The organism is Mycobacteriales bacterium (genome assembly GCA_035995165.1).
Taxonomy (GTDB): Bacteria; Actinomycetota; Actinomycetes; order Mycobacteriales; family CADCTP01; genus CADCTP01.
The window spans coordinates 1-44,829 of sequence record DASYKU010000022.1 but is presented as its reverse complement, the minus strand read 5'-3'; the positions used below and the strand labels follow the sequence as shown (position 1 = coordinate 44,829).

The following is a 44,829-nucleotide window of genomic DNA, read 5'->3' as shown; positions in this document are numbered from 1 at the left end:
CCTACGGCCGCTGACCGCCCACCCGGCCCGACCGACCTCCTCCCCCTCCGGCCCCTACGGCCGCCGACCGCCCACCCGGCCCGACTCAGACAGGTAGGGCGAGGGCGTGCCGCTACGCCCCTGGCCCGAGCCAGTGTGAGGACGGCGGCCCGAGGGAGAGTCGGCACATCAGGGGCGGGGGGTTCGGGTGGTGGGCGTGAGCTGCCAGCCGGCGGGGGTCGCTTCGATGAAGCCGTTGAGTTCGAGGCCGGGGAGGCAGCGCAGGACGTCGAGGGGCGGAACGCCGCAGCTGACGGCGATCCGGTCCGCGGAGGCGACGCCGGCCGCGGGCAGACCATCGAGGACCTGGCGGGCCAGCGGCGCGAGGGCGTCGCGGGGATTCGCAGGCGCCTCCTGCCGGTCGGCCAGGTCGTCGCCGAGCGCCCCGACCGCCTCGATCACCTCGGCGGCGCGGGTGACCAGGCCGACCTCGGGATCGGAGCGCAGCAGCGCGTGCACCCCGGCCGACTCGTGTGAGGTCACCGGGCCGGGGACGCCCAGCACCGGCCGGCCCATCCGCAGCGCCTGCCGGGCGGTCGCGAGCGACCCGCTGCGCAGGCCCGCCTCGACCACCACGACACCCGCGGCGAGCCCGGCCACCAGCCGGTTGCGGACCAGGAAGCGGTGCCGCTGCGGCGTCGCGTCCGGCGGGAACTCGCTGATCATCAACCCGTCCCGGCCGATCCGGCCGAAGAGCTGCTCGTGCGCCCGCGGGTACGGCTCGGCCAGGCCGCCGGCCACGATCGCCACGGTCAGGCCGCCGGCGGCCAGCGCCCCGCGGTGGGCCGCTGCGTCGATACCGAACGCGCCGCCCGAGACCACCGCCCAGCGCCGCCCCGCCAGTCCGTGCGCGAGCATCCCGGCCACGTGCAGCCCGTACGGCGTGGCGCTGCGGGAGCCGACCACCGACACCGCCCGGTCGAACGCGGCGTCCACGCGCGGCGCGCCCAGAGCCCAGAGCGCGAGCGGCGGGGTCAGCTCGACCTGATCCCGACCTGAGCCCGAACGCCGGCGCTCCGGTCGTTCCCGGTCGTAGGCGACCTGCATCGCCCGCAGGGCTTCGTCCGGCCACTCGTGGTCCTCGGGCGTGACGAGGCGGGCGCCGATCCGGTGCGCCTCGGCCAGGTCGGCGGCGGCCCGGTCCTGGTCGCGCCGAGCGGCCGACAACGCGGACACCGCGCCGACCACCTTGCCGGACCGCATCAGCCGCATCGCCTCGACCGGCCCGACCTCGCTGACCAGATCGAACACCGGCCCTCGGCCCGGCTCGACCGCCCGCGTCAACCACGCCCGCGCCAGCCGCACCTCTTCCGCCGGCACCCTCACCACTCCGACCACCCACCACCGGGACCGCGCTCCCTCGCCATCCCGTACGCCAGGCCGCGCCCGCGACGGGGTACAGCGGCCGCTGGAAGGACGACACGGTCCGGCGACCACACCCTGCCGCCCCCGCCACCGGCGACCGGCCTCGTCCGCCTGCGGACGGAAATCCGGGTCATCAGGTGCTCCAGCGGGTGCGGAGGGCGACAGCTTCTTCGACGTCGTCCTGGGTGGGGCGGTCATGGCCGGCCAGGTCCCCCACGGTCCAGGCGACACGCAGGATGCGGTCGTAGCCTCGGGCGCTCAGGGCGCCGCCGTCGAGGCGACTGTCGGCGCCGGCGGTGACCGTGGCGGGCAGCCGCCAGCGGGTGCGCAGTTGCGGACCGGGTACGTCGGCGTTGATCCGCCAGCCGGTGCCGCGCAGCCGTTCCGCCGCCACCGCCCGGGCCGTCGCCACCCGCGCCGCCACCGCCGCCGAGGACTCCGCCGTGCCGAGGCCGTCGAGCAGGTCTCCCGGCGCGACCGGTTGCAGCGCGACCTGCAGGTCGATGCGGTCCAGCAGCGGCCCGGAGATCCGCCCGAAGTACCGCCGCTTCGCCGTCGAGGTGCACTGGCAGTCCACCTCGCCGGCCGGTGCCGCGCACGGGCACGGGTTGGCCGCCATCACCAGCTGGAACCGGGCCGGATATCGCGCCACCCCGCCGGACCGGGCGATCGCCACCTCGCCGCTCTCCAGCGGCTGCCGCAGCGCGTCCAGCACGCCGGACTGGAACTCGGGCGCCTCGTCCAGGAACAGGATCCCGCGATGCGACAACGACACCGCCCCGGGCCGGGCCTGGTGGGAGCCGCCGCCGACGAGGGCGGCCGCGCTGGCCGTGTGGTGCGGCGCCTGGTACGGCGGCCGCCGCAGCAACGGCGCGTCCGCGGTAAGCAGCCCGGCGACCGAGTGCACCGCGGTGACCTCCAAGGCCTCCTCAACGCCGAGCGGCGGCAGCACCCCCGGCAGCCGCTCGGCCAGCATGGTCTTGCCCGACCCCGGTGGGCCGGTGAACAGCAGGTGGTGGCCGCCGGCCGCGGCGATTTCGACCGCCCGCCGCCCGACGGCCTGGCCGACCACGTCGCAGAGGTCCGGCCCGGACATGACCGGGCCGGTCCGGATGTGGGGAATGGCCGCCGTCCGCTCCGGCACCCCCCGCAGGAACGCGAGCAGGTCGGCCAGCTCGGCCACGCCCCGGACGTCCAGGTCCGGCACCAGCGTCGCCTCGGCCAGGTTCGCTGCCGGGACCACGACCCGGCGGATCCCGGTCCGGGCCGCCGCGATCACCGCCGGGAGCACGCCGCGGGTCGCCCGCAGCTGCCCGTCCAGGCCGAGCTCGCCCAGCAGCACGACCTCGTCGAGGTGCTCGGCCGGCACCGCCCCGGCCGCGGCCAGCACGCCCACGGCCAGCGCGACGTCGAACATCGAGCCGCGCTTCGGCAGCGTCGCGGGCAGCAACGCCAGCGTCATCCGGCGGGTCGGCCAGGCCTCCCCGGAGTTCACGATCGCGGCCCGGATCCGGTCCCGGGCCTCGTGCAGGGCCGCGTCCGGCAGCCCGATCATCGTCACGCCCGGCAGCCCGTCGGCGAGGTCGGCCTGGATCTCGACCAGCTGGCCCTCGACCCCGAGCACGGCCACGGAGACCGTCCGGGCCAACGTCATCAGAACGCGTCCTTGAGGTGTCGTACGACCGGGTCGCCGCCGTCGTGCCGGCGCAAGACGGTCACCACGTCGAAGCGCAGGTCCCGCCAGCCGATGCCGTGCGCGGCCAGCCAGCGCAGCCCGAGCCGGCGCAGCCGGGCCGACTTCACCGCCGTCACCGCCTCGGCCGGGTCGCCGAAGCCGGTGCCCGAGCGGGTCTTCACCTCGCAGAACACCAGCGTGTCGCCGTCCGCGGCGACGATGTCGATCTCGCCCTCGGCGCAGCGCCAGTTGCGATCCACGATCCGCAGCCCGGCGCCCTCCAGATGCCGCGCCGCCAGCTCTTCCCCGAACCTGCCGACCGCGCCCTTGACCCGTCCCACGAGTCCTCCCCTCGTCGGGAACGAGCCTCGCGAGTGTGCAGGGCGGACGACAGACCGAAAACGTCCACTGTGGACAACGCGTTCGGCTGTGGACAGACGTTCGACACGAGTCACGAGACATGAAAGACACGACACATGAACAGGCACCGGAGCAACGGAACCGCCGGGCCGTCCGAAGTGGACGACCCGGCGGTCAGCGGAAGAACGTCAGAACGGCCGCGTCCAGGCCCAGATCGACGAGCCGACCCGGCTGGTGCCGCGCCAGACCCGCCCGTCGGCCCCCTGCCCGACCACCACGCGCAGCGTCCCGGACCGCCAGAGCTGCGCCGACGGAGAAGACGTGAACACCCCGCCGATCCGGTGGAACGACGAGAAGACACCGCCCGGAGCCCGGCTGGCAAGGTAGAGCGCACCGTCGGTGCCGATCACGTAGACCTCGGTGCTGCCATTGGGCAGCCGGATCACGGTCGGCGCCTGGAACGTCAGGCCGCCGACGCGGGTCCAGCCGGTGCCGGCCCGGTTCTCGTACACGGCGCCGTTGTCGCCGCGTACGAAGAGGTCCTGCTCGACCGCGCACGTGCCGGAGACCGCCGGGACCGCGGCCGGGGCCGAGCCCATCCGGCCACCGAGCGAGGACCAGCCGCCGCCGGCGAGGCTCCGCCGCCAGAGCGCCCCGTCGCCGCCGACGACGTACACGAGGGGCTGGGTGTCGGCCGCGCAGCTGACCGCCGGCGCGGTCAGCGAGCGGCCGCCGATCGACGTCCACGGGCCCCAGGTGGCACGCACGAACTTCCGGAACCAGACCGCGTCGTCGGCCCCGGTGGCGAACACGTACATGTCGTCGTCCGCGTTGACCGTGACCGCCGCGGGCCGGCTGTGCAGGGCGCCGCCGAGACTCGGCCCGGCGCCCTGGCCGATCGGGTCGTCCTGTGTGTACTGGGCCAGCGTGCCGTCCGCGGCCTCGTAGAAGTACTTCAGCTGACCGAAGTTGGTCGTGGTCACCGCGGCGCCCGAGTGGTCGAACACCGGCTGCGGCGCCGGATCGGCCGCCGCCGTACCGGTCAGCGGCAGCAGGAACGCCGCGCCGCTCAGGACCGCGAGTGCGGTCCTCCCCCTGGAAAGATTCATTCTCCCCACCTCCACCCTGCTCGATGGCCAGCGGCGCAGAAATGTTGCCTGCGGAGGAAGAGTGCCCGAACGGGCAGCGGTCCGTCCGAAATGGACGGACCGCACGGGTGGCTACGGCGCAGGACGCCAGGTCCAGGTGCCGGTGCCGACCGGGTTGGTGCCGCGCCAGAGCCGGCCGTCCCCGCCGCGGGCGACGACCACCCGCAGCGTCGGCGACGTCGGCGTCGCCTTCCAGAGCTGGGCCGCCGGCGAGCCGGTCAGGTTGCCGCCGATCCTGATGAACCGCGACCAGGTCGAGCTGCCGGCAGCCCGGCTGGCCGTCCAGAGGGCGTTGTCGAAGCCGACCACGTACAGCTCGGTGCTGCCGTTGGGCTGCCGGATCAGCGCCGGGGAGAGGATCGCCTGGCCGCCGATCTTGGCCCAGCCACCGCCGCGGTTCTCGTACACGGCGAAGTTGGTGGCCACGCCGAACACGTCCTGGTCCGACGGGCACACGCCCGCCTGCGCCTGGACCGCGCCCGGGCCGAAGAAGAACTGGCCGCCGATCGGGGCCCAGTTGCCGCCGGCGAGGGACTTGCGCCACATCGCCCCGTCGGTACCCAGCGAGTACAGGGTGGGCTGGGCGGTGGCGTCGCCGGTGCAGGTGGCCGCGGGCGGCCAGAAGGACCGGCCGCCGGCCGGCGTCCACGGGCCCCAGGTGCCGCGGCCGTCGGAGAACTGCCGGAACCAGACGGCGTCGTCGGTCCCGACCGCGAACGCCCACGTGCTCGCGAACTCCGACCCGATCGTGATCGCGGCCGGGCCCTCGTGCAGGGCGCCGCCGAGGTCCTCCGCGGCGCTCCCCTCGGCCTTGTGCACGAGCGTGTTGCCGGTCGACGCGTAGAACGTGTCGAGGCCGCCGAACGCGGTCGTGCTCAGCGCCGCATCCGAGATGTCGCCGAGCAGCACGTGCGGCTGCGGTGCCGCCGCGGCCGGGGCGGCCAGCGGCAGCGTCACCAGCGCCGCGCCGAGCAGCGCCGGGACGAGAGTTCTGGACAGGGTCACTTTCCCCACCTCCTGGTCATGTCGACCCCAGGAGGGGTACGGGAGCGGACCTGGTACGACCTGGCCCCAGGTCTGTCCGATCGGGCAAGGCAGCGGCGGTCCGTCCGGAGTGGACGGACCACTGTGAGGAAGGGTCAGGAGATCAGGCGCCAGGTCCAGGTGCCCGTCCCGACCTGGTTGGTGCGCGCCAGAGCCGGTTGTCACCGCCAGGGCCGACGACCAGCCGCAGCGTCGGTGCCGCCGTCGAGGGCTTCCACAGCTGCGCTGCCCCACGGGTCAGCATGCCGCCGATCCGGACGAACCGGGACAGGTCGAGCTGCCGGCAGCCTGGCAGGCCGACCAGAGCGCGTGCTCGTTGCCCACCATGTACAGCTCGCTCGCCGACCGCCGGGAGAGTGCCCGGGGCGGAGCCGAGCCGGCCGCCCAGCGACTGCCACGGACCGTCCGGCAACTGCTTGCGCCAGAGCGCAGCCCCCCATCGCCGCCCTCTCCTCGACCCGAACCACACCGTACGAGCGATGCGACACCAGCGGCAGGGCCGACGGGCCGACTACTCCGGGTCGTCCGGCTCCGGGGTCCGTACGCCCTCGACCGGCGGCGCGGTCTCGGAGGTGCCGTGCAGGGAACGGACCGGCGGCACGGTGCCCTCGGGGGCGTCGGCGGGCGCGGCGGGGATGTCGGGCCGCTCGGGGTCGGGAGCGGGCTCTTCACGCGTCATGGGAGACGGCGTACCCAGATCAGGCGTCCGGCACCTCGAGGTCGGGCTTCTCCAGCTCCTCGACGTTGACGTCCTTGAAGGTCACCACGCGGACGTTCTTCACGAACCGGGCCGGGCGGTACATGTCCCAGACCCAGGCGTCGCTCATCCGCAGCTCGAAGTAGACCTCGCCGTCGGCGTTGCGGACCTGCAGGTCGACGGCGTTGGCGAGGTAGAACCGGCGCTCGGTCTCGACGACGTAGGCGAACTGCCGCACGATGTCCCGGTACTCCCGGTACAGCTGCAGCTCCATGTCGGTCTCGTACTTCTCGAGATCTTCAGCACTCATGCCCGCTCCTCGGCCAGCCCGGCAGGCGCAGGCGCCAGCCGACCGGACCTCGTCGCCACCCGCTCGCTCATGCCGTCACGCCTTCCACGGACTCATCTTCGCGCACCGGCGCCACGAACACCGCACGCCCCCCGACGCGTCGGACGTTGACGTAGGAGAACCGGTGCTCGGGGCACGGCCCGTGCGCCGCGAGCGCGGCCGAGTGCATCGGCGTGATGTACCCCTTGTGGGTCGCGAACTCGTACTCCGGCCACCGCGAGTGCATCTCGACCATGATCCGGTCCCGGGTCACCTTGGCCAGCACCGACGCGGCCGCGATGCAGGCGACGGTCGCGTCCCCCTTCGGCACTGCCAGCGCCGGCACGGTCAGCCCGCGGACCGGGAACCCGTCGGTCAGCGCGTACGCCGGCTCCGGCTCCAGCTGCGCGACCGCCCGGCGCATGCCGGCCAGGTTCATCACGTGCAACCCCTGCCGGTCCACGTCGGCAGCGGAGATCACCACCACCGACCAGGTCACCGCGCGCTTGACGACCTCCGCGTAGACCTCCTCGCGGACGGCCGGGCTCAGCAGCTTGGAGTCGTTCAGGTCCGGCACCTGGCCGCGCTTGCCGTCGGGCAGCACGCACGCGGCCACCACCAGCGGCCCGGCGCAGGCCCCGCGGCCGGCCTCGTCCGCGCCGGCGATCAGCGGGAACCCGCGCCGTCGCAGCGCGCTCTCGCAGGCCCACAGCCCGGCGTCCCGGCGCACCAGGGCACGGGGTGGTCTCAACGGGTCGGTCATGACATCCGCGAGCGTACTAGCGTCGCCGTCGCCGTCGCCGGGTCGAGGCGTAACCGAATCCGGCCACCAGCAGCACGGGTATCCCGATCAGCAGCGGCAGCGTGTACGGCGCCCGCTTCCCGTCGCCGCCGAAGTCGCTCGGTGCACCCAGCGTGTTCCACCGGCTCACCGGCCAGATGATCACGAACGCCTTGCCGATCACGTTGCCGACCGGGATCGTGCCCTGGTCGGCGTCGTTGAGGTGCGCCCGGGAGTCGGCCGACTCGTCGCGGTGGTCCCCCATCATCCAGAGCCGCCCGGCCGGCACCTTGACCGGCCCGAACGGGATCTCGTCGAAGTTCGGGTCGGCCGAGTAGACGTACGACTCGTCCAGGCCGCGGCCGTCGACGGTGACCCGGCCCTGCTCGTCGCAGCACTGGACGGTCTGGCCGCCGACCGCGATGACCCGCTTGACGAAGTCCTTCTCGCCCGGCGTCGACACCCCGAACGTGCCGGCCACCGCCCGCAGCGCCTTCGACACCGGGTTCGTCGGCTGGATCGTCGTGATCTCCGGCGCCCACGACTCCGGGCCCTTGAACACCACGATGTCGCCCGGGCGCGGGTCGTGCAGGCGGTAGACGACCTTGTTGACCAGCACCCGGTCGCCGGAGCACCCCGGACAGCCGTGCAGCGTGGTCTCCATCGACCCGGACGGGATGAAGAACGCCTTCACCAGGAAGGTGTTGATCAGCAGCGCCAGCACGATCGCAATGACCAGCAGGACCGGCAGTTCACGCCAGAACGAACCGCGCTTCTGCCGCCGGACGGCGGGGACACCACCGCCCTTGCCGGGATCCGGGCTGGCGGGCTGAGCTGGGGTCCCCACCGGGGTCTCGTCGGACACCGGGCAACCCTACGAGATGCAGGTGTGTGCCCAGCGTCAGCGGGTCACCGGGTCGCGCTTCTCCTTGATCTTGGCGGCCTTGCCGCGCAGATCGCGGAGGTAGTAGAGCTTGGCCCGGCGGACGTCGCCGCGGGTCGCGACCTCGATCTTCTGGATGATCGGGGTGTGCACCGGGAAGGTGCGCTCCACGCCGACGCCGAAGCTGACCTTGCGGACGGTGAAGGTCTCCCGCACGCCGCTGCCCTGCCGGCGGATGACCACGCCCTGGAAGAGCTGCACGCGCTCGCGGGAACCCTCTACGACGCGCACGTGCACCTTCAGCGTGTCGCCGGGGCGGAAGTCCGGGACGTCGGAACGCAGCGACTCGGCGTCCAGGGCATCCAGCGTGTTCATCTCGGCGCTTCCTTCGTACGACAGGCGCGCGGACACGCGCACCGGGGGCTCTCGGTCAGGGGCGTCGGGGCCCGAACCGGCCCGCGACAACCAGTCCAGGGTGCCACACGGCTTCGCGCATTGCGAAACCCGGGGTCAGTCGAGGGCTTCCCGGTCCCGTTCGGTGAGCTCGGCCAGGGCCAGCAGGTCCGGCCGGCGGGCCGCGGTCCGGCGCAGCGACTCGTCCCGGCGCCAGCGGGCGACGGCGCCGTGGTCGCCGGACAGCAGCACGTCCGGCACGGCCAGCTCGTGCCAGGACGGCGGCCGGGTGTAGACCGGGTACTCCAGCAGCCCTCCGGCGTGCGACTCCTCGGCCAGCGACTCCGGGTTGCCGAGGAAGCCGGGCAGCAGCCGGGCCAGCGCCTCGATCATGACCAGTACCGCGGCCTCGCCGCCGGCCAGCACGTAGTCGCCGAGTGAGACCTCGTCGACCGGCATCCGCCGGGCCGCCCAGGAGACCACCCGCTGGTCGATCCCCTCGTACCGGCCGCAGCCGAAGACCAGCCGGGGCTCGGCCGCGAGCTCCTGTGCCAGCTCCTGCGTGAACGGCCGCCCGGACGGGGTCGGCACCACGAACCGGGCCCCGCCGTCGGGAACCAGCGCGTCCAGGGCCAGCCCCCAGGGCTCGGGGCGCATCACCATGCCCGCTCCCCCGCCGTACGGGGTGTCGTCCACGGTGCGGTGCCGGTCGGAGGTCCACTGCCGCAGGTCGTGCAGGTGCACGTCGAGCAGGCCGCGCTCGACCGCCTTGCCCAGCAGGGAGACCCGCAGCGGGCCGGCCAGGTACTCCGGGAAGATCGAGACGACGTCGACCCTCACAGGTCGAACAGCCCCTCCGGCGGGTCGACCACCACGCGCCCGCCGGGCACGTCCACCGCCGGCACCATCTCCCGGACGAACGGGACCAGGTGCTCACGGTCCTCGGCGTCCCGCACGACCAGCAGGTCGGAGGCAGCCGAGTGGACCACGTCGCTGACCGTGCCCAGGGTCGTGCCGGCCGGGTCGACGGCGGCGAGGCCGACGAGCTGGTGGTCGTACCACTCGTCGTCCTCGTCGATGTCCGGCAGCTCGGCCGAGTCGACGACCAGCACGGTGCCGCGCAGCGATTCCGCGTCCTCCCGGGAGCCGAACCCCTCGAAGGACACGACGATGCCGCCGGAGCGCGGGTGCACACCGGCGACGGTCAGCGGACCGCGCTCGGCCGGGTCCGTACGCAGCGACGACCCGGGCGCGAACCGCGCGTCCGGGTCGTCGGTGCGTAGCTCGACGGTGACGGCGCCGTTGAGACCGTGCGGCTTGCCGACCCGCCCGACCACGAGGTCCACGACGGAGATCAGTCGGTGTCGACCACGTCGACGCGCACGCCGCGGCCGCCGATGCCGGCGACCACCTGACGCAGCGCCTTCGCGGTACGGCCACTACGGCCGATCACCTTGCCGAGGTCCTCGGGGTTGACCCGGACCTCCAGCCGCTTGCCGCGGCGGGAGGTGACCAGGTCGACCCGTACGTCGTCCGGGTGTTCGACGATCCCCCGGACCAGGTGCTCGAGAGCAGCCTCGAGCACCTACGCCTCCGGGGTGGCCTCGGCCGGAGCCTCAGCCGGAGTCTCGGTGGCGGCCGGGGCCTCGGCGGCGGCGGCGGTCCTCTTCGGCGCCCGCTTGCGCGGAGTGGTCGCGTCGCCGCCGCCGGTGGAGTCGGAGCTGTTCATCGACTCGCGGGCGGCCTCCTCGAAGGCGGCCCGGCGGTCACGCTTCGGCGCGGCGACCAGCATGGGCGGGGGCGCCGGCTCGTTCCTGAACTTCTGCCAGTCGCCGGTGACCCGCAGGATCGCGGCCACGGACTCGGTCGGCTGCGCGCCGACACCGAGCCAGTACTGGATCCGGTCGGAGTCGACCTTGATCGTCGACGGGTCGTCCTTGGGGTGGTACTCGCCGACCGCCTCGATGGAGCGGCCGTCCCGCTTCGTACGGGCGTCGGCGACGACGATGCGGTAGTGCGGCTCGCGCATCTTGCCGATGCGCATGAGCTTGATCTTGGTGGCCACGGGTGCAGGAACTCCAGCTGCTCGGAATGGACGGGCGACCGGTCCGCGAGTGGGGCACGCGGGACGTTCACCGAGACGGGCGTACACCCGCCGGGTTGAGAGGGACCCGGCGAGAGGACGCGCTCAGTCGACCATCATGCCAGATGTGCGGAGGTCGTCCCGACCCGACCGGTCTCACCAGGACTCGACCGGGCGGCCGCGGTCCAGACGGAGCAGGTGGTCGGTCCGCTCGACCACCCGCGGGTCGTGCGAGGAGACCACGAACGCGACCCCCTCCCCGCCCAGGTCGGCGAACGCCTCCAGCACCCGGTCGGCGGCGGCCGAGTCCAGCTCGGCCGTCGGCTCGTCGGCGATGACGATCGAGGGCCGGCCCAGCACCGAGCAGGCGACCGCGAGCCGCTGCTGCTCGCCGCCGGACAGCTGCGCGGGCAGGTGCCGGGCCCGGTGCTCCAGCCCGAGCAGCACCAGCAGCCGGGTGACCTCGGCCGGGTCCGGGCGCAGGCCCCGCAGCCGGGCCGCGAACCGCAGCTGCTCGGTCGCGTCCAGGTCCGCGACCAGGTTCGCGGTCGGGTCCTGGAAGAGGTAGCCGATCTCGGTCCGGCGCAGCAGCCGGCGGCCGCGGATGCCGACGCAGCCGACCTCCTCGCGCCGGATCCGTACGGACCCGGTGCTGGGGCGGTCGACCAGGGCCAGGATCCGCAGCAGGGAGGACTTCCCGGACCCGGACGGGCCGACGACCGTGGTGACGGCGCCGGCCGGGAAGTCCTTGTCGACCCCGTCCAGTGCGGTCACCGGGGCGCCGGCCACCCGGTAGACCTTGGTCAGGTCGTTGCACGCCGCCGCCATGACCGGCCGGTCCGGGAGGTCGACCGGCGCGGAGCCACCGGAGGCCGGGCCGCCAGACGCCGGACCGACCAGCGCCGGACCGACCAGCGCCGGACCGACGGGAAGCGGGCCACCGGGCGCCGGGGCGACCGGCGCCGGGCTGCCGGCGGCGCGGCGGGGGCGGTCGGGGACGGCGCGGTGGGTCATTCCACGCCCCGCAGCACGTCCGCGGGCCGGGCCCGGTCCGCGACCGCCTGGGCCGAGAGCGCACCCAGCAGCACCAGCCCGATCGCCCCGGCCACGACCCCGGCCACCGCCCCGGCCGAGACCACCAGCACGGCCGCGTACGGCGGCCGCCCCGGCTCCAGGTTCAGCACCCGCACCACCGGCGCCAGCACCAGCCGGGCCAGCACGACCCCGGCGAGCGCACCCAGCCCGACCGCGACGCTCAGCTCGGCCAGCAGCGAGGCCAGGTGGGCCCGCCGGGTCAGCCCCATCCGCCGGCTCAACGCGTACGCGGCGGTGCGGGACCGTTGCCGGGCCGCGAGGTAGAGCAGCAGCGCGGTCACCCCGATCACGCCGGCCAGCGCGGCCAGCACCTGGACGTAGCCGAAGGTCCAGGTCACCGGGTAGAGGTCGGTGTTGCGCACGATGCTCTCCTGGTTGACCTGCCCGGTCACGTGCAGGCCCTTCGCGCCGATCGCGCGGGTGGCGGCCGCGGCGTCGGCGGGCCGGGTCCAGACCTCCTCGCTGCGGGCCGTGTACGGGTTCAGCGCCGGCAGCGCGTGCCGGTCGACCACCAGCAGCGGCTCGGCCACGGAGCGCATGCCCGGGAACACGGCGGTCCGGGCGACCACGTGCACGCGGACCGTCTGCGACTCCAGCGAGACATGGTCGACGTCCTCGTCGCCGCCCCCGGCCAGGATCGCGGGCACGCTGCCGTCCTGGGCCGGCCCGAGCCGGGCGAGCAGGTCCGGCAGCGGCTCGGTGGCGAACGCGCGGCGCCAGTAGGCGTACCGGGCGAAGGTGGCCGGGTCCACGGCCAGCACCGGCAGCTCCTGGGAGAACGTGTCCAGGGCCTCCGGCAGCAGGCTGACCGGCGTGCCGGTCGGCCCGGGGTCGGCGAACACCCCGGGCCTGGCGTCCGTGCGCAACGCGACGCCGGCACCGACGTACGTGGCCGTCTTGGTGTCGACGGTGGCCCGGACCGAGGCCGACAGCGAGGCGCAGACGACAAGCACGCCGACCGGCAGCGCGACCGCGACGAGTACGCCGGCGGAGACGGTCCGGGCGGCGGTGAGGCGGCGGACGGCGAGGAACCCGGGCACCGGCAACCGGCCGCCGAGCGCCTGCAGCCTGCCCACGGGCAGCCCGATCAGCCGCACCACCAGCACGGTCAGCCCGGCCAGCGCCAGCAGCGGCAGCGCCACCACCAGCGGGTCGATCCGGACCGACTCGCCGCCGCTGCTGACCGCGCCGACGCCGCGCAGCCGCTGGTACGACCAGATCGCGGCCCCGACCAGCAGCAGCTCCCAGGGCACGAAGGCCCAGCGGGAGCGCTCCAGCCCGAGCGGGCGCTCACCGGTGGAGCGGCCACGCAGGCCGGCGACCGCGCCCAGCGCGAGCAGACCGGCGACCAGCGCGACCGCCACCGTCCACAGCGCCCGGACGCCGGCGCCGTCGTCGAGCAGGGGGGACGGGCCCAGGTGCGGGGCGGCGGCCAGCGTCACGGCCCAGCCGATCAGGGTCCCGGCCACCGCCGGGCCGATCATCTCCAGCACGGCCTTGCCGGCCAGCCCCGGCGGCCCGATGCCGCGGGCGGCCAGCAGCCGGACCTCGCCGGCCCGGCGCTCGGCCCAGTACCCGCCGGCCGCGGCCACCAGCAGCAGCGCGACCAGCACCGCGGCGTACGCGGCCGGCCGGGTCGCGTCGGCCAGCGCGCCCCGGACCTGGGTCGCCCGGGCGGCGGCGCCGGCCAGCGTGTCGAGGTCCACGTACGTCCCGACCACGCCGGCGGTGCTGAACACCTCCGGCCCGGCGCCCTGGATCGCCGCCGCGACCGTGGCCGCGTCGGCGGCCCGGGCGGTGGCCGGGTCGATCGCGGCCGACCAGGTCGCCCAGGGCCGGTCGTTCTGCGCCAGCGTGAGCAGGGTGCGGTCGTCGGTCAGCACCAGCGGGCGTACCGGCGGGCCGGCGTCGCCGATCGTCGGCACGATCAGCGTCGCCCAGCGGCACCAGGCGACGGGCAGGCTGCCGCCGTAGCTCGGGTCGTTCAGGTCGCGGTAGACACCGGCGACCGGCTCCGGCTTGCCGCGGGCGGTGACCTTGTCCCCGGCGTCCACGCCGAGATTGCGCGCCAGCCCGTCCGGCAGCCAGAGCCCGGGGTCGCCCGGGTGCCCGCGCAGCACGGTGACCTTGCTCAGCGCGCTCGGGCTCGCGAACGCGGTGACCGACAGCTCGGTCCGGCCGGTGCCGACGGTGAGGAAGCCGTCGTTGCTGGCCGCCGGCAGCACCAGGATCCGCTCGCCGACCGGCACCCCGCGCCGGGCCAGCACCTGCCGCACAGCGCCGTCCTCGGCCACCGCGTACGTACTCGCGGGCGCCGGGAGGACCGCGTCGGTGCTGTCCGCGGACCGGTTCGTCACGCCCGGGGTGTACGAGTCCGGGCAGGTCGCCACCGCCCGGTGCAGCGCGCCGCTGGTGGCCGCCGACAGGAACAGCGGCGCGGTCGCCGCGGCGATGCCGAGCACGGCGGTCGCGACCAGCACCGCGGCCGAGGCGCCGGGCTGGGTCAGCGCCGCCAGTGGGGCCCGGACCCAGGGCCGGGACAGCAGCAGGTGGGCCGGCCCGGGACGTCGCCGCACGCCCGGGACCTGCCGTCGCGCCATACCCGCAGCCTAGAAAGGCAGTCCTGCCGCCCGCCTCACCAATACCGAACCGTGATCACATCGCCGCAGACCGGTCACCCCCTCCAACACCCGCGCGCGTGCTCGGGCCTTCCGCCCCAGCGGGATGAAGGTGATGGGGCCCTCCGCCCCGACGGAGCCCGGTGAAGGTGATGGGGCCCTCCGCCCCCGGCGGGGCTCGGTGGAAGAGATCAGCGCCCGGGCCGGCACCGCGCCCAAGCCCCGCCCGGGGGTTACGGGGGCCGCCCCCGACGGCTAGTAAGCGCGGGCGCAGTACGCGAGGACGTCGGGCTCGTCGCCGGTCTCGGGCAGCGACCCGTCGGCACGGGTGAGGCAGCGGACGGTCACCGACCGCTCCGCCAGCTTGGCCTCGCCCTCCGGGCCGAGCTCCGACCACGGCAGCCGGGCCCACCCGGTCACGCACGCGTCGGCCGCGTCGTCGATCGTCTTCACGTCGACGATCCGGGAGTCCCGCATCCGCAGCGACTCGTCGTACAGCGAGACCTGGTCCTCGACCAGCGCGACCCGCACGGCGTTGAGCAGCCCGGCCAGCGGCGTCGGCGTCTTGTTGCCGGCGATCCGGCGGACCAGCATGCAGCGCTCCTCGGCCAGGTCGCGCGGGCCGATCTCGACCCGCAGCGGCACGCCCTTGAGCTCCCAGTCCACCGCCCGCCGCCCGAACGGGATGTCGGCCCGGTCGTCCAGCTCGACCCGGATGCCCGCGGACCGCAGCTCGTCCGCGACCCGGACCGCGGCCTCGGCCGCCTCCGCCTTGATCACGATCACCGCGACCTGGACCGGGGCGAGCCGCGGCGGGACGCGCAGCCCGTCGTCGTCGCCGTGCGCCATGACCAGACCGCCGAGCATGCGGGTCGAGGACCCCCACGACGTCTGCCAGGCGTACTCCCGCTGCCCGCTGGGCGCCAGGAACTCGATCCCGAACGCCTTGGCGAAATTCTGCCCCAGCTCGTGCGAGGTGCCCATCTGCAGCGCCTTGCCGTCGCGGGTCATGAGCTCCATGGTCATCGTGTTCGTGGCCCCGGCGAACCGCTCCCGCGCAGTCTTGCGGCCGACCACGACCGGCATCGCGAGCACGTCGACGACGAAGTCCTCGTACACGTCCCGCAGGATCTGCCGCGCGTACGCTCGGGCCTCCGGCTCGGTCGCGTGCGCGGTGTGTCCCTCCTGCCAGAGGAACTCGGTCGTGCGCAGCAGCAGCCGCGGCCGCATCTCCCAGCGCACCACGTTCGCCCACTGGTTGATCAGCAGCGGCAGGTCGCGGTAGCTCTGCACCCACTTCGCGAACGACGCGTTGATGATCGTCTCGGAGGTCGGCCGCACGACGATCGGCTCCTCCAGCACCTTGCCGCCGCCGATGGTGACCACGGCCAGCTCGGGGCTGAACCCCTCGACGTGCTGGGCTTCCTTCTTCAGGTACGACTCGGGGATGAACAGCGGGAAGTACGCGTTCTTCGCGCCGGCCGCCTTGATGCGGTCGTCCACTTCGGACTGCATCCGTTCCCAGAGCGAGTACCCGTACGGCCGGATGACCATGGTCCCGCGGACCGGGCCGTTCTCGGCCAGCTCGGCCTTGGCCAGGACGTCCTGATACCAGCGGGGGAAGTCCTCCGCCTGCGGGGTGAGCACTCGTGCCATGCCAGCAGAGGGTACGGGCCGTGCAGCGGCGGTCGCCTCCGGGTTACCGGACCACCGCGCCGCGCAGCACGATCCGGACCGGGGCGGTGATCGTGCCGAGCTCCTTGCGGGGGTCGTCCGCGTAGACGACGAGGTCGGCGGGCGCGCCCTCGGCCAGGCCGGGCAGGCCGAGGAACGCGCGCGCACCCCAGGAGCCGGCCGCCAGCGCCGCCTCGGCCGGGATCCCGGCCGCGTGCAGCTGCTGGATCTCCTTCGCCACCAGCCCGTGCGGCAGGACCCCGCCCGCGTCGGTGCCGGCCAGCAGCGGGACCCCGGCCTCGTACGCGGCCCGGATGCGGGCGTGGGCGGTGCGGTGCAGGGCCCGCATGTGCTCCGCGTACGCCGGGTACTTCGACGCCGTGCCGGCGATGTCCGGAAACGTCTCGATGTTGAGCAGGGTCGGCGTGACGTGGATGCCCTTGCGGGCGGCCTCGTCCAGCAGCGCGTCGGTCAGGCCGGTGCCGTGCTCGATCGTGTCCACCCCGGCCGCGATCAGCCCGGGCAGCGCGTCCTCGCTGAACGTGTGGACCGCGACCCGGGCGCCGAGCTCGTGCGCCCGGGCGACCGCGGCGGCCAGCGCGTCGTCCGGCCAGAGCGGGACGAGGTCGCCCACCGAGCGGTCGATCCAGTCCCCGACGAGCTTGACCCAGCCGTCGCCGAGGCCGGCCTGCTCCTCGACCGCGGCGACCAGGCCGTCCGGCTCGACCTCGACGCCGACGTCGCGCAGGTAGCGCTTGGGCCGGGCCACGTGCCGGCCGGCCCGGATCAGCCGGGGCAGGTCGTCGCGGTCCTGGATGAACCGGTTGTCCACCGGGGAGCCGGCGTCGCGGATCAGCAGCGCGCCCGCGTCCCGGTCGGCGACGGCCTGGGCGACCATCTCCTCCTCGGTCGCGTCGCCGACGGGCTTCATGCCGACGTGGCAGTGGCAGTCGACCAGCCCGGGCACGATCCAGCCCTCGGTGGTCAGGGTCTCGGCGTCGCGCACCGGCTCGTACGTCAGGCGTCCGTCGACGATCCAGAGGTCGCGCTGCTCGCCCGCCGGCAGGACCACTCCCCTGACGTGCACCCGCATGCCCCGCACCCTAAGCGGGCCGCGGGTCAGGGCCAGGCGCCGGGGTGTTGGACGGCGCGGGTGCCGGCGGCGACCCCGGCGCGGAGCGCGTCGAGCGGGGTCGCGCCGCCGATGCGGGCGGCCAGCAGGCCGGCGTCGAACGCGTCCCCGGCGCCGGTGGTGTCGACCGGGTCGACCGGCGCGGCCGGGACGTTCCAGAGCCCGCCGTCGCGGTCGAGCCAGGTCGCCCCGCCCGGACCCGCGGTCACCGCGATCGCGCCGACCGCGTCGAGCACCGCCGCCGCGCCGCCGAGCGCGGCCAGCTCCCCCGCGCTCGGCAGCAGCAGATCGACGTCCCGGACCAGGTCCAGGAAGCCCGGCTCCAGCAGCTCGGCGGCCTGCGGGTCGACCGACGTGGTCAGCCCCGCCCGCCGCGCCGCCGCCAGCGCGGCCAGACCCGCGGGCCGGGAGGACTCGTCCAGCAGGACGTACCCGGACAGATGGAGATGCCGGGCGCCGGCCAGGGCCGACGTCGCGATGTCGGCCGGGTCCAGCCGTCCGGCCGCGCCCCGGTCGGCGAGCATGGTCCGCTGCCCGGTCCGGTCCACCAGCACCAGCACCGTGCAGGTCGGCGCTCCGGGGTCGGCGGCCAGCACGGCGTCCACGCCCGCGGCGGCCAGCTCGGCCCGGACCTGCGCGGCCGCCGGGTCCGTCCCGACCCGGGAGACCAGCACCGGCCGCGCGCCGCAGGCGGCCAGCCAGGCCGCGGTGTTGGCGCCCGCCCCGCCCGGCCGCAGCGCGATCGTCGCCCGCGCGTCCCCGCCCGGCACCGGCAGCGCGTCCGCCCGCGCCAGCACGTCGAGAGCAGCGTCCCCGACGACGACGATCCGCGGCCCGGTCCCACCGGGCGCGGTCGCCCGGCCCGCCGGCTCATCCGGGCCCCGGGTGCCGGCGCGCGGAACGCCGGCGCCCGGGGTGCCGGCGCGCGGAACGCCGGCGCCGGACGCGGCAGCGTTGCTCACGAGACGAGGGCGACGGCGATCTCGGCGGCGAGGGCGGCGTTGGCGACGACCAGCTCCTCGTTGGTGTCGAGGCTGACCCCGTTGCTGGCCGTGTGGAAGTGCTCCAGCAGCGCCGGCGTCACGTCGTGCCCGGTGATCCCGCGCTCGGTCAGCAGCGCCAGCCCGCCGGCCAGCAGCTCGTCGTGCAGCGCCCGCGGCATCTCGGCCGCGGCCGGCACCGGGTTGGCCAGCACGATCCCGGCCGACCCCGGGACGGACCCGAAGTGCGCGGCCGCGACCGCCGCCGCCTCGGCCACGGAGCCCACCGTCCACGGCGCGTCGTACGCCGACTCCCGCAGGTAGAACGCCGGGAACCGCTCGGTCCGGTACCCCAGCACCGGCACCGACCGGGTCTCCAGCGCCTCCAGCGTGGCCCCGATGTCGAGCACCGACTTCACCCCGGAGCAGACGACCAGCACCGGCGTCTGCGCCAGCACGTCCAGGTCGGCCGAGACGTCGAACGAGTCGGCCGCGCCCCGGTGCACCCCGCCGAGGCCGCCGGTGGCGAACAGCCGGATCCCGGCGGCGGCGGCCAGCGCGGCCGTCGCGGCGACCGTGGTCGCGCCGTCCCGCCCCAGCCCGTACGCGGGGCCGAGGTCGCGGCGGGACAGCTTGACCAGCCCGGCGTCCGGATCGCAGACGTGGTCCAGCTCGGGGCGGGAGAGCCCGAGCACCGCCTCCCCGGCCAGCACCGCGACCGTGGCCGGCACCGCGCCGGCCGCGCGCACCACGTCCTCCAGCCGCGCCGCGACCGTACGGTTGCGGCCGGCCGGCAGCCCGTGGGCCAGGATCGTGCTCTCCAGCGCCACCACCGCCCGCCCCGCGGACAGCGCCTCCCCCACCTCGTCCGAGACCCTCACGCCCGCCACCCTGCCACCCACCCCGCCGCCCCGCCAACCCAGCGCGGGAGTCCACAGAGGACGGTCTACAAGGGACGGTCTATGTCCGAGTGGGCCGTGCCGATGCGGCCTTGGATGTCGAGTGGGGGACGGGCCAGGGCGTGGGCCTCGCGCCAGTGGGTGAGGTCCAGTCCGGTCAGTTTCTCCAGCAGCGCGACGTCCTCGTCGAAGACCGGCAGCAGCCGGGTCCGCTCCTCGGCCGTCAGCGGCGCCCGCGTCCGCTGCTCCCGCTGCAACCACCGGCGGATCCGCGCGGTCGCCGGCGCCCGGACCGAGGCCGGCAGCCGGTCCAGCGCCGGCAGCACCCGGCCGACGGCGCGGTCGAGCCCGGACGCGGCCGCGGCCGCGGTCACGTTCGAGGCCGGCACCGAGGTGACCACGCCGGTGTCCACGCCCAGGAAGGCACAGATGCCGTCCAAAGTGGACACCGGCTCGCGCCGGAGGTCGCGGTAGAGCACGACGTGGACCTGCTCGCGCGGGAAGACCGAGTAGAGGTGCTCGAGCTGCGCGCCGTACCGGCCGAGGTCCAGGTAGCGCCAGAACGGGCCCCAGCCGCGCGCCGCCCGGGACTCCTCCAGCTCGCAGGCGCGCAGGAAGTCCGCCTCCGGCTCCAGTCCGGCCGAGCGCAGGTGGGTCCAGTTCGAGTGGGCCCGGTCGACCGGGTCCCGGATCACCGCGACCAGCTTGGCCTGCGGGAGCACGGAGGCGATCCGCCGGTGCGCGGCCGGGTCACGCAGGTAGAGCGTGGTCGACTCGCCGGTGAGCGTGCCCGCCGGCGCCCGGTCGAACAACACCTCGTAGTCGCTCCGGCGCCAGACGTACTCGCTGAAGGTCTGGGCGTCACCCGGACCGCCCGGGCCGACCGGGGGCGCGCCGTCGGTGAGGAAGAACTTCGGCTCCTTCACCGCGGACAGGTACAGCTGCGGGTGGGCCGCCAGCGCCACGTGCAGCGCGGTCGTGCCCGCCTTCGGCGCGCCCACCAGCAGGAAGTCGGGGAGGGCCAACGGTCCACCTCCTTCGGCTTTCCTACCAATCTACATGGAAAGTTGTGGCAGGGTTTGCAAGGTGACCTCCACACCCACCCGCGCCGCCTTGCCCCTGCCGCGTCTCTCCGCGTCGACGCTGGTCATGGGACCGCCCGGGGACGGAGTCGGTGCCTGGGCCGGCGGTCCGAGCGCGGTGCTGGACGGCGACACGGTCTACCTGGCGTACCGGCTGCGGCGGCCGATCGGCGAGGGCCGCGGCTACCGCAACGTGATCGCGGCCTCGGCCGACGGCGTGCACTTCGAGGAGGTCGCCACGCTGGAGCGGGACCGGTTCGGGGCCGAGTCGCTGGAGCGACCGGCGCTGGTCCGGACGCCCGAGGGCCGCTGGCGGGTGTACGTCAGCTGCGCGACCCCGGCCACCAAGCACTGGCGGGTCGACCTGGTCGAGGCCGGCACCCCGGAGGGACTGACCACCGCGCCGGCGGTGACCGTGCTGCCCGGCAGCGACACCGCCGGGGTGAAGGACCCGGTCCTGCTGCACGACGGCGAGCGCTGGCACCTGTGGGCCTCGGTGCACCCGCTGCACCGCTGGGACGACGCCGACCGGATGACCACCGACTACGCGACCAGCCCGGACGGCGTGAGCTGGACCTGGGAGGGCACCGTCCTGTCCGGACGGGCCGGCGAGTGGGACGCCCGCGGCGTGCGGGTCAGCGCCGTGCTCGGCTTCGGCGACACCCTGGAGGCCGCGTACGACGGCCGCGCGACCGCCGAGCAGAACTGGGAGGAACAGACCGGCCTGGCCACCGGCTCGCTGCTGCCTTCGGGCCGGTACGGCCTGCTGCACGCCAACGGCGCCGGGCCGGTGCGCTCGCCGTTCGGCGGCGGCGGGGTCCGCTACCTCTCGGTCGTGCCGCTGCCGGGCGGGACGACGCGGATCTACTACGAGGTCACCCGGCCGGACGGCGCGCACGAACTGCGTACCGAGCTGCACGAGTAGGGGCGGATACTCCGGGAGTGCACCTTTCGGCGAAAGCGGACTACGCGGTCCGGGCCGCGGTCCACCTCGCCTGCTCGCCCGACCGCCCGGTGAAGGGTGACGCGATCGCGCAGGCGCAGGACATCCCGTTCCCGTTCCTGGGCGCGATCCTGCGGGACCTGCGCGAGGCCGGGATCGTCCGCAGCCAGCGCGGCGCCGACGGTGGGTACTGGCTGGCCGCGCCGGCCGCCGAGATCACCATCGCCGACGTGATCCGGGCCGTGGACGGGCCGCTGGCCTGGGTCCGGGGCGTACGGCCGGAGGACCTGGACTACTCCGGGGCGGCGCGGGCGCTGCAGGACGTCTGGATCGCGGTCCGGGCCAACCTGCGCGACGTGCTGGAGGCGGTCACGCTCGCCGACGTCGCGGCGGGCGTGCTCCCCGACCGCATCACCACCCTCGCCGCCGACCCCGCCGCCTGGGAACCCCACTAGCACCGCGCACGGGTCGCTGATCTCGCACCCGGCCGCGGTCGACGCGCTCATCGCCGCCGCCGCCCGGGCCACCACGTGAGCGACGACCCGCTGGCGCTGGTCGTCGCGACCGCGGAGCGGCGTGCCGCCTACCTGCCCTTGGGCAGGTTGAGCTTGGAGAGGTCCGGCATGTTCATGCCGGGCGGCAGCTGGTTGAGCGCGCCCGGCGGCAGCGCCGGCATCCCGCCCCGCACCTTCGGCGGCGTCGGCCCGCGGCCCTTGCCCTTCTTGCCCTTCTTGCCGCGCGTCTTCGAGGTCCGCCGCATCCCGGGCAGGCCCATCCCGCCGGCCATCTGCTGCATCATCTTGCGGGCCTCGAAGAACCGGTCGACCAGCCCGTTCACCTCGGAGACGGCGACGCCGGACCCCTTCGCGATCCGGGCCCGCCGGGAGCCGTTGATGATCTTCGGGTCCTGCCGCTCGGCCGGGGTCATGCCGCGGATGATCGCCGCCGTCCGGTCCAGGTCCCGGTCGTCGATGTTGGCGATCTGCTCCTTCATCTGCCCCATGCCCGGCATCAGGCCGAGCAGGTTGGAGATCGGGCCCATCTTGCGGATCGCCATCATCTGCTCGAGGAAGTCCTCGAGGGTGAAGTTGTTGCCGGAGGCGAGCTTGCTCGCCATCCGCTCGGCCTCGTCCCCGTCGAAGGCGGACTGGGCCTGCTCGATGAGCGTGAGCACGTCGCCCATGCCGAGGATGCGCGAGGCCATCCGCTCGGGGTGGAAGACGTCGAAGTCGGCCAGCTTCTCGCCGGTGGAGGCGAACATGATCGGCTGACCGGTCACGTACCGGACCGAGAGGGCGGCACCACCGCGGGCGTCGCCGTCGAGCTTGGTGAGCACGACGCCGGAGAAGCCGACCCCGTCCTGGAACGCCTGCGCGGTCGTGACCGCGTCCTGGCCGATCATCGCGTCGACCACGAACAGCGTCTCGTCCGGCTGCACCGCGTCGCGGATCGCCGCGGCCTGCGTCATCAGCTCTGCGTCGATGCCGAGCCGGCCGGCGGTGTCGACCACGACCACGTCGTGCTGGGTGCGCTGGGCCTCGACCATCGCCCGCCGGGCCACGTCGACCGGGTCGCCGACGCCGTTGCCCGGCTCCGGGGAGAACACGTCCACCCGGGCCTGGGCGCCGACGACCTCGAGCTGGGTGACCGCGTTCGGGCGCTGCAGGTCGGCCGCGACGAGCAGCGGCGTGTGCCCCTGGTTGCGCAGCCAGAGCCCGAGCTTGCCGGCCAGCGTCGTCTTACCGGAACCCTGCAGGCCGGCCAGCATGATCACGGTCGGCGGCTGCTTGGCCAGCCGGATCCGCCGGGTCTCGCCGCCGAGGACGTTGACGAGCTCCTCGTTGACGATCGAGATGACCTGCTGGGCCGGGTTCAGCGCGCGGGAGACCTCCTCGCCGCGGGCCCGTTCCTTCACCGCCCCGACGAACGCCTTGACCACCGGCAGCGCGACGTCCGCCTCCAGCAGCGCGATACGGATCTCGCGCGCGGTGGCGTCGATGTCGGCGTCGGAGAGCCGGCCCTTGCCCCGCAGCGTGGTGAAGACCGCGGACAGCCGGTCGGAGAGCGTGTCGAACACCCACCCAGCCTAGCCGTCCGCGGCGACCGCCTACCGCATGACCGCGTTGCCCATCGGCATCGCGGGGGCGCCGAGGTCCTGGCCGAAGCCGTCGTACAGGACGTACGCGAAGACGGCGCAGAAGCCGAACGTGGTCACGCCGGCCCAGGTGAACAGGCTCGCGTTGGTGTTCGCCACGGCCAGGAACGCCAGCAGGAAAGTCAGGTCGACCAGCACGAAGCCGACGGTGAAGGCCATCGGCAGCCGCAGCGTCGCCGCCGTGAGCAGCACGAACACGAGCAGGAAGGAGAGCAGGTACGTCGACTGCACGCTCTTCACCCCGGCTGCCGTGATCCCCCACCAGCCGCTGGTCAGCCCGGCCACCAGGGCTGCGAAGCTCAGCCAGAACGCAGAGAAGACGCCGAAGATCGCGGCCACCGTGTTGGCCGCGACCCGACCGGCCCAGACCGTCGCGACGAGCATGAACAGCCCGGCCGACAGGGCCATGATCGGCACCATCCCGCCCGGCAGCGTGGCCGTGTCGAGGTAGCCGACGAACCAGAGGCCGAGCGTGAGGCCCGAAGGCAGGAACGTGATCAGCCCCAGCAGCGCCGGGTTGGCCACCGGCGCGGCCGGGGCTACCGGGGCTACCGGGTCGAGGGAGAGGTGGGGGTGGGACAGGGCGTGGGCATCGGTCTCGGCAGTCATGGCTCGCTCCTCGTCGATGCGGCTGACTCTGCCCCGTACGTTCGACCGGAACGGCCGCGCGGATGTCTCAGTACGAGACGGGGCCGAGGACGCGCAGCGTGTAGCCGTTGACGAACCGGCCTTCCGGGTCGCAGGAGGCTCGTAACGCCCGGGCCTCGGCGTAGCGCGGGTAGCGGGGGGCGAGCTCGCCGGCGGACAGCTCGTGCAGCTTGCCCCAGTGCGGCCGGGCGGTGTCGCCGGCGACCTCGTGCACGACGGCGGCGACCGCGTCGACGTACTCCTGCCAGGGCTCGCGGACGTAGCGGTGCGCGGCCAGGTAGGCGGTCTCCCGCCCGTACGCGGTGGACAGCCAGCGGTCGTCGGCCGCCGCGACCCGGACCTCGACCGGGAAGGAGATCCGCCAGCCGCGCCGGCGGATCGTCGTGTCCAGCTCCCGCAGCACGTCCGGCAGCAGGTCTCGCGGCATCGCCCACTCGGTCTCGTGGAAGCGCACCCGGCGGGGGTGCGAGAACACCTTGTGGGACCGGTCGGTGTACGTCCGCTCCCCCAGCAGCCGGGTCGCCAGCCTGTTCGCCGGCGGGACCAGCGCCGGGACCCGGACGCCGGCCCGGCAGACCGCGCCGAACAGCGCGTTCGCGACGATCTCGTCGTCCAGGACCGCCCGCCAGCGGGGCAGCGGGTCCAGCTCCGCCAGCGGCACCCGGGTGTTGCGCTTGAGCTGGCAGTCGGCCGTGTGCGGCCACCAGTAGAACTCGACGTGGTCGGCCTCGGCCGGCAGCGTCTCCCAGCGGCCGAGCAGGTCCGGCAGCGTGGCGGCGGACTCCTCCGCCCGCAGCGCGAACGCCGGCACGCACCGCAGCGTCACCGTGGTGATCACCCCGAAGGCGCCCAGCCCGACCGACGCCGCCGCCAGCAGGTCGCCGTCGGCCTGCACGATCGAGCCGTCGCCGGTGACCAGCTCCAGCCCGAGCACCTGGGTGGCCAGCCCGCCGTACGCCAGGCCGGTGCCGTGGGTGCCGGTGGAGATCGCCCCGGCCACGGTCTGCACGTCGATGTCGCCGAGGTTCTCCAGCGCCAGCCCGTGCTGGGCCAGCAGCAGGGACAGCTCGTGCAGCCGGGTGCCGGCCCGCACGGTCACCCGGTCGCCCGCGATCGCGACCACGCCGGTGAGCCGGGTCGGGTCCAGCAGCACGCCGTCGGTGACCGCGGCGGCGGTGAACGAGTGCCCGGAGCCGGCCATCCGGACGGTCAGGCCGTCCCGGGCGGCCTCCTTGACCGCGGTCACCACCGCGCCGGTGTCGGCGGGCGCGAGCACCCGGGCGGGCCGGGCCGTCTGGTCGCCGGCCCAGTTCCGCCAGTGCTCGCGCATCACCCCACCGTACCGAGAGCGCACGACGGCTCAGACGGCGCCGGCGGACCAGGCGACCGCTTCTTCGCCCTCTCCGGCGGCAACTGACCGCTCACGCCGGTGCGACCGCTGAGGTCGCCGGCACCCGGGCGGAGGCGACGACGAGGGCGGCGCCGAGGAGGGTGGCCGCGGCGCAGACCCAGCAGGCCTCGTTCCAGCCGGAGACCACGGTGGCCGGGCGGGAGCCGGTGGCGAGCGCGGCCACGATCGTCACGCCGAGCGCGGCCCCGACGTACCGGCTGGTGTTGTTGATGCCGCTGCCGGTGCCGGCCTGGTCCGGCGGCATGCTGGCGACCGCCTCCCGGCCGAGCGTCGCGGTGGCCACGCCGGTGCCGATGCCGGCGACCACGAGCCCGGCGACCAGCCGGCCGGGCGAGGCCGTCACCGACAGCCCGGACAGCGCCGCCAGCCCGAGCGCGACCAGCAGCAGCCCGCCGCCCAGCCGGGCCGTGCCGCTCCAGCGCTCGGGCAGCACCCGCACCGCCAGCGCCGCCGCGGAGCTCGTCGCCGACCAGGCCAGCAGCAGCACGGCCGAGAGCAGCGCGCCCCGCCCGAGCCCGCGCTGCAGCAGCGTCGGCGTGTACGAGCTGATCGCGATGATCCCGATCCCGGTGGCGAACGCGCCGATCGTGGCCGACCGCAGCCGAGGCCGCCGGAACGCCCGCAGGTCGATCATCGGGTCCCGGGCCCGCAGCTGGTGGACCGGGAACGCGGCCAGGAACGCGGCCGCGGCCACCAGCAGGACCAGCACCGACGGCCGCCCCCACCCCTGCCGGCCCTCGGTCAGCGCGGTCAGCAGGCAGCCCAGGCCGGCCGCGAGCAGCAGCGCACCGGCCGCGTCGACGCCGCGGTGCCGGCCCAGCGTGGACTCGGTCAGCAGCGCCGGGCCGGCCAGGGCCAGCCCGAGCCCGAGCAGGGCCAGCACCCCGTACGTGACCCGCCAGCTCGTCCCGTGCTGGACCAGCGCCATCAGCAGCGGCCCGACCGCGACGCCGGCCCCGAACATCGCGCCCCACCAGGCGGTGGCGCCGGCCCGGGCCGGACCGGGCGGGTACGCCGCGCCGATCAGCGCCAGCCCGCAGGCCAGCACCGCGGCCGCGCCCAGGCCCTGCACGATCCGGGCCGCGATCAGCACCGAGGCGTCCGGCGCGACCGCGGCCAGCACGCAGGACAGCGCCAGCAGCACGGCGCCGGCGGTGAACACCCGCCGCCGCCCGATGTCGTCGCCGAGCGCCCCGGTGGGCACCAGCGCGACCGCGAACCCGACGCTCATCGCGGCGACGATCCAGGACGACGCCGACACCCCGGCCCCGAGGTCGGCCGCGATCGCCGGCAACGTCGCCAGCGGCGCCGTGTACGCCATCATCGCCAGGAACGTGCCGAACCCCGCGACCCCGAGCGTCCGCGCGCTCATGCCGACCGGGCGGCCGCGAAGAACCCGAGGTGGCCGGCCACCGAGTCGGCGGCCGGGTACGGCGGGCGCCCGGTCAGCTCCCGGACCGTCGGCGTCGTGCCGGCCGAGACGCCGCTGCCGATCAGCCGGTCGATCTCCACCAGCACGTCGACCATCAGCGGGACGAAGCCGGCCGCGGCGAGCACCGCGCGCTGCTCCGCCTCGGTCCGGACCGCGTACGGCACCGGGCGGTGCAGCGCGACGCCGAGCAGCCCGGACAGCTCCGGCATCGTGACCGCGGCCGGTCCGGTCAGGTCGTAGGCCCGGCCGCCGTGCCTGCCTGCGCCGTCCCGCAGCACCACCGCGGCCACCGCGGCGACGTCCCGGCTGTCGATCGCGCTGATCGCGCCGGCGCCGGCCAGACCGCCCCAGCCGGCGCCGGCGGCCAGCGTGGCCGCGACCCGCAGCATCATGTCCACGTACGTCGCCGGCCGCAGCACGGTCGCGGCCACCGGCAGCCCGGCCAGGTGCGCGTCGATCTGCCCGTGCCAGCGCAGCACCGTGCTGTCCTCGCCCAGCCCCGACCCCCGTACGGACAGGGTGACCAGGTGCGGCACGCCGGCCGCGACGGCCGCGTCGGCCAGCGCGATCTCGTCGGCGACCTGGCGCTCATGGGTGCCGGTGGCGAGGAACGCCGCGGCCGAACCGGCGAACGCGGCCCGCAGCGTCGCCGGGTCGGCGAAGTCGACCGCGGCGAGCTCCACCCCGGGATCGGCCAGCCGGGACCGGGCCGCGGCCGGGTCGCGGGTGAGCACCCGGACCGGCACCCCCGCCCGCCGCAGTCGCCGGGTGAGCTCCCCGCCGACCCGTCCCGACCCGCCCGCGATGCTGACTCTCGTCTCCATAGGCCCACCGTAGCCCCTGAACTGACAGAGCCGTATAGAGTTGAGGTATGTCACTTCCGGCCACCGGGCGGTACGGCGTCGGCGTCGCCCCGGGCGGCCTCGCGCTGGTCCAGGAACTGCTCAACACCAAGGCCGCGGGTGGGCAGGCCGACCTGCTGGCCGAGCTCGGCACCGCCCGCGACCTGGCCCCGGTCGAGCTCACCGACGCCGACCTCCCCCGCCTCCGCACGCTGCGCGCCGCCCTCAGTCACGCGCTCGGCGGCGACCGCCCCGGCGACGCCGCGCCCGCCGGGCCGCCCGGCGGGCCGCCCGGCGGGACGCCCGGCGGAGGGACGCCCGGCGGAGGGACGGCCGGCGGCCACCACGGCGGTGGGGTGGCCGGCACGGTGCGTCTCACGCTCGACCCGGCCGCCGGGACGGTCGGGACGCAGGCCCGCGGCACGGGCGCGCAGTGGATCGCCGCGACCGTGCTGACCGAGGCGCTGCTGGCCCAGCGGGACGGCACCTGGTCCCGCCTCAAGCTCTGCCGCAAGCCGGCCTGCGCGGTCGCCTTCTACGACCGCAGCCGCAACAACTCCGGCGTCTGGCACGACGTCCGCCGCTGCGGCAACGCCGCCAACCTGCGTGCCTCGCGCGCCCGTCGTCGGGCGGTCAGCCGTCCCGAGCACGGCGACGGGCCGACCCGGCCTAGTCTCGCGCCGTGAAGGTCACCGACCTGCAGACGCCGGCGCTGCTCGTGGACGCCACCGCGCTGGAGCACAACCTGAGCACGATGGCCGCCGCGCTGCCGGGCCCGCGGCTGCGCCCGCACGTCAAGGCGCACAAGACCACCGCCCTGGCCGCCCGCCAGGCCGCCCACGGCGCCCGCGCCTTCACCTGCGCCACGGTCCGCGAGGTCGAGGGCATGGTCGCGGCCGGGCTCGGCGAGGACCTGCTGCTGGCCAACGAGGTGCTGGACACGACCCGGCTCGGGGCGCTGGCCGACCGGGCCCGGATCACCGTCGCGGTCGACTCGGAGCAGACGGTCGGGGCGGCGTCCCGGGGCGGCGTCCGCGAGGTCCTCGTCGACGTCAACGTCGGGCTCCCCCGCTGCGGCTGCGCCCCCGAGGACGCCGGCCGGATCGCCGACCTGGCCCGCGCCAAGGGCCTCACCGTCCGCGGCGTGATGGGCTACGAGGGCCACCTCATGCTGCTGCCGGACGCCGCCCAGCGCCGCACGATGACCGCGGACAGCATGGCCCTGCTGGCCCGGGCCGCGGCCGACGTCGGCGGCGACATCGTCTCGGCCGGCGGCACCGGGACGTACGCCGACAACACCGTGGCGACCGAGATCCAGGCCGGGTCGTACGCGCTGATGGACACCGCGTACGGGGCGGTCGGGCTGCCGTTCCGGCCGGCACTGACCGTGCTCGGGACGGTGGTCTCCGCGGCCCCGCCCAGCAGCGAGATCCAGCCGCCCTGGGTGGTCGCGGACGTCGGGCTGAAGTCGCTGGGGATGGACCACGGCAACCCCACGATCCCGGGCGCGACGGTCTGGTTCTGCTCCGACGAGCACACCACGTACGCGCCGGACGAGCCGCGGTCGGTGGTCGTCGGGGACCGGGTCCGGGTGCTGCCCGCGCACGTCGACCCGACCGTCGCCCTGCACGACCGGATGCACCTGGTCACCGGAGACGGCCCTGATGCGACCGTCGTCGATACCTGGCCCGTCGACCTGCGCGGCTGGTGAACCCGCCGCGACCAGGATTCGTTGATCGACTGAACCCGTAGCGAAAGGAAGAACCCCGCATGCCGTCCCTGGACCGACCCACCGCCCCGCTTCCGTACGACCTGTTGCCCGCTGTGCCGACGTTCACGGTGACCAGCACGGACGTCACCGAGGGCGCCCAGATGGACCTGACGTTCGCGCACGACTCGGCCGGCGGGCAGAACCTCTCGCCCCAGCTGTCCTGGTCCGGCGCGCCCGAGGGCACCAAGAGCTACGTGGTGAACTGCTTCGACCCGGACGCCCCGACCCCGTCGGGCTTCTGGCACTGGACCGCGGTGGACATCCCGGCGAGCGTCACGTCGCTCGACACCGGGGCCGGGAAGGACGACGACAGCCTGCCCGAGGGCGCGTTCCACGTCCGGGACGACTTCGGCCTGCGGCAGTGGGACGGGGCCGCGCCGCCGGCGGGCGACGTCGTGCACCGGTACGTCTTCGCCGTGCACGCCCTGGATGTCGAGCACCTGGGCGTGGACCCGGACGCGACCCCGACCTTCGTCGCGTTCAACGTGCTGTTCCACACGCTGGCCCGCGCGATCATCACCCCGACGTACCAGCAGCAGTGAGGACGACCTCGGTGACGGCCCGGCGTACGTCCGGGTCCGTCACCGGGGTCCCGTCGGCGCCGACGACGTAGAACGCGTCGACCGCGGCGCCGCCGAGGGTGCTGACCCTGGCCCCGCGGACGTCGAGCCCGGAGCGCTCCAGCGCGGCGGTGACCCGGTGCAGCAGCCCGGCCGCGTCGGCGGCCCGCAGCTCCAGCACGGTCGCGCCGGTCGCCGCGCCGTCGAACCAGAGCACCCGCGGCGGCGCCTGCGCGTCCCCGGGGCCGTACGCGGCCTCCTTGGCGGCGAGCTTGTCCGCCAGCGGCAGCGAGCCGGCCAGCGCCCGGGTCACGTCCGCCCGCAGCAGCGCCGGGTCGGGGCCGCGGCCGAAGCGTGGGCTGACCGTGAACACGTCCACCGCGGTGGGGCCGAGGGTGACCGCGCTGGCCGCCCGGACGTCGAGCTGGTGCAGCGCCAGCACGCCCGCGGTCCGGCTGAGCAGTCCGGGCATGTCCGGCGCGGCCACCGTGACCGCGTCCCCGTCGATCCGCACCGCGACCCCGCCGGAGCTGGACTCGGCCAGCTCGCGCTGGGCCGCGGTGAGCACCGGCGGCGGCTGCGGCGGCTGCCCGGCGACCGCGTCCCGGGCCCGGTCCACCAGCTCGGCCACGAGGTCGGCCTTCCAGTCCGTCCAGGCCGCCGGGCCGGTGGCCAGGCCGTCGGCGACGGCCAGCCCGTGCAGCAGGTCGAGCAGGTCGCGGGAGCCGTCCACGGCATCGACCACGGTCCGTACGGTGACCGGGTCGGCGAGGTCGCGGCGGGTCGCGGTGTCCGGCAGCAGCAGGTGGTGCCGGATCATCGCCACGATCGTGGCCGCGTCCCCGTACGGGAGGCCCAGGCGGGGGCCGAGCTCGCGCACCACCGCCACCCCGGCGTCGGTGTGGTCGCCCGGGAAGCCCTTGCCGAGGTCGTGCAAGAACGCGCCGAGCAGCAGCAGGTCCGGCCGGGCCACGGTCCGGGTCAGCGCGGCCGCCTCGGCCGCGGCCTCCATCAGGTGCCGGTCGACGGTGAAGCGGTGCACCGGGTTGCGCTGCGGCCTGGACCGGACCGCGGCCCACTCCGGGATCAGCCGGACCAGCAGGCCGGCCCGGTCCAGCGCCTCCAGCACCGGGACCGCGCGGTGGCCGGTGCCGAGCAGGTCCACGAACGCGTCCCGGGCCTCGGCCGGCCAGGGCGACGGGATCGGCGCGGACTCGGTCTCCAGCCGGTCCAGCGCGTGCGGCGCCAGCGGCAGGCCGGACCGGGCGGCGGCGGCGGCCACGCGCAGCACCAGCACCGGGTCGGTCCAGGGGTCGGCGTCGCGGGCCAGCACGACCTCGCCACCCTGCTCGACCACGCCCTCGGCCAGCGGCCGGCGCTGCACCGCGGGGTTGCGGCGGCCGGGCAGCACCCGGGTCAGCGACCGGCTGCGGCGGCGGGCCTCCAGCTCGGACCCGACCTGGCGCCAGGCGGTGTCGGCGGCGAAGGCGATCGTGCGCCCGGCGTCGGAGACCGCGCGCAGCAGGTCGTCGGCGTCGGGCCGGCCGAGGGCGTCGGCGATCGAGGGCTGCTCCTGCTGCACCAGCCGGTCCAGCGCCCGGCCGGACCGCTTCTGCAGCTCGCCCCGGGTGTCCAGCAGGACCTCGCGGGCGGCGATCACGGCCGGCCCGGGCGCGTCCAGCAGCTGGGCGGCGGCCAGCGCGTGCAGCGCGTGCACGTCCCGCAACCCGCCGCGGGCCTCCTTGAGGTCGGGCTCCAGCAGGAACGCCAGCTCCCCGGCCGTACGCCAGCGGCCCAGCGTCGCCGCCCGCAACTCCGGCAGCCGCCGCGGCGAGGCCTGCCGCCAGCCCGCGTACGCCTTCTCGCGCAGCTCGTGCGAGAGCGCCGCGTCCCCGGCCAGGTGCCGCAGCTCCAGCAGCCCGAGCGCGGCCTTGAGGTCGTCCTTGGCCACCCCGAGGGCCTCGTCGACCGTACGGACCGAGTGGTCCAGGCCGACCCGGGCGTCCCAGACCGGGTACCAGACCGCGTCGGCCAGCTCCTCGATCCCGGACCGGCCCCGGTGCAGCAGCACCAGGTCCAGGTCCGAGTACGGCGCGGGCTCGCGGCGGCCCAGCCCGCCCACGGCGACCAGCGCGACGTCCGCTGCGGGGCCGGCCGCGGCCGCGTACACCTCGGCCAGCCACTCGTCGTACAGGCCGGTGAGCGCGTCCCGCAGCGCCTTGCCGTGCAGGCCGTTGCCGAGCAGCACGGCCCGGCCCTCGCGCAGTCGCGACGCGGCGGGCTTCACCACCGCGTCCCCCTGTACGCACACAGGACCCGGTCCGGCGCGGGGGTCACCGCACCGGACCGGGTCCTGGACGTGCTCAGAGCGCGTCTGCTCCGCGCTCGCCGGTACGGACCCGCACGACCGAGTCGACCGGGGTGACCCAGACCTTGCCGTCACCGATCTTGCCGGTGCGCGCAGCCTCCATCACGGTGTCCACGACCTTGTCCGCGTCGAGGTCGTCCACGAGCACCTCGAGCCGGATCTTCGGCACCAGGTCCACTGTGTACTCCGCGCCGCGGTAGACCTCGGTGTGGCCCTTCTGCCGGCCGTAGCCGCGGACCTCGCTGACGGTCAGCCCGAGCACGCCGAGTGTCTCCAGCGCCGCCTTCACGTCTTCGAGCTTGAACGGCTTGACGATCGCGGTCACGAGCTTCACGGAGCGACCTCCTCACGGTGGTGGTGCGCCGGCGCCCGCTCGGAGTCGGACATCGGAACGGCACCGACGGAGCCGCCGAGAGTACTGAACTCGTACGCCGTCTCGCCGTGCAGCGCGTAATCGAGGCCCTCGTCCTCCTCGTCCGCCGGCACCCGCATCTTGATCACCAGGTTGATCACGAACGCGATGATCATCGTCATGACGAACGAGTACGCCATGACCGCGATGACCGCGAGCGCCTGCTTGCCCAGTAACCCGAAACCGCCGCCGTAGAACAGGCCGTCCGCGCCGAGCGGGTTGGTGTCGACGGTCGCGAACAGGCCGACGCAGAGCGAGCCGAGGATGCCGCCGATGAGGTGGACCGCGACGACGTCGAGCGAGTCGTCGATGCGGACCATGCCCTTCAGCGCCACGGCCAGGGCGCACGCGCCGCCGGCGATGGCACCGACCGCGATCGAGCCGAGCGGGCTGATGAAGCCCGCGCACGGGGTGATCGCGACCAGGCCGGCGACCGCACCGGACGCCGCGCCGAGCGTGGTGGCCCTGCCGTCGCGGAGCTTCTCCACGCCGAGCCAGGCCAGCATCGCGACCGCGGTGGCGGTGTTGGTGTTGACGAAGGCGTACCCGGCCAGCTGGTTGGCACCCAGCGCCGAGCCGGCGTTGAACCCGAACCAGCCGAACCACAGCAGGCCGGCGCCGAGCAGGACGAACGGCACGTTGTGCGGCCGCATCGGCTGGCTCGGCCAGCCGCGCCGCTTGCCCAGGAAGATCGCCAGTGCGAGACCCGCGACACCGGCGTTGATGTGCACCACGGTGCCACCGGCGAAGTCGAGCGCGCCCCTCTTGAACAGCCACCCCTCGGGCGAGAACACCCAGTGGGCGACCGGGCTGTAGACCAGGATGGACCACAGCGCGATGAACGGCACGAAGGCGCCGAACTTCCACCGGTCCGCGGTCGAGCCCAGGATCAGGGCCGGGGTGATCACCGCGAACATGAGCTGGAAGACGACGAACACCATCGGCGGGATGACCTGCGCGAAGCTGTCCGCGTAGCCGGGGAGCTGGTCGCCGATGTGCTGCAGGCCGGCCAGCCGGAAGTCGCCGATGAAGCCGTTGCCCTCGCCGAAGGCGAGGGAGAAGCCGCACACCACCCAGACCAGGCTGACGATGGCGATGGTGACGTAGTTCTGCATGAGCATGGCCAGGGCGTGCTTCGCGCGGACCATGCCGCTGTAGAAGAACGCCAGGCCGGGGGTCATGAGCAGTACCAGCGCAGCGCTGGCAAGTACCCAGGCGGTGGCGCCGGTGTCGACGGTGCTGAAGTCGAACGGTGGCACTGCCCCTCCTCTCGCTGACGGGGTTTGGCAGAAAGGTTCCAGCGAGAGGTTTCCGAGGCGGATCCCGGCTGTTTCCCGGCCGTGAACTCACCGGCCCTTGCGCTACGGCCGGGTTTCGTCACACCGGGCGGACGCCGTCCGGAACGGTGATCTTCACCCGTCCGGAGCAAGCCCCGCAGTCACGGGGACACGGCGCGCCGGTCGTGCTACCGCGGCGGCCCGAAGATCCCCTGTCCCGGGGAGAGTACCCGCCGGGGGTCCCACTCCGCCTTCGCCGCGACCAGGGCCGGGTAGTCGGCGCCGTAGCTCGCGGCCCAGTCCGCCGGGGTGAGCGGGACCGAGCCGACCGGGTAGCGCTTGCCGCCGACGGCCCGCGCCCGGTCGTACAGGACCCGGTTGTCGGCCCGCTGCCGCAGCGGGTCGGCCGGCGGCACGGTCGTGCGCAGCAGCGAGAAGAGGAACGCGACCGGCTCCCGCGGCCGCTGCACGAACCGGGGCCCGACCAGCCCCGGCCGGAACGGGTAGAGCAGCACCGGCCCCTGCCCGGTGTCGGCCAGCGTGAGCGTGTCCAGCGTCGCCGCCACCACCGCGCGGGTCCGGCTGTCCGGCAGGAACACGTCGATCCAGGGGTGCGGCAGCGTCCAGGCGCCGATCGACTTGAGGAAGTCGACGGTCGGCTTCAGCCGGTTGACCCACTCCAGGTACGTGTAGTCGGTCACCACCGTCCGGGCCGGGTCGAAGCGCAGGCCGCGGGTGATCCGGGCGTCGTCCGGCGGCGTCCCGTCGTGGTACGCCGCGGCGTCGACGAAGAAGTCCCAGCCGGTGTCGGCGGCGTTGCGGGTCGCCTGCCCCTCCAGCGAGCTGAACCGGCGCCCGGCCAGCAGCCGCCGCTGGTCGGCCAGGTACGTGTCCAGGTCGGTGTAGAAGAGCTGGTAGCCGCGGGCGGCGGCCGGCGCCGGGATCAGCCGTACGGTCGCGCGGACGACGATCGCGAGCTGGCCCAGGCTGCCCAGCACGGCCTCGAACAGGGCCCGGTGCCGGCTGGGCGAGCAGCGCACCAGCTCGCCCTCGCCGGTCACCACCTCCAGCTCCAGCACGGTGTCGACCTGCATCCCGTACGTCTGGGTGGTGCCGCCGATGCCGCCGACCGAGATCGTCCCGCCGACGGACAGCTCGACGTAGTCGGTGAAGACCGGCGGGGTCAGGCCGTGCGCCAGCGTGGCGGTGACGAGCTGCAGCCAGGTCACGCCGGCGTCCACGACGGCCCGGTCGGACCGGATCTCGTGCACCTGGGCCAGCGTCGTCGAGTCCACCACCACCCCGGCGTGCACCTGGGACTGGCCGTCGGTGCTGTGGCCCTGCCCGCGCATCGACACCGCGATCCGGTGCCGGTCGGCGAAGCGGACCAGCGCCACGACGTCCCGGACCGAGCCCGGCCGCAGCACCGCGACCGGCGTCCGGTGCACGATGTGGCCGAAGTCGTCGGCCACCGCGGCCAGCACGGCCGGGTCGGTGGTCAGCTCCCCGTCCAGGTCCGGTACGGACACCGCGCCCGCCGGCGCGCCCTCGGCCGCCTCGGCCGCGGTGACCCAGCCGCCGCGCAGCGGGTCGAACGCGACGATCGCCGCCCCGGCCAGCGCGGTGCCGAGGAAACGGCGGCGGTCCAGGGAAAAGGACATCGGGTCCTCCGGTGGGCTGGCGGGCACGAGACCGCCAGCTAACACCACCGGACCTACGAGGTCTCTCCCAACAGCGCGTCCACGAACGACTCGGGCTCGAACGGGGCCAGATCGTCCGGCCCCTCCCCCAGCCCGACCAGCTTCACCGGCACGCCCAGCTCCCGCTGCACGGAGACCACGATGCCGCCCTTGGCCGTGCCGTCGAGCTTGGTCAGCACGATGCCGGTGACGTTCACGGCCTCGGTGAACACGCGGGCCTGCACGACCCCGTTCTGGCCGGTGGTGGCGTCCAGGACCAGCAGCGTCTCGTCGACCGCGGTCTGCTTCTCGATCACCCGCTTGACCTTGCCCAGCTCGTCCATCAGCCCGACCTTGGTGTGCAGCCGGCCGGCGGTGTCGATGATGACCGTGTCGACGCCGAGCTCGTCCTCGGTCTCGGTGCCGCGCTTGACCGCGTCGAACGCGACGCTGGCGGGATCGCCGCCCTCGGGCCCGCGGACCACTTGGGCGCCGACCCGGCTCGCCCACGTCTCCAGCTGGTCGGCGGCGGCGGCCCGGAACGTGTCGGCCGCGCCAAGCAGCACCGTGCGGCCGTCGGCGACCAGCAGCCGGGCGATCTTGCCGCAGGTGGTGGTCTTGCCGGTGCCGTTCACGCCGACCACGAGCAGCACCGCGGGACGGCCGTCGCCGTGCGGGACGGTGTGCAGGGTGCGGTCCATGTCCGGCTGCAGCGCGGTCACCAGCTCGTCGGCCAACAGCGCCCGCAGCTCGCCCTCGGAGCGGGTGCCGAGCACCTTGGTCCGGGTCCGCAGCCGCTCGACGATCTCACCGGTCGCGCCCACGCCGACGTCCGCGGTCAGCAGCGCGTCCTCGATCTCCTCCCAGGCGTCCTCGTCCAGCTTCTCCCGGGACAGCAGGGTGAGCAGGCCGCGGCCGAGGGTGGACTGGGAGCGGGACAGCCGGCCCCGCAGCCGGGCCATTCGCCCGGCGGCGGACTCCGGGATCTCCAGGCCCGGCCCGGTGGTGTCGACCGCGGTCCCGCCGCCCGGCTCCGCCTCCGGTTCGGTGTCGGCCTGCGGCCGTACGCCCGGCTCGACCTCGGTCCGCTCCTGCGGCGTCACCGGCGGCAGGGTCGCCGATCCACCCCGCCGGCGCGGCACCACGAAGGCGGCCACGGCGACGATCAGCACGACCAGGATGACGATCCCGAGGATCAGGAACTCCATGCCGTCGAGTCTCCCAGCCCGCCCCGCGAGGGTGTGTGGCGGTGGTGCCGGGGGGAACAATCCCGGCATGTTGCTCGTACGACCGCGCGGGAGCTTCCGCCAGGGGTTCGACGTGCTGGATCAGGGCGGGGCGCCGGTGGGCGCGTTCCTGGGGTCGGCCTGGCGGGAGAGCGGGCGGATCCAGGCCGGCGGCGAGGAGTGGGAGTTCCGGCGGGAGCGCTACCGCCGGCTCTCCCTGGCCGGCCCCCAGGGCGTGTACGCCGCGGCCGAGCGGGTCTCGCTGTGGTCGGGTCGCTGGCGGCTGACGACCGGCGGGCAGGCGTACGAGCTGGTGAAGGGTGGCTGGTTCTCCCGCCGGTACGAGTTGCTGGCCGGCGACGCGGTGGTCGGCGAGCTGGCGCCGCGGGGAGTGTTCGGCTCGAAGGCCGCGGTGGAGCTGCCACCCCAGCTCCCACCGGCGGTCCAGGTCTTCGTCATCGCCGTCGTCATGACCCTCTGGCGCCGCGAACAGAACTCCGCCAGCGGAGCCGCCGCCGGCGCCGCCGGCGCCTCCAGCTGAACCGCAACCCCGCACCGCACCCAAGTCCCGCCCGGGGGCTACGGAGGGCCGCCCCGACAAGCAGTGGACCTGATGGGGTCCTCCGCCCCCGGCGGGGCTCGGTGGAAGACCTCGGGCCGGGCCCCGCACCGCACCCGAGTCCCGCCCGGGGGTTACGGGGGCCGCCCCCGACAGGGACTAGGCGTGCAGGACTTGGGCGGGAAGGCGGGGGCTGGGGATTCTGTCGTCGGTGGTGACGAGGGGGCAGTCGAGTTCGACGGCGAGGGCGACGTAGAGGGCGTCGTAGGCGTTGAGGTGTCCGCGCAGGCCCCAGGCGCGGTCGAGGAGACCGTCGAGGGGGACGCGCTCGACCGGGGCGATGCGCAGGTCACCGACCGCGAGCGCGGCCCGTTCGGGCGAGATCGCGCGGGTCCGTTCCAGCCCGCGCAGGGCGGAGAGCACCTCCGCGTCGATCACCGCCGGCGCCACCAGCTGGCGGTCGTCCACGACCGCTTGCACGGATTCGGCACGCAGCGTGCGCAACAACAGCTCGAGGAGGGCTCCCGCGTCAATAACGCAGTACACGGGCGGCCCGCGTGTCGCGGTCGTGCCGCGACCCGTCCAGCGCCCCCGCGACGTCCACTTCCCGGACCGGCTCCCGCTGGGCCAGCGACGCCAGCCACTCCCGGGTCGACGGCTTGCCGGCGTCCCGCTCCAGCAGCTTCAGCACGTAGTCGGACAGCGTGATCTGATCCGCCGCAGCGCGCTCGCGCAACCGGCGGTGCAGATCAGGCGGCACGTCCCGTACCTGGATCACGGACACGAGACAAGATGTTAGCCCTCACCGGGCGTGTCTGTATTGCGACTAGGAAAACTTTGCTGCATTCGGCCGCAAGAATTTCCTCCGAACGGAGCGCCGGACGGAGCACCGACCGAGCCCCGGACGCGACGGGCGCGCAACGGGCGTGTGGCAGCCGTGAGCCGGCCGTGAGACCGCCGCGGGGCAGCCGTGAGACCGCAGTGAGACCGCCGCGGGACAGCCGTGAGACCGACGTGAGCCCGCCGTCAGACGGCCGGCGCGGTCGGCAGCCGGCACACGGTGACCACCCAGGAAGTCTGCCGTGAGACCCCGGCCTACGCGGACTCCCGCTCGCGCAGTCGCTGGCTGATCACGGTCGTGATCCCGTCGCCACGCATGCTCACGCCGTACAGCGCGTCGGCGATCTCCATCGTCCGCTTCTGGTGGCTGATGATGATGATCTGGCTGGTCGAGCGGAGCTCCTCGATCAGCGTCAGCAGCCGGCCCAGGTTGACGTCGTCGAGGGCGGCCTCGACCTCGTCCATGACGTAGAACGGCGACGGCCGGGCGCGGAAGATCGCGACCAGCAGCGCGACCGCGGTCAGCGACCGCTCGCCGCCGGACAGCAGCGACAGCCGCTTGACCTTCTTGCCCGGCGGCCGGGCCTCGACCTCGATGCCGGTGGCCAGCATGTCGTCGGGGTCGGTGAGCACCAGCCGGCCCTCGCCGCCCGGGAACAGCGTCGTGAAGACGGTCTCGAACTCGCGCGCCACGTCGTGGTACGCGGCGGCGAACACGTCGTGGATGCGCTCGTCGACGTCCCGGACCACGGTGAGCAGGTCCCGCCGGGTCGCCTTGAGGTCCTCCAGCTGGGTGGACAGGAACGCGTGCCGCTCCTCCAGCGCCGCGAACTCCTCCAGCGCCAGCGGGTTCACCTTGCCCAGCAGGGCCAGGTCGCGTTCGGCCCGGGCGGCCCGCTTCTCCTGCACCGCCCGCTCGTACGGCAGCGGCAGCGGCAGGTCCTTGCCCTCGGTCTCGGCCTTGACCAGGTCCGCGGCCGAGGGCGGCACGGGCTGGTCCGGGCCGTACTCGGCGACCAGCGCGTCGAGGTCGACGCCGAACTGCTCGACCGCGACGGTCTCCAGCTGCTCGATCCGCAGCCGCTGCTCGGCCCGGGCGACCTCGTCGCGGTGCACCACGTCGGTGAGCCGCTCCAGCTCGGTGGCCAGCTCGCGGCTGGACGTGCGCAGCGCGAGCAGCTCGCCCTCCCGGACGACCCGGGCCTGCTGGGCCGCGTCCCGGTCGGCGACCGCGATCTCCAGCGAGCCGGCGATGCGGGTCAGCGCGGTCTGGGCCGCGGTCGCGACGGCGGCGGCGACCGCGGCGCCGCGGGTCCGGGCGGCCCGGCGCTCCTCCAGCCGGGCCCGGGTGGCCCGCTCGGTCTGCGCCGACCGCAGCAGCTGGTCGGCCCGGCCGGACAGGGCCCGGACCCGCTCCTCGCCGGTACGGACGGCCAGCCGGGCCTCCATCTCGGCCTGCCGGACGTCGGCCCCGCGGGCCTGCAGCGCGTCCCGCTCGTCGGTGGAGGGCTCCTCGTCGACCGGGATCTCCTCGGCCGCGCTGAGCCGCCCCTCCAGGTCGGCCAGCCTGGCCACGTCCTGCTCGCGGGCGTCCGCGGCGGCGGCCCGGGCCTTGTCCATCCGGTCGGCCTCGGCCGCGGCCGAGCGGGCGCCGGCGCCGAGCCGGCCCAGCTGCTCGGCGACGGCGTTGAGCTGCGCGTCGGACTCGTTCAGGCGGGACAGCGCGACGTCGACACCGCGGCGGGCCTCGTCGGCGGCGGTCTTGGCCTCGGCCAGCTCGGTCGCGGCCGCGGCCCGCGTCGTCTCGGCCTCGCCCAGCTTGGTCTCGGCCTCGTCGACCGCGGCCTGGACCTCGATCACGCTCGGCGCGCTGGCCGAGCCGCCGACGGCCCAGTCGGTGCCGAGCAGGTCGCCCTCGGCGGTGACCGCGCGGACGCCGGCGTGCGACTCGACCAGCGCGTGGGCCGCGTCCAGGTCGGCGACCACGGCGACCAGGTCCAGCGCGCGGGCCAGCGCGGGCCGCAGCGCCGCCGGCGCCTCGACCAGGTCCAGCGCCCACTCGGCCCCGCCCGGCAGCGCCGGCCACCCGGGGCGGTCCACCGCGGCAACGAGCCCGGGCAAAGGGAGGCCGGGTGCGGGCGGCGACCCGTCGCCGGACGACCCGCGAGGAAGAGCGAGGGGAGCGCCGCCCACCAGCAACCCCGCGCGGCCGCCGTCCTCCTCCTTGAGTACTCGCAGCGCGTCGGCGGCGTCGGCCGGCGAGCCGACCGCGACCGCGTCCGCGATGCCGCCGAGCGCGGCCGCCAGCGCGGGCTCGTGCCCGGGCCGGACGGTCAGCAGCGCGGCGACGGAGCCGAGCAGGCCGGGCAGCCGGGCCCCGGCCGCGAGCAGCGCGCCGGCGCCGTCCTTGCGGGTCAGCCCGAGCGCGAGCGCGTCCTTGCGGGCGGTCCAGGTGGCCCGGTCCCGCTCGGCCTCGCGCTCGGCCTCGCCCAGCGCCCGGACCCGGGCCCTGGCCTCGTCGTACGCGGCGACCGCGGCCTCGTGCCGCTCGTCCAGCCCGAGCTCGCCCTCGTCCAGGGCGCCGACCTGGCCCTGCAGCGCGTCGAACTCGGCCTGGGCCGCGGACGCCCGCTCCCGGGCCTCGGCCGCGGCGGCGGCGAGCCGGTCGATCTCCTCGGCCTTGGCCGTCAGCCGGGTCCGGACGGCCTCGACCTGGCCGCCGAGGCGGGCCAGCCCCTCGCGGCGGTCGGCCACGGCGCGGACGGCGGCGACCAGTGCGCGCTCGGCCGCGGCCAGCGCCCGCTCCAGCTCCTGCCGCTCGGCCACCGCCTCGCCCAGCCGGCCACGGTCGTCCTCCAGGGCGTCGCGCAGCGACTCCTCCTGGGCCCGGACCTCGGCCGCCTCGGCCTCCATCGCGGCCGGGTCGCGCCCGGTCCGGGCGTCGTCCTGGGAGGCGGACAGGTGCCGGCCGCGCTCGGCCGCCAGCCGGTGGGTGCCGCGGAAGCGCTCCTCCAGGGCGGACAGCCGGTACCAGGTCTCCTGGGCCCGGGCCAGGGCCGGCGCGTCGGCGGCGATCGCCGCCTCCAGCTCGGTCTCCCGGGCCTGGGCCGCGGCCAGGTCGCGCTCGACGACCGTGCGCCGCTCCCGGACCGCGCCCTCGTCGGCGACCTCGCGGGCCAGCGACGTACGCAGGCCGTCGAGGTCGTCGGCCAGCAGCCGGAGCCGGGCGTCGCGCAGGTCGGACTGGACGGTGGCGGCACGGCGGGCGACCTCGGCCTGCCGGCCCAGCGGCTTGAGCTGGCGCCGCAGCTCGCCGGTGAGGTCGGTGAGCCGGGTGAGGTTGGCCTGCATCGCGTCCAGCTTCCGCAGCGCCTTCTCCTTGCGCTTGCGGTGCTTCAGGACGCCGGCCGCCTCCTCGATGAAGCCGCGCCGGTCCTCGGGCTTGGCCTGCAGCACGGAGTCGAGCTGGCCCTGGCCGACGATGACGTGCATCTCGCGGCCGATGCCGGAGTCCGAGAGCAGCTCCTGGATGTCCAGCAGCCGGCAGGACGAGCCGTTGATCTCGTACTCGCTCTCGCCGGAGCGGAACATCCGGCGGGTGATGGAGACCTCGGTGTAGTCGATCGGCAGCGCGCCGTCGGAGTTGTCGATGGTCAGCGTCACCTCGGCCCGGCCCAGCGGCGGCCGGCCGGCCGTGCCGGCGAAGATGACGTCCTCCATCTTGCCGCCGCGCAGGGCCTTGGCGCCCTGCTCGCCGAGCACCCAGGCCATCGCGTCCACGACGTTGGACTTGCCGGAGCCGTTGGGCCCGACGACGCAGGTGATGCCCGGCTCGAAGCGCAGGCTGGTGGCCGAGGCGAAGGACTTGAAGCCCTTCAGCGTGAGGCTCTTGAGGTGCACGACTCTCCGGTAGCGGACGGCGGCTGGGCCGGCTCGGGGAAGGGCCCTCGTGCAGACGGTACCTGGTCCCCGGACCTGATCCGCGCCCGCCGCTCGGCCGCACGCAGGAGGTTGCCCGCGGCGACGCCGAGGTGCAGGTTTGGTTGTGAACCGGCACGACCGGACGTCGAGCACGGCGCGTCACCACGCGACCGATGCGGAAGTTCGGGCGTACGCGTACGCGGCGCGACCAGGCGCGGTGTCGCGCGTGTGTGCCGGGACGTCAGGGGTGCGCGACCACCAGCGGCGCTACCGCGCTGGGAGATCGCTGCATCGCCCGCGTCCGATCCGGGACGCGGTGTCACGGTGGGCCGGCAACCGGCCGGCCCGGACCTCAGGCCAGGACGGGTTCGGGCAGCTCGGAGAGCCGCCGGAGACCACGCTCCAGATCACTGGTCTCGCGCTCGGTACGCAGTCTCGTGACCTCGGCTTCCAGGTCGCGTACTCGCGAACGCAGGAACGTCACCTCGTCTACGAGACGACGATCCGAAACAGAACCGACATAGCCGAGAAGGGCCTTCGCCATCTCGTGGGCCTCCACACCAGACGCTTCGGTGGGTCTTGGAAGGGGCACGCGAACCAAGGCATGACCCGGTGCGTGCAACAGGTATAGGGTCGCACGGACCGGCACGACGGTCAACGTCCTGGTCGCTGCGTGTGTCCACAGCGTGTTAACGCTCTGCGAACCCGGTGATCCCTCCGCGCGAATCGGCCCAGCGTTCGACTACCGTCCGTACGCGTCCGGGGCTGCCTGGTCCGTTCAGGGCGTCGAGCAGGGCCTGTACGGACGGGCGCGGCCCCTCCGCGACGACCTCGACCCGGCCGTCCTCCAGGTTGGCGGCCCAGCCGACCAGGCCGAGCTCCAGCGCCCGGGCCCGCACCCACCAGCGGAAACCGACTCCCTGCACGCGCCCGTGCACCCAGGCCGTCAGCCGTACGTCCGGCCCGGGCACGGTCACCACCGGCCGCGGCGCGGCCGCGGCTGGCAGCGCGGGCAGAAGTAGGACGAGCGGTTCATGAACGGCTCCCGGCGGATCGGCGTGCCGCAGCGCCGGCAGGGTTCGTCCCGGCGGCCGTACACGTCCAGTGAGCGGTCGAAGTAGCCGCTCTCCCCGTTGACGTTCACGTAGAGCGAGTCGAACGAGGTGCCGCCGGCGTCCAGTGCGGCGGACATCACGTCCTGCGCCCCCTGGACCACGGCGGCCACGGCCGGGCGGGTCAGCGTCTCGGTCGGCCGGGCGTAGTGCACCCTCGCCCGCCAGAGCGCCTCGTCGGCGTAGATGTTGCCGATGCCCGAGACGAGCGACTGGTCCAGCAGGGCCCGCTTGATCCCGGTCCGCCGCCGCCGCAGCGCCGCGGTGAACGCGGCCAGGTCGAAGGCCGGGTCCATCGGGTCGCGTCCGATGTGCGCGATCACCGCCGGCACCCCGTCGACGGTCGGCTCCACCGACAGCCCGCCGAACGTGCGCTGGTCGACGTAGCGCAGCTCCCGGCCGCCGTCGGTGAACGCGAGCCGGGCCCGCAGGTGCGGGCCGTCCGGCGTCTCCGGCGGCTCGACCAGCAGCTGGCCGCTCATCCCGAGGTGGCCGAGCAGCGCCTCGTCGGTGCCGGACAGCGGCAGCCACAGGTACTTCCCGCGCCGCCGGGCGGCGGTCAGCGTCCGGCCGGTGAGCCGGGCGACGACGTCGTCCGGGCCGGCGACGTGCCGGCGGGTCGCCCGCGGGTGCAGCAGCTCGGCCTTCGCGACCGTCCGGCCGACGACCCAGCGCTCCAGGCCGGTGCGGACGACCTCGACCTCGGGCAGCTCGGGCACCCGGCCACGGTAGCCCCGGGGTACGACCGGGTAGATCATGCGGCCATGGAGTACGAGCAGAGCCGCCGCATGCCGGCCGCCGCCGACGTCGTGTTCGACATCATGTCCGACGTCGACACCATGCAGCGCTGGCTGCCGACGACGATGGAGGTCGCCGACGCCGGGCCGGACCGGGTGCACGTCGAGGGTGAGGCCGGCGGCCACCACTACGCCACCGACGGGCTGTTCCGGGCGGAGAAGCAGCAGCTGCGGATGGAGTGGGGCAGCGAAGGGCCCGACTACGCCGGCTGGGCGCAGGTCTACCACGAGGGCGACGACGCGTCCGAGGTGAACCTGCACCTGTCGTTCTTCGGCGACCAGCCGGAATCGCACCGCGGTGCCGCCGCCGACCGCATGCGCGAGGGCATGCAGGAGGCGCTGGAGCGCCTGGAGGAGGAAGTGCGCCACCGCTCCAACGCCTGACCGCCCGACCCGCCGGCCGCACCGGCGAGGTGGTGGACCCGGAGGTACGGGGGCCGCTCCCGGCTATTTACGGCCCTGGAGGGTGGTCCAGGCGGCTTCGGCCGCCTTCTGCTCGGCTTCCTTCTTGCTGCGCCCGGCGCCGCTGCCGAAGGACTCGCCGCCGACCCGGGCCATCGCCGTGAACGACTTGGCGTGGTCCGGGCCCTCCTCGCTCAC

General features: G+C 74.9%; 44 protein-coding genes and 1 pseudogene. 7 read left to right on the top strand and 38 right to left on the bottom strand.

Annotated elements, in window-relative coordinates; translation table 11 throughout:
- Window positions 1-168 precede the first annotated feature (168 nt).
- The 21 genes from dprA to VGP36_03860 all read right to left on the bottom strand — a co-directional run bounded on the left by dprA (window position 169) and on the right by VGP36_03860 (window position 20,219).
- A complete protein-coding gene (gene dprA, locus VGP36_03960) occupies window positions 169-1,365 on the bottom strand; it encodes a DNA-processing protein DprA (protein ID HEV7653879.1) in 1,197 nt (398 codons plus the stop codon).
- A 172-nt stretch (window positions 1,366-1,537) separates the two neighbouring features.
- Entirely contained in the window at window positions 1,538-3,058 is a 1,521-nt protein-coding gene (locus tag VGP36_03955; protein HEV7653878.1) for a YifB family Mg chelatase-like AAA ATPase, read from the bottom strand.
- Complete coding sequence (locus tag VGP36_03950; protein HEV7653877.1) at window positions 3,058-3,420, bottom strand: YraN family protein; 363 nt, start codon at window positions 3,418-3,420, stop codon at window positions 3,058-3,060. The genes VGP36_03955 and VGP36_03950 overlap by 1 nt, the downstream gene beginning before the upstream one ends.
- 207 nt (window positions 3,421-3,627) lie before the next feature.
- Complete coding sequence (locus VGP36_03945) at window positions 3,628-4,548, bottom strand: hypothetical protein (GenBank protein HEV7653876.1); 921 nt, start codon at window positions 4,546-4,548, stop codon at window positions 3,628-3,630.
- Window positions 4,549-4,659: 111 nt separating this feature from the next.
- Window positions 4,660-5,592, bottom strand: a complete 933-nt coding sequence (locus VGP36_03940; GenBank protein ID HEV7653875.1) for a hypothetical protein — start codon at window positions 5,590-5,592, stop codon at window positions 4,660-4,662.
- Between the two features lie 550 nt (window positions 5,593-6,142).
- On the bottom strand, window positions 6,143-6,310 hold the full coding sequence (locus VGP36_03935) for a hypothetical protein (GenBank protein ID HEV7653874.1): 168 nt from the start codon (window positions 6,308-6,310) through the stop codon (window positions 6,143-6,145).
- 19 nt (window positions 6,311-6,329) lie between these two features.
- The gene (locus VGP36_03930; GenBank protein HEV7653873.1) at window positions 6,330-6,638 is read right to left on the bottom strand and encodes a DUF2469 domain-containing protein; all 309 of its coding nucleotides are present in this window, start codon (window positions 6,636-6,638) and stop codon (window positions 6,330-6,332) included.
- A gap of 67 nt (window positions 6,639-6,705) precedes the next feature.
- The gene (locus VGP36_03925; GenBank protein HEV7653872.1) at window positions 6,706-7,419 is read right to left on the bottom strand and encodes a ribonuclease HII; all 714 of its coding nucleotides are present in this window, start codon (window positions 7,417-7,419) and stop codon (window positions 6,706-6,708) included.
- A gap of 16 nt (window positions 7,420-7,435) precedes the next feature.
- Complete coding sequence (gene lepB / locus VGP36_03920) at window positions 7,436-8,302, bottom strand: signal peptidase I (protein HEV7653871.1); 867 nt, start codon at window positions 8,300-8,302, stop codon at window positions 7,436-7,438.
- A gap of 36 nt (window positions 8,303-8,338) precedes the next feature.
- Window positions 8,339-8,695, bottom strand: a complete 357-nt coding sequence (rplS, locus tag VGP36_03915; protein ID HEV7653870.1) for a 50S ribosomal protein L19 — start codon at window positions 8,693-8,695, stop codon at window positions 8,339-8,341.
- Between the two features lie 135 nt (window positions 8,696-8,830).
- Window positions 8,831-9,553 carry a tRNA (guanosine(37)-N1)-methyltransferase TrmD gene (trmD, locus tag VGP36_03910; GenBank protein ID HEV7653869.1) on the bottom strand — a complete coding sequence of 241 codons (723 nt, stop codon included), beginning with the start codon at window positions 9,551-9,553 and terminating at the stop codon, window positions 8,831-8,833.
- A complete protein-coding gene (rimM, locus tag VGP36_03905; protein HEV7653868.1) occupies window positions 9,550-10,059 on the bottom strand; it encodes a ribosome maturation factor RimM in 510 nt (169 codons plus the stop codon). The genes trmD and rimM overlap by 4 nt, the downstream gene beginning before the upstream one ends.
- An 8-nt stretch (window positions 10,060-10,067) precedes the next feature.
- Entirely contained in the window at window positions 10,068-10,298 is a 231-nt protein-coding gene (locus tag VGP36_03900) for an RNA-binding protein (protein ID HEV7653867.1), read from the bottom strand.
- Complete coding sequence (gene rpsP, locus VGP36_03895) at window positions 10,299-10,778, bottom strand: 30S ribosomal protein S16 (GenBank protein HEV7653866.1); 480 nt, start codon at window positions 10,776-10,778, stop codon at window positions 10,299-10,301.
- 174 nt (window positions 10,779-10,952) lie between these two features.
- Window positions 10,953-11,624: an ATP-binding cassette domain-containing protein gene (locus VGP36_03890; protein HEV7653865.1), complete on the bottom strand. Its 672-nt coding sequence runs from the start codon at window positions 11,622-11,624 to the stop codon at window positions 10,953-10,955.
- A gap of 182 nt (window positions 11,625-11,806) precedes the next feature.
- Window positions 11,807-14,491 carry a hypothetical protein gene (locus VGP36_03885; GenBank protein ID HEV7653864.1) on the bottom strand — a complete coding sequence of 895 codons (2,685 nt, stop codon included), beginning with the start codon at window positions 14,489-14,491 and terminating at the stop codon, window positions 11,807-11,809.
- A gap of 273 nt (window positions 14,492-14,764) precedes the next feature.
- The gene (gene proS / locus VGP36_03880; GenBank protein HEV7653863.1) at window positions 14,765-16,165 is read right to left on the bottom strand and encodes a proline--tRNA ligase; all 1,401 of its coding nucleotides are present in this window, start codon (window positions 16,163-16,165) and stop codon (window positions 14,765-14,767) included.
- 43 nt (window positions 16,166-16,208) lie between these two features.
- Window positions 16,209-17,276 carry an amidohydrolase family protein gene (locus VGP36_03875; GenBank protein ID HEV7653862.1) on the bottom strand — a complete coding sequence of 356 codons (1,068 nt, stop codon included), beginning with the start codon at window positions 17,274-17,276 and terminating at the stop codon, window positions 16,209-16,211.
- 26 nt (window positions 17,277-17,302) lie between these two features.
- Window positions 17,303-18,277 (bottom strand): PfkB family carbohydrate kinase, encoded by a 975-nt coding sequence (locus VGP36_03870; GenBank protein ID HEV7653861.1) that lies wholly within the window; start codon window positions 18,275-18,277, stop codon window positions 17,303-17,305.
- Window positions 18,274-19,176: a pseudouridine-5'-phosphate glycosidase gene (locus VGP36_03865; GenBank protein HEV7653860.1), complete on the bottom strand. Its 903-nt coding sequence runs from the start codon at window positions 19,174-19,176 to the stop codon at window positions 18,274-18,276. The genes VGP36_03870 and VGP36_03865 overlap by 4 nt, the downstream gene beginning before the upstream one ends.
- 65 nt (window positions 19,177-19,241) lie before the next feature.
- Window positions 19,242-20,219 (bottom strand): sulfotransferase, encoded by a 978-nt coding sequence (locus tag VGP36_03860; GenBank protein HEV7653859.1) that lies wholly within the window; start codon window positions 20,217-20,219, stop codon window positions 19,242-19,244.
- A gap of 61 nt (window positions 20,220-20,280) precedes the next feature.
- Here VGP36_03860 and VGP36_03855 point away from each other — a divergent pair, with 61 nt between their 5' ends.
- Both VGP36_03855 and VGP36_03850 read left to right on the top strand, forming a co-directional pair.
- Window positions 20,281-21,201, top strand: a complete 921-nt coding sequence (locus VGP36_03855) for a hypothetical protein (protein ID HEV7653858.1) — start codon at window positions 20,281-20,283, stop codon at window positions 21,199-21,201.
- Window positions 21,202-21,218: 17 nt separating this feature from the next.
- Window positions 21,219-21,674 carry an Rrf2 family transcriptional regulator gene (locus VGP36_03850; protein HEV7653857.1) on the top strand — a complete coding sequence of 152 codons (456 nt, stop codon included), beginning with the start codon at window positions 21,219-21,221 and terminating at the stop codon, window positions 21,672-21,674.
- Window positions 21,675-21,802: 128 nt separating this feature from the next.
- On the opposite strand, the gene ffh is transcribed toward VGP36_03850, so the two are convergent.
- The 5 genes from ffh to VGP36_03825 form a co-directional block, all read right to left on the bottom strand.
- Window positions 21,803-23,296, bottom strand: a complete 1,494-nt coding sequence (gene ffh / locus VGP36_03845; protein ID HEV7653856.1) for a signal recognition particle protein — start codon at window positions 23,294-23,296, stop codon at window positions 21,803-21,805.
- A 30-nt stretch (window positions 23,297-23,326) separates the two neighbouring features.
- Complete coding sequence (locus tag VGP36_03840; GenBank protein HEV7653855.1) at window positions 23,327-23,983, bottom strand: GPR1/FUN34/YaaH family transporter; 657 nt, start codon at window positions 23,981-23,983, stop codon at window positions 23,327-23,329.
- A 67-nt stretch (window positions 23,984-24,050) separates the two neighbouring features.
- Complete coding sequence (locus VGP36_03835; GenBank protein ID HEV7653854.1) at window positions 24,051-25,352, bottom strand: D-arabinono-1,4-lactone oxidase; 1,302 nt, start codon at window positions 25,350-25,352, stop codon at window positions 24,051-24,053.
- 91 nt (window positions 25,353-25,443) lie between these two features.
- Window positions 25,444-26,805 carry an MFS transporter gene (locus VGP36_03830; protein ID HEV7653853.1) on the bottom strand — a complete coding sequence of 454 codons (1,362 nt, stop codon included), beginning with the start codon at window positions 26,803-26,805 and terminating at the stop codon, window positions 25,444-25,446.
- Entirely contained in the window at window positions 26,802-27,689 is an 888-nt protein-coding gene (locus VGP36_03825; GenBank protein HEV7653852.1) for an NmrA family NAD(P)-binding protein, read from the bottom strand. The genes VGP36_03830 and VGP36_03825 overlap by 4 nt, the downstream gene beginning before the upstream one ends.
- A gap of 47 nt (window positions 27,690-27,736) precedes the next feature.
- On the opposite strand from VGP36_03825, the gene VGP36_03820 reads away from it, so the two are divergent.
- Genes VGP36_03820 through VGP36_03810 form a run of 3 tightly spaced genes read left to right on the top strand, consistent with a single transcriptional unit; the run spans window position 27,737 to window position 30,020 of the window.
- Window positions 27,737-28,393, top strand: a complete 657-nt coding sequence (locus VGP36_03820) for a CGNR zinc finger domain-containing protein (protein ID HEV7653851.1) — start codon at window positions 27,737-27,739, stop codon at window positions 28,391-28,393.
- Window positions 28,390-29,418 (top strand): alanine racemase, encoded by a 1,029-nt coding sequence (locus VGP36_03815; GenBank protein HEV7653850.1) that lies wholly within the window; start codon window positions 28,390-28,392, stop codon window positions 29,416-29,418. The genes VGP36_03820 and VGP36_03815 overlap by 4 nt, the downstream gene beginning before the upstream one ends.
- Before the next feature lie 59 nt (window positions 29,419-29,477).
- Complete coding sequence (locus tag VGP36_03810; protein ID HEV7653849.1) at window positions 29,478-30,020, top strand: YbhB/YbcL family Raf kinase inhibitor-like protein; 543 nt, start codon at window positions 29,478-29,480, stop codon at window positions 30,018-30,020.
- Here the strand turns inward: VGP36_03810 and VGP36_03805 are convergent.
- From VGP36_03805 to ftsY, 5 genes and pseudogenes are all read right to left on the bottom strand, one after another.
- Window positions 29,995-32,325 (bottom strand): [protein-PII] uridylyltransferase, encoded by a 2,331-nt coding sequence (locus tag VGP36_03805; protein ID HEV7653848.1) that lies wholly within the window; start codon window positions 32,323-32,325, stop codon window positions 29,995-29,997. The genes VGP36_03810 and VGP36_03805 overlap by 26 nt on opposite strands.
- Window positions 32,326-32,401: 76 nt before the next feature.
- Window positions 32,402-32,740, bottom strand: a complete 339-nt coding sequence (locus VGP36_03800) for a P-II family nitrogen regulator (GenBank protein ID HEV7653847.1) — start codon at window positions 32,738-32,740, stop codon at window positions 32,402-32,404.
- Window positions 32,737-34,077, bottom strand: a complete 1,341-nt coding sequence (locus VGP36_03795; GenBank protein HEV7653846.1) for an ammonium transporter — start codon at window positions 34,075-34,077, stop codon at window positions 32,737-32,739. Before VGP36_03795 ends, VGP36_03800 begins: the two co-directional genes overlap by 4 nt.
- A 206-nt stretch (window positions 34,078-34,283) precedes the next feature.
- Window positions 34,284-35,756: an FAD-binding protein gene (locus VGP36_03790; protein HEV7653845.1), complete on the bottom strand. Its 1,473-nt coding sequence runs from the start codon at window positions 35,754-35,756 to the stop codon at window positions 34,284-34,286.
- A gap of 53 nt (window positions 35,757-35,809) precedes the next feature.
- A pseudogene (ftsY, locus tag VGP36_03785) lies at window positions 35,810-36,742 on the bottom strand (signal recognition particle-docking protein FtsY).
- 307 nt (window positions 36,743-37,049) lie between these two features.
- On the opposite strand from ftsY, the gene VGP36_03780 reads away from it, so the two are divergent.
- Window positions 37,050-37,541 carry a hypothetical protein gene (locus VGP36_03780; protein ID HEV7653844.1) on the top strand — a complete coding sequence of 164 codons (492 nt, stop codon included), beginning with the start codon at window positions 37,050-37,052 and terminating at the stop codon, window positions 37,539-37,541.
- A 177-nt stretch (window positions 37,542-37,718) separates the two neighbouring features.
- Here VGP36_03780 and VGP36_03775 read toward each other — a convergent pair whose 3' ends face one another.
- The 6 genes from VGP36_03775 to mutM form a co-directional block, all read right to left on the bottom strand.
- Window positions 37,719-38,066 carry a type II toxin-antitoxin system VapC family toxin gene (locus VGP36_03775; protein ID HEV7653843.1) on the bottom strand — a complete coding sequence of 116 codons (348 nt, stop codon included), beginning with the start codon at window positions 38,064-38,066 and terminating at the stop codon, window positions 37,719-37,721.
- A gap of 22 nt (window positions 38,067-38,088) precedes the next feature.
- Window positions 38,089-38,343 (bottom strand): hypothetical protein, encoded by a 255-nt coding sequence (locus VGP36_03770; protein HEV7653842.1) that lies wholly within the window; start codon window positions 38,341-38,343, stop codon window positions 38,089-38,091.
- A gap of 311 nt (window positions 38,344-38,654) precedes the next feature.
- Window positions 38,655-42,299, bottom strand: a complete 3,645-nt coding sequence (gene smc, locus VGP36_03765) for a chromosome segregation protein SMC (protein ID HEV7653841.1) — start codon at window positions 42,297-42,299, stop codon at window positions 38,655-38,657.
- A 373-nt stretch (window positions 42,300-42,672) separates the two neighbouring features.
- On the bottom strand, window positions 42,673-42,864 hold the full coding sequence (locus VGP36_03760; protein HEV7653840.1) for a hypothetical protein: 192 nt from the start codon (window positions 42,862-42,864) through the stop codon (window positions 42,673-42,675).
- 145 nt (window positions 42,865-43,009) lie between these two features.
- Entirely contained in the window at window positions 43,010-43,291 is a 282-nt protein-coding gene (locus VGP36_03755) for an acylphosphatase (protein HEV7653839.1), read from the bottom strand.
- A gap of 2 nt (window positions 43,292-43,293) precedes the next feature.
- Window positions 43,294-44,151 (bottom strand): bifunctional DNA-formamidopyrimidine glycosylase/DNA-(apurinic or apyrimidinic site) lyase, encoded by an 858-nt coding sequence (mutM, locus tag VGP36_03750; protein ID HEV7653838.1) that lies wholly within the window; start codon window positions 44,149-44,151, stop codon window positions 43,294-43,296.
- A 45-nt stretch (window positions 44,152-44,196) separates the two neighbouring features.
- Here mutM and VGP36_03745 point away from each other — a divergent pair, with 45 nt between their 5' ends.
- On the top strand, window positions 44,197-44,613 hold the full coding sequence (locus tag VGP36_03745; GenBank protein ID HEV7653837.1) for an SRPBCC family protein: 417 nt from the start codon (window positions 44,197-44,199) through the stop codon (window positions 44,611-44,613).
- Window positions 44,614-44,676: 63 nt separating this feature from the next.
- Here VGP36_03745 and VGP36_03740 read toward each other — a convergent pair.
- Window positions 44,677-44,829: putative dsRNA-binding protein (locus tag VGP36_03740; GenBank protein ID HEV7653836.1), on the bottom strand; the 153-nt coding region annotated here is incomplete at its 5' end.

Coding starts and splice junctions, on each gene's coding strand:
- VGP36_03955 (HEV7653878.1), bottom strand. CDS start 3,058: ATGACGTTGGCCCGGACGGTCTCCGTGGCCGTGCTCGGGGTCGAGGGC.
- VGP36_03945 (HEV7653876.1), bottom strand. CDS start 4,548: ATGAATCTTTCCAGGGGGAGGACCGCACTCGCGGTCCTGAGCGGCGCG.
- VGP36_03935 (HEV7653874.1), bottom strand. CDS start 6,310: ATGACGCGTGAAGAGCCCGCTCCCGACCCCGAGCGGCCCGACATCCCC.
- VGP36_03930 (HEV7653873.1), bottom strand. CDS start 6,638: ATGAGTGCTGAAGATCTCGAGAAGTACGAGACCGACATGGAGCTGCAG.
- VGP36_03925 (HEV7653872.1), bottom strand. CDS start 7,419: ATGACCGACCCGTTGAGACCACCCCGTGCCCTGGTGCGCCGGGACGCC.
- rplS (HEV7653870.1), bottom strand. CDS start 8,695: ATGAACACGCTGGATGCCCTGGACGCCGAGTCGCTGCGTTCCGACGTC.
- VGP36_03890 (HEV7653865.1), bottom strand. CDS start 11,624: ATGGCGGCGGCGTGCAACGACCTGACCAAGGTCTACCGGGTGGCCGGC.
- VGP36_03885 (HEV7653864.1), bottom strand. CDS start 14,491: ATGGCGCGACGGCAGGTCCCGGGCGTGCGGCGACGTCCCGGGCCGGCC.
- proS (HEV7653863.1), bottom strand. CDS start 16,165: ATGGCACGAGTGCTCACCCCGCAGGCGGAGGACTTCCCCCGCTGGTAT.
- VGP36_03875 (HEV7653862.1), bottom strand. CDS start 17,276: ATGCGGGTGCACGTCAGGGGAGTGGTCCTGCCGGCGGGCGAGCAGCGC.
- VGP36_03840 (HEV7653855.1), bottom strand. CDS start 23,983: ATGACTGCCGAGACCGATGCCCACGCCCTGTCCCACCCCCACCTCTCC.
- VGP36_03835 (HEV7653854.1), bottom strand. CDS start 25,352: ATGCGCGAGCACTGGCGGAACTGGGCCGGCGACCAGACGGCCCGGCCC.
- VGP36_03830 (HEV7653853.1), bottom strand. CDS start 26,805: ATGAGCGCGCGGACGCTCGGGGTCGCGGGGTTCGGCACGTTCCTGGCG.
- VGP36_03825 (HEV7653852.1), bottom strand. CDS start 27,689: ATGGAGACGAGAGTCAGCATCGCGGGCGGGTCGGGACGGGTCGGCGGG.
- VGP36_03820 (HEV7653851.1), top strand. CDS start 27,737: ATGTCACTTCCGGCCACCGGGCGGTACGGCGTCGGCGTCGCCCCGGGC.
- VGP36_03810 (HEV7653849.1), top strand. CDS start 29,478: ATGCCGTCCCTGGACCGACCCACCGCCCCGCTTCCGTACGACCTGTTG.
- VGP36_03790 (HEV7653845.1), bottom strand. CDS start 35,756: ATGTCCTTTTCCCTGGACCGCCGCCGTTTCCTCGGCACCGCGCTGGCC.
- VGP36_03780 (HEV7653844.1), top strand. CDS start 37,050: ATGTTGCTCGTACGACCGCGCGGGAGCTTCCGCCAGGGGTTCGACGTG.
- VGP36_03760 (HEV7653840.1), bottom strand. CDS start 42,864: ATGGCGAAGGCCCTTCTCGGCTATGTCGGTTCTGTTTCGGATCGTCGT.
- VGP36_03745 (HEV7653837.1), top strand. CDS start 44,197: ATGGAGTACGAGCAGAGCCGCCGCATGCCGGCCGCCGCCGACGTCGTG.